The organism is Streptomyces sp. NPDC031111, from assembly GCF_055570675.1.
Genome location: NZ_JBVIGS010000001.1, coordinates 169113 through 223917, shown reverse-complemented (window position 1 = coordinate 223917; position 54805 = coordinate 169113). Strand labels below are relative to the sequence as shown.

The following is a 54805-nucleotide window of genomic DNA, read 5'->3' as shown; positions in this document are numbered from 1 at the left end:
CGCTGTGGGCGGGCACGCTGGCACTCGGCCTGACCTACGGGGCGTACGGCTCGGAGATCGTGCGCGGTGCCCTCGCCGCGGTCGACCCGGCCCAGCGTGAGGGCGGTATCGCGCTCAGCTTCACGCCCTGGCAGCGGATGAAGCTGATCCTGCTGCCGCAGGCGGTGCCGGAGATGATCCCGCCGTTCTCCAACCTGCTGATCGAGCTGCTCAAGGGCACCGCCCTGGTGTCGATCATGGGCATGGGCGACCTGGCGTTCAGCGGCAACCTGGTGCGGCTGGCGCTCCAGGAGAGCGCGGAGATCTACACGTACATCCTGGTCATCTACTTCGTGATCGCCTTCCTGCTCACCCGGATCATGCGCGGTCTGGAGAAGAAGCTGAAGGCGGGGGTCGGCAAGGCCGTGGTCCGCAAGCCCGACCTGGAGCTGAAGCGGCCCGAGACCACGAACGTGGGAGGTGCAGTCTGATGCAGTGGGACTGGAGCGCGGTCTCCGACTTCATGCCGCACTTCTGGGACGGGCTGATCGTCACCCTTCAGGTGCTGGTCCTCGGCTCGCTGATCTCGTTCGCGCTGGGTCTGGTGTGGGCGCTGCTGATGCGGGTGCCGACGCGCTGGGTGACCTGGCCGGTCGGCGCGGTGACGGAGTTCATCCGCAACACCCCGCTGCTGGTGCAGCTGTTCTTCCTGTTCTACGTGCTGCCCGAGTGGGGGGTCACCTTCTCGGCGCTGACCACCGGTGTCTTCGCCATCGGGCTGCACTACTCGACGTACACGATGCAGGTCTACCGCGCCGGTATCGAGGCCGTGCCGGTGGGCCAGTGGGAGGCGGCGACGGCGCTGAACCTGCCGCTGCGCCGGACGTGGACCGTGGTGATCCTGCCGCAGGCCGTGCGCAGGGTGGTGCCCGCGCTCGGCAACTACGTCATCTCGATGCTGAAGGACACGCCGCTGCTGATGGCCATCACCGTGCTGGAGATGCTCGGTGAGGCGCGGCTGTTCTCCCAGCAGAACTTCCAGTTCACCGAGCCCCTGACGGTGATCGGCTTCGCCTTCATCGTCGTCTCCTACCTGGCCTCCCTTGCCCTTCGATCCCTGGAGCGACGCCTTGTCCACTGACACCCACGCCCCGTTCGAGAAGAAGCCCGAGAACGCGAGGAGCAGCGGCGAGCTGATCCGGCTGGAGCAGGTCACCAAGCGGTTCGGGGACCACACGGTCCTCGACCACCTGGACTTCTCCGTGGACGCCGGCAAGCACGTCACGCTGATCGGTCCGTCCGGTTCCGGCAAGACCACGATCCTGCGGCTGCTGATGACGCTGCTGAAGCCGGACGAGGGCACCATCACCGTCGACGGGGAGCAGCTGTTCCCGGCGCCCGAGAAGCAGGTCCGCGAGGTCCGCAAGAAGATCGGGATGGTGTTCCAGCAGTTCAACCTGTTCCCGAACATGACGGTGCTGAGGAACATCACCGAGGCCCCGGTCACCGTGCTCGGCATGTCCAAGGACGAGGCCGAGGAGCGGGCGCGGGAGCTGCTGGAGATGGTCGGGCTGACCGACCACGTCGACAAGCACCCCGCGCAGCTGTCCGGCGGTCAGCAGCAGCGGGTGGCGATCGCGCGGGCGCTGGCGATGCGGCCGCAGGTGCTGCTGCTGGACGAGGTGACCTCGGCGCTGGACCCGGAGCTGGTCGCGGGTGTGCTGGACGTGCTCCGGGACATCGCCCGTTCCACCGACATCACGATGCTCTGTGTGACGCACGAGATGAACTTCGCCCGGGACATCTCGGACCAGGTGCTGATGTTCGACTCGGGCCGGATCATCGAGGCGGGTTCGCCGGAGAAGATCTTCAGCGAGCCGGAGCACGACCGCACACGGGAATTCCTCAGCGCGGTCCTGTAGGCACGGGGCGTGAACGGGGCAATGCCCGAGGTCCACGCCGTGGAGCATGTCTCTGGCATATGCCAGGGGGTCGGCGCCGCAGATGAGGGGGCCGCAATTCTCGTCAACACCCGCTTCCCGGTAGCCGTTTGACGGCTATCGTGGAGGGGATTCGCTGACCGGATTGCGGCCCCAGGTCCTGTACGACGAGCGCAGGGGGAAACCGTGGCGCTGAGGCACGAGCCGACCGCGCCGTACCACTCGGCCCAGGACGCCCTGCGCGTACTGGAGACGGTGGCGCGGCACACCACAGGAGTCACCGACACCGAACTCGCCCGCGAGACCGGCCTCGGCACGGAGCGACTGACCACGCTCCTGCGGATGCTGCGCCGCGAGGCCTACGTCGAGCAGATCGCCGACGGCGCGTACGTCACCGGAGCGGCCTTCGCCCGCCTCGGTTCCACCGAGGGACACGAGGAGGCGCTGCGCGAGAAGCTCCAGAGCGTCCTGGACCGGCTCCGCGACAGCGTGGGCGCCGCCGTCTACCTCAGCCGGTACATCGACGGCGAGGTCAAGGTCACCCAGTACGCCGACAGCCCGGCCGCCCCGAAGGTCAACGAGTGGGTGGACTTCCGCTGCTCCGCGCACGCCACCGCGGCGGGCAAGAGCCTGCTCACCCAGCTCGACCACAACGGCCGGCGCGACCATCTGGCCCGGCACAGGATGGCGCGGCTGACCTCGCGCACCATCACCAGTGACACGCTGCTGCTCTCCCGGCTGGCGGCGCAGCCGCCCACCGTGCCCGTGCTCGACCTCCAGGAGTACGCGATCGGCACGGTCTGCGCGGCCGTCCCGATCACGGCCGGTTCGTCGGTGGGCTGTCTGGCGCTGTCCCTGCCGGTCGAGCACGCCCACCGCCTGCGCCAGGCGGCGGACACGCTCAACCGCAACGCGGCACCGGTGCTGCTGTCGCTGACGATCTAGGAGCTGTCCGCCCGGTCCGCGGTGGTCCGGAGCACCCCCGTGGACCGGGTATTATTTTCTCTGTCGCCGCCCGCGGAAAGCGGACGGCGGGAGTCATGCGCCGCTAGCTCAGTTGGTTAGAGCAGCTGACTCTTAATCAGCGGGTCCGGGGTTCGAGTCCCTGGCGGCGCACACCGAAGGGCCTCTCGTGGGAGCGAGAGGCCCTTTTGCGTACTCCCGCGACCCGCCGCCGGTGGCGAGGGTCAGAAGGTCACGTCCGAGCAGGCGTAGAACGCGTTGCCCGTGTCGTGGACGGTCCACACCGCGAGGATCACGTGGTGCCCGCTGAGCCCGCTCGGCAGCCGGCCGCTGTGCGAGAGGGTCTGCGGCGGACGCTGCCCGCCGTAGGGGACCGTGAAGAACGGCGTGAGGTTGAGGTCGGACCGGGACAGCTTGTGGTTCTGGTTCCAGCCCGGCTTGGTGACGTAGTACTTGAAGTCGGTCGTGGCGTGCATGGCCGTGAACTGCCACCGGAAGGTGTAGTTCTGGCCGCCCGACACCCGGGTGGTCGGCCAGGCCCCGCCCGAGGGAGTCCTCGGGTTGTCGAGCTGGCCGAACCGCGTGTTGTTGGCCGAGCAGATCTGCCCGTCGGCGGGACCGCCGGCGGGGAAGCCCTTCGGGCCCTCGACGCTCTGCGGCTCCCACTGGATGGATCCGCAGTTGGTCACCGAGCCGTTCTGGCAGAGCTTCTGCCGGCTGATCGGGAGGTCGGTGTAGCCGTGGCCGCTGGCACCACCGGAGGAGAGCACAAGCGCTCCGGTCGTGGCCAGTCCCACCGCGGCTGCGTACATCTTGGTCCGTGTGCGCATGCTGCCGCTCCTGGTGAACGTGGGGGAGTTTCCGTGAGCCGTGCAGGTAGGTCTAGACCAAGTGCAGAGTATTGCCGCGCATTGAACATGTCCATACCAATCGCAGGGCCTGTTCGCCCGACGTTCAGGGGCCCGTCTCCCCCCGTCCCGCGCAGAACGCCACCGTGAGGTCCTTCACCAGCACCTTGCGTTCGTAGTCGTCCAGCTCGACCAGCCCCCGCATGGTCAGGCGGGTGACCGTGTCCTCCACCGAATCCACGACCGAGCCGAGCACACTCGCCCGGTGCTGGGCGTCCAGCGCGGCGATCCGTCGCCGGTGCATCGCGGCGGCCACCTCGGGCGCGTACTCCACCCGCATCGGCCGCACCGCGAACACCTCGACCCCCACCGGCGCGGTGTCCGCCGCCACCAGCCGGGTCAGCGTGTCCTGCGCCGCGTCCACCGCGCCCTTCCCCGCGCCCGGCGCCGCCACCGGCACCCGCGACAACGCCGCCTCGACGCACGCGCGCAGATACGACTCGTGGTCCTCGACGCTCAGCGTCGCCCGCGCGGTGTCGCGGACCCGCCACACCACCAGGACCGCCACCCGCAGCGGCACCCCGCTCCGGTCGGCCGCCCGCATCGGCTCACCGCGCCAGTGCCGCAGCCGCACGTCGACCCGGCGGCGCAGGAGCAGCGGGTTGACCCACAGCAGCCCGGTCCGCCGGACGGTCCCCCGGTAGCGGCCGCAGAGGCCGAGCACCCAGGCCCGCCCGGTCCGGCCGCGGGCCAGACCGCCGAACCCGAACAGTCCGAGCGCCCCGGCCCCCGCGTACGCCGCCCACTGCGCGGGACCGAGGCCGGCCGCGCCCGCCGCCGGCCCGAGCACCTCCGCCACCGGCGGCGGCAGCACGCCCGCCCACCACGAGGTGGCCGCACAGCCGGCCGCTCCGCACACCCCGGCGAGCACTCCCACGATGCCGGGCAGCACCCGGGCGGGCCGCTCCACCAGGTCGGGTTCGACCCGCGGCACACAGGTCCGGGGCCGCTCGGCGGCCGGGCTGCGCAGCCGGGGGCGCTCTCCCGTGCCGCGCTCCCCCGCGCCCTGCTCGTCCGCGCCCGGCCGGCGGGCGACGACCGCCGGTCTCAGCCGCACCGGCGCCGGCTCGGGGGCGTCACGGAACAGCAGATGGACGGGGATCTCGGTGGTGGACTCGGTGTGGATCAGCCGCACCGGCCGGGCGGGCGCCGCACCGTCCACCGGGCCGCCGTCCACCGGGCCGCCGGGCTCGGGGACGTGTTCGGGGATGTTGTCGGGAACGGGGGACGTCGTCGTGGTCATGCGTGCCTCCAGCCTCCGCGCCAGATGCGTCACATCGGTCATCACTTCGAGGGACGTGGGCGTCGGGGGATGCCGTGCGCCCGGGGTGGGTCAGGAGAGGAAGAGCCGCCGCCAGGTCTCCGGGCCCGGATAGCCGTCCGCCGCCCCGCCGCGCCAGCCCTGGGCCCGCTGGAACGCCTCCACGTTGCGGCGGTCCGCCTCGGTCCAGCGCGGCCCCGGCCCCTTCGTGTAGTAACGGCCGAAGCCCTTCTTCACCAGCTGCCTCCCGAGCCGCGTGACATGGTCGTTGACGGCGCCGGGGCGGAACAGCGCCCGGCCCGGAAAGCCCGGCACCCCGTGCGAGGAGGGCGCCGACGACGCACCGGCGACAGCGGAAGCGGAATCTCCGCTTTGGATGTCCCGGCCCCCGCCGGTCGTCAGCAGTTCCCAGGTCGTCGGCCCCGGCAGCCCGTCCGCCGCCGCGCCCCGCCACCCCTGGGCCTCCTGGAACGCCCGGGTCGCCCTGCGGTCGGCGTCCGTCCAGCGCGGACCGGGAGGAGCGGGGTAGAAGTGCCCGCCGCCGCGGGCGACGAGCATGCGGCCGAGCTCGGTGACGTACGCGTTGTCCGCCCCGGGGCCGAAATAGGCCACTCCGGGGAACGGGATCCGGCCCGGTGCGGCGGGCCGCACCGCGGTCTCCGCCCCGCTCCCCGCCGTACCGTCGACCACCCCTTTGTAGCGGTACGGGACATAGCGCGCGGAGTTGTTCCAGTAGGCGTACGGGGTGGTCCTGCGCTGGGTGTGCGGGGCGGTCTGCTCGTAGGCGACGTACTGGGAGCGGGCGGAGTCGGCCCATCCGCCGAAGAGGACGACATGGGATCCGCCGTACGGGTCGGCGGCATTGTGGAACAGCAGCATGTCACCCGGCTGGAGTTCGTTCTTCGTGATTCTCTCGGCGTAATTCGCGAGACTTCCGGTCCATTCGTTCCCGGGCAGTCTCCAGGCCATCGAGACATAACCCGAACAGTCCTGCCGATAACCGTCGGACCAATAAGAGCTCACTCCGTACGGAACCTTCCGGGTGACCCATGTCCCGGCCCGCTCGATGATCTCCTCGCGGGTGATCGCGGGCACCCGCGCGGGGCGCGCGGGCGGGCCCGCCTGGGCGCCGGGTCCGTGCAGCGGCCCCCGCGCCCCCTGCGGGGTACTGGGCTCCTCGCCTGCGGGAACGTCCGGACCAGCGGGCCGCTGAGAGTGCGGGGCCGCGACCGCCGGAACCGCCTGGGCGGTGATCGCGGCGGAGGTCACGGCGGCCACGACGAGAGCCGTCCGGTGGGCCGCCGGATGGCCGGGAAGGCGGCCGGTCCGGGAATGCGGGAGAACGCGCCGCCAGTGCGCACAGCCGGGGCAGTCGCAGTCGCCCGCCGGATCGATTTCCTCGAATACCGGAGACTCCATGCGATTCCCCTCACACTCCCGGTCGAATGCTCCGCGTCGGTGCACGAGGGTCAGTTTCGCAACCGTCGTCCGCACGCGCATGTTGACGGTCCGAACGATGTACGGGCGGTGGCCCGGGGGCGTACCGGGCATGACCCCCGGGCGGCGGACGGGGCGGCCCGCGGTCGGGAGCACCCGCCGGGGTCCTGTAGAGTTACGCCGTCAGCGCGCGCCGCTAGCTCAGTTGGTTAGAGCAGCTGACTCTTAATCAGCGGGTCCGGGGTTCGAGTCCCTGGCGGCGCACCGACAGACGGGCTCCTCGTGCACACGAGGGGCCCGTCGGTTTTTGGCCGGATACCCTCTCGCGCACATTGAACCCCACGCACTCGAAACCCGTATGCAACACCGGACCCCCCGGGCCTCCCTCACCGTTCACATTGGACACGTATGACCGGTGAACACCATGTTTCGCATCTTGCGATCATGATGGGCACCGTAGACCCTGGGTTCTTCAAGTTGCTGCGGGTTCGCGGCGGTTGGGGGGCATGAAACCGGTTGCCGGTGATGCGGGACAAGGGATCCCGCTTCATGAAGCGATGCCGAGGGGGGCATCATGCAACCGGAACAGCGCTGTGCCGTGTCTATAAGGTGTGGGTGACGTGGTGACAGCGGTCAACCACTGACACGTCAGTGACGGTCGAGGGGGACCGGAGCGGACGTAAGGAAGCGACGAAACACGCGGTGACCACCGGGTGTTGGGGGGATGACTCATGACGTCGACGCCGACGGGCGCCGGGAGGGACGACGACCCGTCCCAGACCACCCAGCTCAGGGTGCCTTCGCACCGGAACTGGAACACGGGCGCGTTCCGCCGGATAAGGAAGACACTGCCGAGGTACGACTACGAGCACTACAGCCGGCTCGCGGGGCCCCTCACCCAGCCCGATCCGAACAAGCCGTACAAGGTGCAGTACCGCTCGCTGATCTCGCAGGAGCCGCACCGCATCCGGATCGCGCTGATGCTGGCCGCGGCCCCGGTGCTGTCGCTGGTCCTGCTCGTGTGGCTGCTCCAGCCCTCGCACTGGACCGAGCGCGACTACCCGGCGTTCGACTGGCTGCCGGCCCTCGACGTCGTCATGCTCGTCTCGATCGGCCTGATCGAGTTCTTCCGCTGCATGAACGTGCTGTCGAACGCGCACGCCACCCTGGTCGCCCGCGACCCGATCCCGGTGGTGCCCGAGACCGGCACCCGGGTCGCCTTCCTCACCTCCTTCGTGCCCGGCAAGGAGCCGCTGGAGATGGTGACGAAGACCCTGGAGGCGGCCGTCAAGATCCGCCACCGGGGCCTGATGCACGTCTGGCTGCTCGACGAGGGCGACGACCCGGAGGTGAAGGAGGTCTGCGCCCGGCTCGGCGTGCACCACTTCTCCCGCAAGGGCGTCGCGAAGTGGAACCAGAAGAAGGGCCCCCACCGCGCGAAGACCAAGCACGGCAACTACAACGCCTGGCTGGACGCGCACGGCGACGACTACGACTTCTTCGCCTCGGTCGACACCGACCACGTGCCGCTGCCGAACTACCTGGAGCGGATGCTCGGCTTCTTCCGCGACCCGGACGTCGGCTTCGTCATCGGCCCCCAGGTCTACGGCAACTACGACAACTTCGTCACCAAGGCCGCCGAGTCCCAGCAGTTCCTCTTCCACGCGCTGATCCAGCGCGCCGGCAACCGCTACGGCTCGCCGATGTTCGTGGGCACCTCCAACGCCGTACGCATCAGGGCGCTCAAGCAGATCGGCGGTCTGTACGACTCGATCACCGAGGACATGGCGACCGGCTTCGAGATGCACCGCGCCAAGAACCCGGCGACGGGCCGGAAGTGGCGCTCGGTCTACACCCCGGACGTGCTCGCGGTCGGTGAGGGCCCCAACGCCTGGACGGACTTCTTCACCCAGCAGATGCGCTGGTCGCGCGGTACGTACGAGACGATCCTCAAGCAGTACTGGAAGGGCTGGTACTCGCTCCCGCCGAGCAAGCTCTTCAACTACACGATGATGATCATCTTCTACCCGATGTCGGCCCTGAACTGGATCCTGGCGGCGCTGAGCTGCGCGCTGTTCCTGGGCCTGGGCGCCTCAGGTGTGAACATCGACCCGGCCGTCTGGCTGATGCTGTACGGCAACGCCTCCGCCCTCCAGATCGGCCTGTACGTCTGGAACCGCCGCCACAACGTCTCGCCGCACGAGCCGGAGGGCTCCGGCGGTGTCGCCGGCATGGTGATGTCCGCGCTGTCGGCGCCGCTCTACGCGAAGGCGCTGATCGACTCCGTCCTGCGCAGGAAGAGCAAGTTCGTGGTCACCCCCAAGGGTGATTCGGCCAGCCCGGACACCTGGTTCGGAACCTTCCGGTACCACTGGTACTTCATCCTGATCTTCGCCGGTTCCATCGCCGCGGGCTTCGTCTACGGACACTCGCACCCGGCGATGGTGATCTGGGCGACCTTCGCCCTGCTGATCACCGCCGCGCCGATGTTCGCCTGGCGCCACGGCATGCGGCAGGACCGCAAGAAGCCCGGCGCGCACGCCGGGGGCGGGCAGCCGGACTCCGCACAGGAGCCCAGGACCCAGCTGCTGCCGCAGATGCCGCAGCAGCAGCACGCCCCGCACCAGCCGCAGGCCCGCCCCCAGTGGGCCGGCTCCCACGGCGCACCGGGCGGATCAGGGGGCCCCGAAGGCCCGGGCGGGCCCGGGGGCGGCAACCCCGGCAACGACCAGACCATGCAGATCGCCCTTGGTGGACTTGGGGGACGTAAGGAATGAAGGACCGTGCAGGCCGCCGTCGCGCCCGTCGGATCGCGATAGGCACGGCGGTGGTGCTGGCGCTGGCCGGAATGAACGGGCCGTGGCTGTACCGCTTCGGAACCGAGAAATACCACCAGTACAAGATCAACCAGCCCGAGTACAAGGCCGAGAACGGCAAGTGGGAGATCGTCGAGTTCCCCGAGGAGTACCGGCAGAACACCATTCACGCGGCGCTGCTGCGCACCGGCAAGGTGCTGCTCGTCGCGGGGTCCGGCAACAACCAGGACAACTTCGACGCGAAGAAGTACGACACCCGGATCTGGGACCCGGTCAAGGGGACCATCAAGAAGGTGCCGACGCCCACCGACCTGTTCTGCACCGGCCACACCCAGCTCGCCAACGGCAATCTGCTGATCGCGGGCGGCACCAAGCGGTACGAGAAGCTCAAGGGTGACGTGAAGAAGGCCGGCGGCCTGATGATCGTCCACAACGAGAACCCGGACAAGCCGATCACCCTGCCCGCGGGGACGAAGTTCACGGGCAAGGAGAACGGCAAGACCTTCGTCTCGAAGGACCCGGTGCTCGTCCCGCGCGCCAAGAAGAACTTCGACCCGGAGACCGGCGAGTTCCTGGGCAACACCCCCGGCGTCGGCCGGATCTACGTCGAGGCGCAGAAGGAGGGCGCCAAGTACGAGACCGGCACGCAGGACAACTACAAGGTGCAGGGGCTCTCCGGCGCCGACGCGCGCAACACGTACGGCATCGCGGAGAAGCTCGCCCTGGACAAGAAGGACTTCCAGGGAATCCGGGACGCCTACGAGTTCGATCCGGTCGCCGAGAAGTACATCAAGGTCGACCCGATGAAGGAGGCCCGCTGGTACCCGACGCTCACCACCCTGAGCGATGGGAAGATCCTCAGCGTCTCCGGCCTCGACGACATCGGCCAGCTGGTCCCGGGCAAGAACGAGGTCTACGACCCGGAGACCAAGGAGTGGACCTACACCGACAAGGTCCGCCAGTTCCCGACGTACCCGGCGCTGTTCCTGATGCAGAACGGCAAGGTCTTCTACTCGGGTTCGAACGCCGGCTACGGACCGGACGACGTGGGCCGTGACCCCGGCGTCTGGGACGTGGAGACCAACAAGTTCACGAAGGTCCCCGGGCTGAGCGACGCGAACATGCTGGAGACGTCCGGCACGGTGCTGCTGCCGCCCGCGCAGGACGAGAAGTACATGGTGATCGGCGGCGGCGGGGTCGGCGAGTCCGAGCTGGCCAGCGAGAAGACCCGGATCGTCGACCTCAAGGCCGACGACCCCAAGTTCGTCGACGGCCCCTCGCTGGACAAGGGCACCCGCTACCCGCAGGCCTCGGTCCTGCCGAACGACGACGTGCTGGTCACCGGCGGCTCGGAGGACTACCGGGGCCGCGGCGACTCCAACATCCTCGAGGCACGGATCTACGACACGGAGAAGAACGAGTTCCGGCGGGTCGCCGACCCGCTGGTGGGCCGCAACTACCACTCCGGCTCGATCCTGCTGCCCGACGGCCGCGTGATGGTCTTCGGCTCCGACTCGCTCTTCGCCGACAAGGCCAACACCAAGCCGGGCAAGTTCGAGCAGCGCATCGAGATCTACACGCCGCCGTACCTGTACGGCGACAACGAGCAGCCCGACCTGTCGGGCGGGCCGAAGACGATCGCTCGCGGTGAGTCCGGCACGTTCGGCTCCGCTGACGCGGGGGCCATCAAGAGCGTGCGGCTGATTCGGCCTAGTGCGTCCACGCATGTCACTGATGTGGATCAGCGGTCGATCGCGCTGGAGTTCAAGGCCGAGGGGGATGAGATCACCGTGACGGTGCCGAAGAACAAGAACCTGGTTCAGTCGGGGTGGTACATGCTGTTCGTCAATGACGGTGACGGGACGCCCAGTAAGGGGCAGTGGGTTCGGGTGCCGTAGCGCTCCCGCGGGTGGTGGCCCTGGGTGCGGGAGCGCTGTGGCTTGTCGCGCAGTTCCCCGCGCCCCTTAGGGGGTTGAGCCTTCCGTGAGTTTCAAGGCGTACTCCGGCCACCACTCGCCGGCCTTCGGGCCGCCCTTGCATTCGCCGTCCGACTCTCCTGGGCGCTTGACCCACAGGTAGGCGTCGACCAGGGGGTCGGACGTCTTGGTGGTCGGGGTTTCGCCGAGGGCACGGCCGGGCGGGTTGCACCAGCGTTCGTCCGCCGCGCCCTCGGTGTAGGGGCCGTTGCCGTTGCGGCTGGTGTCGATGACGAAGGGCTTGTTGCCGATCTTGGCGGAGAGCTGCTTGCCGTAGGCGATGGAGTCCTCGGTGGAGTAGAAGTTGGAGACGTTCACCGAGAAGCCGTCGGCCTGCTCGACGCCGGCCCACTTGAGCGGTTCGTGGATCTGGTCGGGGTTGCCCCAGCCGGCGTTGCCCGCGTCCAGGTAGACCTTGGTGTTCTTCAGGCCCTTCAGCTTGGCGATGGCGCCCTTGAGGAGGTCGTAGCGCTCCTCGTGGAACTCGCCCGGGGTGCAGCCGTCCACCAGGTGCAGCACCGCGTCGGGTTCGAGGATCACGGTCGCCGGACGGTCGCCGATGCCCTTGGCGACACCGTCGACGAAGTCGCGGTAGGCGTTGCCGTCGGAGGCGCCGCCCTGCGAGTACTGGCCGCAGTCGCGGTGCGGGATGTTGTAGAGGACCAGCAGCGCCCTGCGGCCCACCTTGTCCGCGCCCTCGGTGAAGCCCCGGGCCTGTTCCTCGGGGTTCTCCGGGCTGATCCACTCGGCGACGGGCTGCTGGGCGATCTTGCGGATCTGGTCGGCCTCGGTCTTCTTGCCGTCCTTGACCAGTTCGGCGACCTGCCGTGCGGCGTTGCCGTCCGGGTTGACCCAGAACGGGTCCGATTCCTTCGGCTGCTGTGTGATCCCCGCACCGGCGTCCGGGTCGTCCCCCTTGTCGTCGGAGGAGGAGCACCCCGTGATCACGAGTGCCGCCCCCAGCGCCACCGCGGCCGCCCGCCCCCCGGCGAACGCCCCGACCCCCCTACTGCCGTACATCGAGCCCCCCTTGGGTGCACTTGTTCCATGTGCTCCGAGCCCCAATCCTGACATACGTCCCGCGGCAGCCACGAGGCCGAGCCAACCTTGTCCGCGAGCTGTTACAGCCCGGTGCCCCGGGTCGGCCCAGGGTGTGCGTTGCGATCCGCGGGCGGGGGCCACCTGCGGAGATCACGGACCGCGACCGCACCGGGACTTGGCGTCATTCACCCCCTAGGCCCGGCACCTCTTTCGTTCTAGAGTCGTGCCCACCGACCGGCCGGTGCCCCCGCACCACGGTCCATCACGGCCTCCCGCGCCGGCCGCCCGGGACACTCCCGCGGCCCGGGCCCCGCGCGGTCGAGGACCGGCCCGGTCGGCGGCCTCCGGGGAGCGGGTCGTCGGCCGGGCCAGGTACCGCCGGGCGTCGGGGAGTTACGGGGGATCAGGTTCCGGTTCCGGTCGGATACGCGGAGACGACGACCTCGGCCGTGCAGCCGTCGGGGGCCCGCTCGGAGCCCTCGCCGCAGGCGACCAGCCGGAGTTCGGCCCGTCCCGCGCGGCGCGGTTCGTGGGCCTGCCGGGTGCCGGGGCCGTCGGGGGAGCCGGCGCGGACGTCCTCGACGGTGAACTCGGCGACCGCGCCGTCCGCGCGGACCACCCGGATCTCCTGGCCCGGTTCGAGGGTGCCCGCCCGGTGGAGGACGGCGTGCCCCGTCATCAGCGCGGTGCCGGGCGCGCCCGGCGGAACCCCGTCCGCGTGCCAGCGGACCACTCCCGGCGGTGCGTCAGGGACGTCGTGGGCGACCACCGGCGCCCGGACGCCGAGGGCGGGGATGTCGAGGCGCCGCGGGGGCGCGTCGGCCCGGGGCGGGCGTCCGGCCGCCGCCATGTCGCCGGTGGCGGTCCCGGACATCCCGGCGGGTACGTCGCCCGGCGCCCGGCCCCACAGCCACAGCCCGAGCAGCAGCACCAGCCAGGCCACGCCGGCGAGCAGCCGCCCGGTACCGGACGGGAGGCGTTGCTTGTCGGCCATGGTCAGTCCGTACGGAGTGCGACCGGCAGGGAACTCATCGTGCACCTCCAGACATCTGCGAGGGTCCCGCGCCCGGTACGGCGCCGCATCCCCGGACGTGCGGCGATTGCGCCGTACGGGTGAGGGCGGAGGCGGATGAGGTTTGGACGGCGACTGCATAGCATGAGGCGTCCCATGGCCCACGCACGGCAGGAGTCCGCCCCCATGACAGAGCGCAAGCCCATCGAATCGTGGCTCACCGACATGGACGGCGTGCTGATGCACGAAGGCGTTCCGGTGCCCGGCGCCGACGCGTTCATCAAGAAGCTGCGGGACTCCGGGCGGCCGTTCCTCGTCCTCACCAACAACTCGATCTACACGGCCCGTGACCTGCACGCGCGCCTCAACCGGATCGGTCTCGAGGTGCCGGTGGAGAACATCTGGACCTCGGCCCTGGCCACGGCGAGCTTCCTGGACACCCAGCACCCGAACGGCACCGCCTATGTGATCGGCGAGGCTGGCCTGACGACGGCGCTGCACGACGCGGGCTACGTCATGACCGACGCCGAGCCCGACTTCGTGATCCTGGGCGAGACGCGTACGTATTCGTTCGAGGCCCTGACGAAGGCGATCCGTCTGATCAACGCCGGGGCCCGGTTCATCGCCACCAACCCGGACAACACCGGTCCCTCGCCCGAGGGGGCGCTGCCCGCGACGGGTTCCGTGGCCGCCCTGATCACGAAGGCCACGGGGAAGGAGCCGTACTTCGTCGGCAAGCCGAACCCGCTGATGATGCGGACCGGTCTGAACGTCATCGGGGCGCACTCCGAGAGCAGCGCCATGATCGGTGACCGGATGGACACGGACGTGCTGGCCGGGCTGGAGGCCGGGATGGAGACGTTCCTCGTCCTCACGGGGCTGACGACGAAGGACGACATCGGCCGTTACCCGTACCGGCCGACCCGGGTCGTGGACTCGATCGCGGACCTGGTGGACCTCGTCTGAGCCGGCGAGCCGGCGTCAGGGGCGCCTGCGCGTCAGCAGCAGGGCCAGGGCGCCGGTGAGCAGGACCACCGCGGTCACGACGAGGACCCGGTCGCCGGTCCCGGTCGGGGCGAGCTCGTGGGCAAGGGGGAAGCGCCCGCTCCCCCGGCCGGGCTCGGGTTCGGCGTCGACGCGGAAGCGGTAGTCGTTCGACTGGCCGACCCAGTCGCCGTCGTCGCCGCGGCGCTGGACGACGGCGGCGTTGGCGGTGACCTCGTTGGGGACGGCGTCCGAGGTGAGGGCGAGGCGCAGCTTCACACCGAGGGTCTCGCCGGGGCCGACCGTGAATCCGGGGAAGCCCGCGCGGTCGTCGGCGAGGGCTCCGACGAGTTCGTCGGCGTCGGTGGCCTCGAACCGGACGGGGTGGGGCCGTCCCTCGCCGTCGTAGAACTCCAGGTGCGGCTGTGCGGGGGTCAGCGCGCGTTCCTCGTCGACGAGTACGACGACGGGGTGGACACCCGTGCAGGGGCGGTCGGTGGTGTTGGTCAGGGCCAGGTACCAGGTGGCGAAGCCGCCCCCGGCCGGGTACGCGCCGGGGCCGCCGTGGATCCGGGTGGTGAGGGGGAAGTCGCGGCCGTCGGCGGGCGCGCAGGCGGGCGGTGGGGCGTGGGCGTGCGCGGGGGCCGCGGGGACGGCGGGGAGGGTGGCGGCCAGTGCCGCCGCCAGGCAGAGGGACGCGGGCGGGAACAGTCGCATGAACATATGAGCCTGCCGGTGGATCGCCGTCGCGGACACCGCCATTCGGGCAAGGCTCGGGCGAGTTTTGCGCCAGTCGGCCAGAAAGTGGCGCAATCACGCATTGCCGCTCCGTCGCGCGCCCCGCAGCCTGAAGGGCGGGAGCGCTCCCACACGATCTCCCCTCCTCTTCCGGCGCACGGAAAGAAGGACCTATGGATTGTCATATACATGGCCATAACGTAGGGCGCCGTCTGGTGCTCGCCCTCAGCACCCTCGCGGCGGTGCTGCTGACACTCCTCACCCCGTCACCCGCGGCGGCGGAGGCGGAGGCGGACGCCTCGTCCGTCCCCCTGCCGTCGCTCAGCGCGACCACCACCCAGGTCGCCTCCGGACTGAGACGGCCCACCGCCATCGTCGCCCCCGACGACGGCACCGACCGGCTGTTCATCACCGAGAAGTCCGGCACCGTCCGCACCTACCACCCGGACACCGGCCTGGCGGGCACCCCGCTGATCGACATCACCTCCGCCGTGGACGAGACGGGCAACGAGCGCGGTCTGCTCGGCATCGCCCTCCCGCCCGACTTCGCCGACAGCCAGGACCTGTATCTGGCGTACACGGCACTGCCCGACGGCGCGGTCACGGTCGCCCGCTACCGGCTCGACGAGTCCCGTCTGGAGCCCCTGCTCTCCCAGGAGCACGCCGAGTACAACAACCACAACGGCGGCCAGCTCGCCTTCGGCCCCGACGGCAACCTGTACTGGAGCATCGGCGACGGCGGCGGCTCCGGGGACCCCTTCGATTCCGGCCAGCGGCTGGACACCCTGCTGGGCAAGATCATGCGCATCGACGTGAGCCGCGCCTGCGCCCCGCTCGCGTACTGCGTCCCCGCCGACAACCCCTTCGTCGGCACCCCCGGCGCCCGCGAGGAGATCTGGCTGTACGGGCTGCGCAACCCGTGGCGGTTCTCCTTCGACGACGCCGACGGCTCGATGTGGATCGGCGACGTCGGCCAGGGCCACTGGGAGGAGATCAACCACCTCGCCCCCGGCCAGGGCGGGCTCAACCTCGGCTGGTCCTGCTACGAGGGCCTGGAGAAGTTCGCCGACGGGGACTGCCCGCCCGGCGAGGAGTACACCGAGCCGGTGTTCACCTACTCGCCGTACACCGGCGGCTGCTCGGTCATCGGCGGCCGGGTCTACCGCGGCCAGGAGTACGCCGACCTGGTGGGCGGCACGTACATCGCCACCGACTACTGCTCGTCCACGGTCTGGGCGCTGCGTCCCGACGGCCGGGGCGGCTACGAGCAGGCGGAGATCGGGCGGATGCCCACGCAGGTGACGTCGATCGGCACGACCGTCGACGGTGAGTTCTACGTGGTCAACGACCTGCCCGGCGGGCTGCACCGGGTGTCGTTCTCGCGGGAGGAGCCCACCTGCCGGGTGGACCGCACGGTGACGGCGTGGGGCACCGGCATGACGGTCGACCTCACCGTCACCAACACCGGCGACACCCCGGTGGACGGCTGGACGCTGGAGTTCCCCGTGACCCTGGACCAGACGATCATCTCCGACTGGAACACGACCATCACCCAGCTGAGCAACACGATCACGGCGACAAACGCCTCCCACAACGCCACGATCGCCCCAGGCGCCAGCATCACCCTCGGCTACCTGGCCCAACACACAGGCGACACAACCCCACCACCCCGCTTCAAACTCAACGGCGACGCCTGCGCAGTGACATAACTGCCCAGCTGCGCAGCCGCGTAGCTGCGGGCAGTCGTGCCGCTGGGGCGGCACGGGTGGGCGCAGCGGCACCCGGCAAACGCCGGCAAGTGACACCCACCCCCGGACACGCAACGGCACGCCGGCACGGAACCGGCGTCAGGCGTCCCCCCGTCCGAACAGCGGCGCAAGCACCAGTTGCGCAGCCCCCTCCGCAACCCCCCGCGCCCCACCCGGCGCAACCCGCACGGGCACGGCCCCGTCCCCGCCGCCCCCCTCCCGCCGCGCCCGCGCGGCGAGGACGGCGCCGACCCCGCCCACGAACGCCTCCGGCGCCCCCGCCACCGTCCGCCCCCCGAGCAGCACCAAATCAATGTCGAGCAGCCCGACAAGATTCGCCGCCCCCGCCCCCAGCACCCGCGCCGCCTCCACGAAATCCCCCCGGCCGACGGCATCCATGCACAGCGCCTCGATGCACCCCCGTGCACCACACCCGCACACCGGCCCGTCCAACTGGATGACCTGGTGCCCGAACTCCCCCGCCCCGGTCCTGACCCCCCGGTACACGCTCCCCCCGATCACCAGCCCCGCCCCCAGCCCCGTACCGAGGTGCAGATAGGCGAAGGAACCGCTCTCACAGGAACCGCCCTCGCCACCCACCGCCAGCCCCAGCGCCGCCGCGTTGGTGTCCTTGTCCACGACCACCGGCACCCCCAGCCGCCGCGCCAGCGCGTCCCGCAGCGGGAAGCCGTCCCACTCGGGAAAGCCGGTGACCCGGTGCAGCACCCCCTTGCCGTGGTCGAGCGGTCCGGGCAGCGCGACCCCCACACCGAGCGGTGACGGCCGGGCCGCCCCCACGACGTCCGCCCACAGCTCCCCGACGACCCCGGCCACCCGCGCCAGTACCGCCTCCGCCCCCGCGCCCAGGTCCAGCGGAGCCCTCCGCTGGGCCACCACCGTCCCGACGAGGTCGACCAGCACCGCCCGCACCTCGTCCCGGTCCAGATGCACGCCCACCGCGTGCCCCGCCTCCGGCACCAGCCGCAGCACCGTGCGCGGCTTGCCGCCCGTGGACGCCCGGCGCCCCGCCTCCGCCGCGAGCCCGTCCTCCCGCAGCCGGGCCGTGATCTTGCTGACCGCCTGCGGGGTGAGCCCCGTCCGCTCGGCCAGTTCCAGCCGGCTGATCCCCTCCGCTCCCGCGGTCCGCAACAGGTCGAGCACGAGCGCGGTGTTGTGGCTGCGCAGGGCGAACAGATTCACCCCTTGGTGCGCGCCGTCGTTCGTCCTGTTCACCCGCCCATTGTCTCTTCTGCTTGCACTTTGGCAACAGCGTTGCGAAAGTAGGACCATGACTGGCACTCCCCTCCGCGTCGGCCTCATCGGCTACGGCCTCGCGGGTTCCGTGTTCCACGCCCCGCTGATCGCCGCGACCGAGGGCCTCGCGCTCGACACGGTCGTCACCTCGAACCCCGAGCGGCAGCAGCAGGCCCGCGCCGAGTTCCCGGACGTACGCGTCGCCTCGACCCCGGACGAGCTGTTCGACCGCGTCGGCGAACTGGACCTGATCGTCATCGCGTCCCCGAACAAGACGCACGTCCCACTCGCCAAGGCCGCCCTCGAGGCCGGGCTGCCGGTCGTCGTCGACAAGCCGATCGCCGGCACGGCGGCCGAGGCGCGCGAGCTGGCGGCGCTCGCCGAGGAGCGCGGTCTGCTGCTCTCCGTCTTCCAGAACCGCCGCTGGGACAACGACTTCCTCACCCTGCGCCGGCTGATCGCCGACGGCGTACTCGGCGACGTCCAGCGCTTCGAGTCCCGCTTCGAGCGCTGGCGCCCTCAGCTCAAGGGCGGCTGGCGGGAGTCCGGTGACCCCGCAGAGATCGGAGGTCTGCTCTACGACCTCGGCAGCCATGTCGTCGACCAGGCGCTGGTCCTCTTCGGCCCGGTGACCGCCGTGTACGCGGAGGCGGACATCCGCCGCGAGGGCGCGCGGACCGACGACGACACCTTCATCGCGCTGACGCACGCGAACGGCGTCCGCTCCCACCTCTACGTCTCCGCGACCACGGCCCAGCTCGGCCCGCGCTTCCGCGTCCTGGGCTCGAAGGCCGGCTACGTCAAGCACGGCCTCGACCCCCAGGAAGCCGCCCTGCGCGACGGCCTGCGCCCGGCGGCGGCCGGCGCCGACTGGGGCACGGAGCCGGAGGAGCTGTGGGGCCGCGTCGGCGCCGGCGAGTCCCCCGTGACCGGCGGCGGCCGGCCCACGCCGACCCTGCCGGGCGACTACCCCGCGTACTACGCGGCCGTGGCGAACGCACTCCTGGAGGGCGCCCCCAACCCGGTGACCGCCCACGAGGCGGCCGCCGCCCTGGACGTACTGGAGGCCGCACGCCGTTCGGCCCTGGAGAAGGTGACGGTGACGCTGTGACCACCCCCGAACTCACCCCGAGCGTGGAGGAACTGGAGGCGCAGGAACGCCGCCTGGTCTTCCAGCGGTTCACCCACGACGACGCGTGGGCCCTCGGCTCCCTGCTGGTGGAGATGGCCCGGGAGCGCCAGGCCCCGGTCGCCATCGACATCCACCGCGCGGGCCAGCAGCTCTTCCACGCGGCCCTGCCCGGTTCCGCCCCCGACAACGACGCCTGGATCGCCCGCAAACGCCGGGTGGTGGAGCGCTACGGCTCCGCCTCCTACCTGGTGGGCGCCCGTCACCGGGCCAAGGGCACGACCTTCGAGGCGTCCTCCCGGCTGGACCCCGACACCTACGCGGCCCACGGCGGCTCCTTCCCGATCACGGTGGAGGGCGCGGGCGTCATCGGCTCGGTGACCGTCTCCGGGCTGCCGCAGCTCCAGGACCACCTGCTGGTGGTGGCGGCGCTGGAGCGGTTTCTCCAGGTCTGACCGACCACCCGTCCGGCCCTCCGGGGAATGGGCACCGGTGTGGCTCCTGTTGGCACGCGGTAACAGGAGAAGTGATCACCACGGCCCACCGGAGGGATCGGAACCGATGAGCGACACCACCGCCGCCTTGAAGGACTCCGTCGGCAGGTACGGCATCTGGAGCGGGGCACTGCGCGCCAGTGGACCGCACGGGCACGACGAGCGCGCCGAGGCCGCCGCGGAGGTGGAGGAGCTCGGCTTCGGCGCCCTGTGGCTGGGGGGCAACAGCTCCGCCGAGGACGCCGCCCCGCTGATCGGGGCGACCTCCCGGATCGTCGTCGCCACCAGCATCCAGAGCGTCTGGGAGCACGAGGCGTCCGAGGCCGCCGCCCGCTTCGCCGAGCTGGAGGCGGCCCACCCCGGCCGCTTCCTGCTCGGCCTGGGCGTCAGCCACGGCCCCATGGTGAAGGGGTACGAGCGCCCGTACTCGAAGATGGCCGGCTACGTCGACGAGCTGGACCGGGCGGGAATGCCGGCCGGCCGCCGGGTGCTGGCGGCGCTCGGTCCGAAGATGCTGGAGCTGTCCCGGGACCGGGCGGCGGGCGCGATCCCGTACCTGGTGACGCCCGAGTACACGGCGAAGGCCCGGGCGGCCCTCGGTGACGGGCCGCTGCTGGCACCGGAGCTCAAGGTGGTCCTCGACGACGACCCGGCCCGGGCCCGCGCGACGGCCCGCGCCTACCTCGCCGGCTACCTCCGGCTCCCCAACTACACCCAGAACTTCCTCCGCATCGGCTTCACCGACGCCGATGTCGCGGACGGCGGCAGCGACCGTCTGATCGACGCGGTGTTCGCCTGGGGCGACGACGACACGATCCGCGCCCGCGTCACGGCCTTCCACGAGGCGGGCGCCGACCATGTCGCCCTCCAGGTGGTGGAGGACGACATGACACCCCTGCCGAGGAAGGGCTGGCGCAGGCTGGCCGCACTACTGGGCTGAACCGAGGGGGAGCGGGCGGAGGCTCAGGCGTCCTTCAGCTCCTGCCGCTGCCGCCCGAGCCCGCCGATCTCCAGCTCGACGACATCCCCCGCCCGGAGATACGGCTTCGGCTCGGGCCGCCCCATCGCCACCCCGGCAGGCGTCCCGGTGTTGATGACGTCTCCGGGGTAGAGCGTCATGAACTGGCTGACGTACCGCACGACCTCACCCACCGGGAAGATCTGCTCGGCGGTGGTCCCGTCCTGCTTCAGCTCCCCGTTCACCCACAGGCGCAGCGACAGGTCCTGCGGGTCGGGGACCTCGTCGGCGGTCACCAGCCATGGCCCCAGCGGGTTGAACGTCTCGCAGTTCTTCCCCTTGTCCCAGGTCCCGCCCCGTTCGATCTGGAACTCCCGCTCGGAGACGTCGTGCGCGACGGCGTACCCCGCGACATGCGCGAGGCCCTCCTCCGCCGACTCCAGGTACCGCGCCGTACGCCCGATCACGACCGCCAGCTCCACCTCCCAGTCGGTCTTCACCGACCCGCGCGGCACCAGCACCGTGTCATGGGGCCCGACCACCGTGTCCGCCGCCTTGAAGAAGATCACCGGCTCGGACGGCGGCTCGGCCCCGGTCTCCCGGGCGTGGTCGTGGTAGTTCAGCCCGATGCAGACGATCTTCCCGATCCGTCCCACCGGGGGCCCGATCCGCAGCCCCGCCTCGTCCAGCGCGAGCAGGTCCCCGCTGTCCGCGGCGGCCCTGATCCGCCCGAGCGCGTCCTCGTCGGCGAGCAGCGCCCCGTCGATGTCCGCGACGAGACCCGACAGGTCCCGCAGGGTCCCCTCGGAGTCGAGCAGCGCGGGCCGCTCCTGTCCCGCCGTACCGACTCGCAGCAGCTTCATGATCCGTCTCCCTCGATCGCGGGCCCGCCCGACGAACACGACCCGGATGCGGCGAGGCGCAGCCATCGGAGGACTGGTCGATCCTCCAAGCTGACGTACCACTCCGCAAGACCTCGTTCACGTACTGGACCGGGCGCCCCGCCCGTCACCGGTACAGCACGGCCCGCTCCACCAGCCCCCACGTCGTACTGGTCACCATGTACAGCGCGGCCGCCAGCGGCATGACGGCGACGGTGACGAGCGTGAAGAAGGACATGAACGGCATCACCTTGGTCACCGCCCCCAGCCCCGGCACCTGTTCGCCCCCGCCGGCGGCGGGCAGCGCGGGCTGTGCGGCCATCATCCGCCGGGACAGCCGGTACCCGAACCAGGCGACGACGCCCGCGACGGCGAACAGCCCGACGTACACGAGTCCGGGTCCGCCGAACATCCCGCCGTCCCCGAGCGCGTCCGCCCATCGCCCGCCGAGCGGCGCGTCGAACAACCGGTGCCCGAGCAGTTCGTTGGCCCGCCCGCCGATCGTCTCGCTGGAGAACAGGTGGTACAGCAGGAAGAACGCGGGCAGTTGGAGAAGGCTCGGCAGGCATCCGGACAGCGGTGACACCTTCTCCCGCGCGTGCAGCTCCAGCACGGCCCGCTGCAACTTCTCCGGATCGCGGCCGTGCTTGCGGCGCAGCTCGGCGATGCGCGGCTGGAGCGCCGTGCGGGCCTTCTGTCCGCGCGCGGCGGCCCGGGACAGGGGGTGGACGAGGAGTCGTACGAGCGCGGTGAACAGGACGATCGCGGCGGCCGCCGCGGAGACGCCGAACAACGGCTGGAGCAGGTCGGCCAGTTGCTCGACCAGGCTGGCGAAGACGGACATGGGTGAGCCCTCCGGGGGTCTCGTCGTGCCGGAAGTACGGGATGGACGGCGGCATGACGACCCGCAGCGGGGCGTGTGAACGAACGAAAGGGTGCCCTACGCGGCGGTCGCCGGGAGGGCCCGCCCCGGTGCCCGGGGCCTGGTGCGCCCCTTGGCGTCGGGGTCGCGCTGGGGCAGGAAGGCCGTACGCCGGTCACGGTCGCGTATGGCCGTACGGACCCGGGTGGGGGCGACGGCGGGCGCGCAGCGCGCGAGGACGAGCGCGCAGACGGCGAGCGCGGCACCGGCGGCGGCGGTCGCGGCGAGCGCGACATGGACCACGGACAGCCCACCGGCGGCCGGCAACAGCAGCAGGACGGCCTGCACGAGGGGGAGCAGCACGGCGAGGGACCGCAGCACGCGATCACGCATCACGCGCCCCCTCTCCCCTCAACTCCGGTCCCGCTTCCGTCCGTTATACCGGATCGATCTCGACGGGCTGGAGCAGCCGCTTCGGCTTGAGCAGCGCCCGGCTGACCGGATCCGCCGGTTCCCGGTTGAGTCCGGGGCCCGGCAACACCTCAACGTCCGGCACCGGCACCACGGTTCCGCAGGCCGGACATTCGCCGTAAGGACCCAGCTCGGTGCCGCAGTCGGCGTGCCGGAAGACGCGCAACTGGGTGCGGGTCAGGTGCTCGCGGCCCCACAGGCCGAGCGCCCGCAGCGCGGGCCACAGGGCGATCCCGCGGTCGGTGAGGACGTACTCGTCGCGGGGCGGCGACTCCTGGTACCGGCGCTTCTCCAGGATGCCCTGGGCGGTCAGCGTCTGGAGGCGGGCGGCGAGGACCGCGCGGGGGATGCCGAGGTGGACGAGGAAGTCGTTGTAGCGCCGGACTCCGTAGAGGGCGTCACGGATGACGAGCAGCGTCCAGCGTTCCCCGATGACCTCGAGCGCGCTCGCGATCGAGCACTCCTGGTTCGCGTAGTCCTTGCCCAGTGCCATGCCGTCCACTGTAACCAGTTTCCCAGATGTTGGTTCAATGACCGAACCTGAGGTGTTACGGTGACCGCCACGTCGTAAGTTCATTCAATGAACCTACAGCGTCCCGACCATCCCGGATCCACCGCAGCCCGAGAAGGACGCTCCTGTCATGACCGGCACCGATCCCACCCGCACCACGACCACCACCACGACCGAGCGACCGGGCGGCACCGGCTCCCAGCGGGACTCTCCCCCGCGCCCCGCGGCCACCCTCGCCCTCACCAGCGCCGCCACCGCCGTGGCCCTGATGACGTACACCACGCCGATCATCACGCTCCCCGACACCGCCGCCGCCCTGCACACCCCGCTGTCCGCCCAGGCCTGGCTGCTCAACGGCACCCCGCTCGGCCTGGCCGCCCTCCTCCTCGTCGCCGGCAGCCTCGCCGACGACTACGGCCGCCGCCGGATCTTCGTCTCCGGCACCCTCGCCCTCGGCATCACCACCGCACTGGGCGCCCTCGCCACCACCACCTGGCTGTTCACCCTGGCCCGTATCGCCCAGGGCGCCGCCAGCGCCGCCCTCCTGGCCAGCAGCCTCGGCCTGATCGTGCACGCCTTCCCGACCCCGTCCGGCAGGGTCCGGGCGACGGGGGTGTGGGGCGCGTTCGTCACCGGCGGCATCGCGGTCGGCCCGCTCCTCGCCGCGGCGATACCCGACTGGCGGGCGGCGTACGCCGTCCTCGGCACCGCCGCCCTGATCGTGGCCGCCCTCGGCACCCGCGCCCTCACGGAGTCACGCTCCCCGCGCGGCGGCCGACCGGACTTCGCCGGTGCCGTGACCTTCGGACTGGCCCTGGTCTCCCTGGTCGCGGCCCTGACCCTGGGCCGCGACGGCTGGCTGCGCACCCCCGTCTGGCTGCTGCTGGCGGCGGCGCTGTTGCTCCTGGCGGCCTTCGCACGGGTCGAACGCCGCACCCCCACCCCCATGATCGACCTCTCCCTCCTGCGCCGCCGCGACTTCCTGGCCTCCTCGATCGGCGGCCTGTTCACGGGCCTGTCCGTCATCGGCCTGTTCAGCTACCTCCCGGCGGTGCTCCAGGGCACCCTCGGCATGTCCGCGCTGGACACGGCGTGGCTGACCCTGCTCTGGGCCGGCCTCGCCTTCGCCGTCGCCCTCCAGGCCCGCCGCCTGGCCGGCCGCGTCCCGACCCGCGTCCAGCTCGCCCTCGGCTTCGCCCTGCACGCGGGAGGCGTCCTCACCATGCTCGGCGCGGTCGACGCGGGCTCCACGGCCCGCTTCGTCCCCGGCATGATCGTCGCCGGCGTCGGCAGCGGCCTGCTCAACGCGGCCCTCCCCCTCCTCGCCGTCGAGTCGGTCCCCCCGGCCCGCGCGGCGATGGGCTCCGGCGCCCAGCAGACCTTCCGCTACATCGGCTCCTGCGCGGGCGTCGCCCTGACAATCGCCATCGCCACGTCGTCGAGCGGCGGGGTGGCACGCGGCACGGACATCGCGATGGTGGTCTCGGTGGCCCTGGCGGCGGTGGCGGCGCTCACGGTGGTGTTCCTCCGGGAACGCGGCTGAGCCCGCCGCGGCCCGCCGCTCCCTCACCTCTGTCACCCGACGGCAGTACGGTGTCCCCCATGCGCCCCGACACGCCTGCCGAAAACGTCGACCACACCGCCGAAGCCGCCCGCCTGGAGCGGACCGCCGACCTCTACCCCGAGGACGCCGAGGCCCTGCTCCTGCGGGCCGCCGCCCACCGCGAGCTCTCCGGCGACCGCCCCACCGCCACCGCCCTCTACGACCGCCTGCTGGCCTCCACGCGGGAGCTGGACAACCCGTATCTCGTACGGGCCCTCAAGGCGTCCAACCTCTGGGAGTACGGCCACGAGGCGGAGGCCCGCGCGATCATCGACGGCATCCGCACGGCGTCCCCGCGCGACCCCGCCCCGTGGGTGATCGTCGCGGAGTCCCTGGAGTCCCACGACGAGCTGGAGCAGGCGCACGAGACGTTCTCGGAGGCCGTACGCCTCCTCCTCACCGATGTCACGGAGCCCCCGTACGCCACCCACCCCCTCCTCTTCGGCCGCCACCGCGTACGCAGGATGCTCGGCGCGCCGCACGACGAGTGGGACGCCCTGGCGGACACCGCGCACACCCTCCCGATCACCCTGGACGAACTCCACGACCCGAAGCGGGTGTGGTCCCTGGGCTCGGAGAACCCGGCGGAACTGGAGGCGGAGATCATCCGCCTCCGCGCGGAACTGGGCGCGTACCGGGAGGCGCTGTCCCGCCCGTTCCCGGTGGCGGTGCTCCACTGGCCGGCCGACGAACTGACGGAACTGCTGTCGGCGTACCCGACGCTCGCCGAGGAGTACCCCTCGCACGAGGAGCACCTCACCTCCATAGAGGCCGCCCTGCGCGAACTGGCCGCGTCCGGCACCCCGAACCTGGGCATTGTCACGGGCACGGTCCCGTCGTACGAGGCCTTCGCCGCCTCGGAACTCACCTCCCCGACCGACCCGGCCCTGCTCCCCCAGTACGCGACGACGCTGGCGGCCCGGGGCCGGGCGGTGGCGTGGCCCCCGGAGCGGACGGCGGCGTGCTGGTGCGGCTCGGGACGGACGTACGGCGACTGCCACGGAACCGCCGCGTGACGGCGTACGTCTTGGCGCACAACTGACGTCGGCTCCGGGGGGAGGCCACGTGGACCAGCCGTGGCTCACGATCACACTCATCATGGCGGCGGGCGCCCTGGCGCTGGGCATCGCGGTCCTGCGCCTGGCCCTGGGCCAGCGCAGGGCCCTGGACCGCCTCGGCGTCCGGGGCGTGCGCACCCGGGGCGAGGTGGCCCGCAACGCCCGCCGCGAGGGCCCCACGATCCACCCCCCACAGGTCCGCTACCAGGCCCCGCCCGTCGACCGCCCCGACGCCCCACCCACCCAGACCTACCGCCGCACCCCCCTCAACCACGAGTCCCACCCCCTGCACCGGGGCGTCCCGGTCGTCGTGCGCTACGACCCGAGGGACCCGCGCCGAGTGGTGATCGTCCACACGAAGGACGGCCGCCCGGGAAACGTCTCGTACTCGGCGACGGCCAATATGACGTGGGGGGTGTTCTTCGTGCTGTTCGCGGTGGCCATGGGGGTGGGGGCGTTTCTGTAAGGACTCCTCCGGGAAGGCGCTGACGACTCAGGACGGACTGAGAGGAACAGCACCCGTGAGTGAATGGCAGCTGTCCGAGACGTTCCGCGGCACGTCGGGCGATGTCCGCTGGGACAGCCTCGGACAACCCGGCCGGCATCCGGTCGTGCTCCTGCACGGCACCCCCTTCTCCTCGTACGTCTGGCGCGCCGTCGCCCGCGCGCTCGCCCGCCACCACCAGGTGTTCGTGTGGGACATGCCCGGTTACGGCACATCGGAGATGTCCGCCGGCCAGGACGTCTCCCTGGCCGCCCAGGGCCGGGTCTTCACCGAGCTCCTGGCGCACTGGGGTCTTGAGGAACCTTTGGTGGTCGCCCACGACTTCGGCGGTGCCGTCTCCTTGCGGGCGCACCTGCTGCACGGGGCGCGATACCGCGCTCTCGCCCTGGTCGACCCGGTCGCGCTGGCCCCGTGGGGTTCCCCGTTCTTCCGGCTGGTCGGCGAGAACTCCGAGGTCTTCGAGCGACTGCCGCCCGCGCTGCACCACGCCTTGGTACGCGAGTACGTCAGCTCGGCCAGCAGCCCGGGCCTTCACCCGGCCGTGCTCGACCGGCTCGTCCAGCCCTGGCTCGGCGACCTCGGCCAATCGGCCTTCTACCGCCAGATCGCCCAGGCCGACCAGCGCTACACCGACGAAGTGCAGGATCGGTACGGGGAGATCGACTTCCCGGTGTTGGTGTGCTGGGGAGAGGACGACACGTGGATCCCGGCGGCGAGGGGCCGGGAACTCACCGCCCGCATCCCGGGCGCGCACCTGGAGCCGATCGCCGGGGCGGGACACCTGGTCCAGGAGGACGCCCCTGCCGAACTGACGGCGGCGCTCATCGGCTTCCTCCAGCAGGCACGCTGACGTCCGGCGGAGCCCGCCTGTAGCTCAACAGCCTGACCTGTTACGCGCTGTTGCGGGATTGCCACTCCCGATAGTCTGCCTGGTGACTGTTGGCAGCACGGCGTGGGATACGCGAGGGGGACCGTGGGACGGCGCGATGTGCGAGGGCATTACGACGGTCTCGCAGCCGAGTATGACGAGCACTGGGTCTACGGACCGGAGTACGTCCCGTGGATGTCCCGCCAAATCGCCGAGGCGCTGAGCCTCGACCCGGCAGACCGGATCGCCGACATCGGCTCCGGAACAGGCCTGTTCGCCAGGGAGCTGGCCAGACATCTGCGTCCGAGCCGCCCCATTCTGTGCGTCGACCCCTCGGAAGCAATGCTTCGCGGACTCGGCACCCCGCCTCCGCCGAACCTGACACCGGTCGTCGCCTCGGCGGAGGACGTCGCCGAAGGCCGGACCCGGCTGCCGTACGAGGAACTGGACGCCATCTGGCTCAAGGAGTCGGTGCACCATGTGACCGACCAGGCACGCACGTTGCGCGGCCTCTCCGAACGGCTGGCACCAGGTGGCCGGCTGCTGATCATCATGCTTCCGGCCACCATCCGGTACCCCTTGTTCAAGGCAGCCCTCGCCCGCTTCGAGGAGCTGCAACCGGACCCGGCCCTGATCGAGGGTCATCTGCGCCAAGCAGGACTGGAGACCCAGCTCAGCCACGTCGAGCACGAACTCCGCATCGACCGCGACAAGTACCTCGGCATGGTCCGCGCCCGCTACATGTCCCTGCTCTCCACTTTCAGCGACAGCGAGATCGAGGAAGGTGTCGAGGAGATACGAGCCGCCCATCCGGAACCCGTGCTGGTGTTCCCGGACCGGTTCGCTTTCGTTCTCGGCCGGCGAGCGAAGGAGAGTGCGTGAGTACCGTCGTCGACGAGCGGCTGCGGCGTCTGCGGAGGGAACTCGACGACCACTCCCGGATCGCCGACCGTCTCGGGCTCGACCTGGAACGCCCGTTACGGTCGCTCAACGACGGCTATCCGGAGAACGCTGTCGCGCTGGTCGGGAAGCTGACCGAGAAGCTCCTGAAGGAGCTGTGGCGGCACCACGGCGTCGAGGGTGACCCCTCCACCAAGGCGCTGAACGACCTGGTCAAGCGCTGCCGTCCGTACATCCGCAGCAACACTGTCCTGGACGCGCTCGACGACATCCGACGCTTGCGCAATCGCTCTACCCACGACGGGTACGACATCAGCGACGAGGACGGGCTCCTCGCGGTGCGCAGGCTCGTCGACGTCCTCGTCTGGTTCACCGACACCGGGAGTGTGGCCCTGCTCGGCGGGGAACCGGATGTGGCACCCGAGGTCGCGCGTCGCTGCGAATTCCTCGCGGGACTCCATGTCACCCTCGGGTACCGGCAGGCCAAGCGGTTCGTTCTCAGCCCGGACACCGTATACCTGTTGTTCTGCCGCGAGTCAGGGATACGGCTGGAATATGTGGAGCTGATGCTCTCCAGGGACGCCGACGACCTCGGCACCGTGCTCGCCTCCCACGGCGGCGAGCTGCTCCGCACCCAGCTGCCCAAGCTCACTCGGTTCGTGGTCGTGGACAACGACGGTGGCGCGGCTCCCGGCGCACTCCATCAACTGCTGGGCACCGACTTCCGGATCGTGCGGTACGACGGGTTCGTCGACACCATCGTCAATCTTGACGCCCACCTTGCCGGGCTCACTGACACCACCGACCCCGAGGGCACAGCCGACGCTCCGCCCGAGCCGACGGCCGCTGTCGCCGCGACGGTCCTGACCACCGACCCGCGCACTGGCGAATCCACGGTGACGGAGTCTGGTGACGCGGCGGAACTGCTGGTCCGCCTCGCACGTAGTAGCGCCAACGTCCTGGTGACCGGACGGCCAGGCAGCGGGAAGAGCACCCTCCTGCGTACCCTGGCCGCCGACGCGGAGGTCCGCCGCTTCCGCTTCTACTTCGACCTCGGCCTCAAGCCGAAGGATGAGCCCTTCTCCGAGTACGCCGCCCGTCTCCTGGCACCGGCCATGTCGTCGGACCGTTCCCGCGCGTACGACCTCTTCCTCTATCTGATCCGCTCAGGTACCGCGCTGTGTGTGCTCGACGCCATCGACGAGGGTGTCGCGGAACCGAGCCCCGCCGGATTCCTGCGCCTGTTCACCGATCTCTCGGCCGTCCTGTCCGCCGAGTCGGCGGTCGTCATCAGCTCCCGGGTCTCCTTCCTCGCGGACTCTCCCCAGGTACGTCAGCTACTGGACAGCGGTGCCGGCCGCTCCGAACAGCTGGTGGAGCAGATGTACGCGAACGGCGTGGATCCGTCCCGCGTTCCGCACTTCCACGTCGTGCGCCTCACCGAGCCGGAGGAAACCCCGCTCGAACGACGCCTCACCGCGCGGCTGGGTCTTCCTCCGGGCCGGCCTCTCGCGGAGATCCTCGGCACCCACCTCACGCGGACGCTGACCGAGCGTGGGCGTCCCGAGCTGGAGCAGCGCCTGCCCGCCGCACTCGGCCGGGCGTTCCTCACCGACCAGACCGTTTTCTCCCTGCTCGACCTGTACCGAGAGCTGGGCGGCGACGCGTTCACGGACGGACAACTCGATCCGGCTTCCTGCGTCCTCGCACCGCTGCTGCGCCCGGCGGGACCCGGCCACGTCGCCTTCGCGCACACCGCGTACCAGGAGCTGCTGGCCGCCCGGTATCTCGCCGACCCAGCTCACCTCGCAGCCGTGGCGGACCTTCCCGACGGCGCCTTCCTGACGGAGCAGGTGCGTGCCTTCCTCGCCGAACTGTCCAGCGGGGGAAGCAGCGGAGATGACAGCAGCAGTGTGTGTGATGACTGCGTACTGCCCGCAGGGGCGTACCTGGTCGGCCCAGCCGAGCGACTGCTGATCCGCCGCGTCGAGCACTCCGTGCGTTTCGACCGCCGCGCCGTGACTGTCGCCCGCTACCGACGTTTCCTCGACGCCCTCGAAACGGACGGCACCTCCCGGTGGGACCACCCGGACCAGCCGACCCATGTCACCCACCACCCCTGGACCGACCGGCTGCGCCACCCCGACTACTACGAGAACCCGCGCTACGACGATCACCCGGCGATCTGCGTCAGCTGGTGGAGTGCGTACGCATTCGCCGCATTCGAAGGGAAGCGGCTGCCTACCTCGCTCGAATGGGAGGCAGCCGCGCGCGGCACCGACGGGCGGCTCTTCCCCTGGGGTGATATCCCGGACAGCAGCCGCGTCAACTGCGCCGATACCTGGGTCGGCCGGCCTGTCGTCACGTACCAGGCGTGGTACCGGGACTTCGCGGGCGACGCCGTCCGCCGGGCTGGTGCCACACCCGCCGACGAACGTCCTGGCAACCGCTCCCCGTTCGGCGTCCTGGACATGGTGGGCAACTGCTGGGAGTGGACCTCCACCACTGTGGGCGACGCCGCCGAGGCCGTCATCTGCGGCGGAAGCTACGACAACCCGATGCGCGCGGTGCAGACCAGCACCAAGGGCATCTACCGCAAGCGTGGCGGGAGCAACGCGGTCGGCTTCCGCTGTGTGCAGGACGTGGACCCGGCGGAGGGTCCCGCCACGGCACCGGACACCGACACGACCGGAACGGAGAGGACACCCGCATGAGCGGCGGCAGCGACGGCGGCGCTTTCGGCAGCAGCGGCGGGCCGCGGCAGGGAATCATCGTCGACCGGCGGCCGAGCGGCGGAGGGCCGAGTGGTGCACTCGGTTCCTACATCGTCCAGGACGCCGAGAACGAGCGGTACTACAACTTCGACTACCGGCAGATCGTGACTGAGGGCTTCCGCACCATCCGTACTGGCGAGCGCGTCCGTTTCCACGTCAGTGCCACGAGCCCCGACCGGGCTGAGTTCGTCATCCGTCTCGACCAGCCCGACCCTGCCGAGTACTACCGGTGACCACGGCCGACGCCAACCCGTCCCTCGACGATGTCACAGGGGCCCGGCAGGAACTGACCGTCGTCCTGCCCGCCCGGCTGCGCCGCGCCCCCGACTGGTCCGAGGGTCCGTTCCCTTTCGAGCTCGGCAGCCGCCGTACGGACACACCGACCCGGTCCACCTACTTCGCCCCCGCCTCCGCGCGCGCCCTCTACGGTGGCCCCGGGCGGCCCCGCCGCTGGCATCTGCCACTGGACGTCAAGCACGACGGACTGCACCTGCTCGGCATAGAGCTGCTCAGCGCGGCCACCGCCCGCGACCCCGATCACGCCTTGGCCGTCCTGCACTTCAGTGCGGAGAGGCCTCTCCTGCCAGTGCTGCGAACTCTGGCCGGCCGCGGATCGGTTACCACCGACGAGCCACTCACGGGACTCACGGGACCGTTCGACCCAGTCCTGCTCCTCGACGACATCGCCGACGTACGGGACCCCTCCGCGCCCTTCGCCATCGCCCGGCCGTACACGATCGCCTTCCTCACCCCGACGGCACACCACACACCCGCGCTCCGCGACGGCCCCGAAGGGGAACTGCCCGCCACCGCGGACCGCTGGCTATGGCAACTGGCTTCCCGCTCCAACCCGCAGGACTTCCCCCTGCCCCCGGAGACCGCCGCGGAGCAGCTCAAGGACGCCGTACGCATCTCCGCGGACTGGAGTGCCCTGGTACTGCGGCAGGGCGCTGCCTTCCTCGGCCACCGGCCGGACACCGGCGCGGGCGACTTCTACGAGTTCGGCGCGCTGCACTCCCGCACCGTCTACCTCGACGCTCTGCTGCTCGGGTCGCTCCAACGCGACCACATCGACGAACTCACCGACGAGCTCTCGGACGTCTTCACTTCCTCCCAGCGTCTCGCGCGCCGGGTCGCCGGCCTGGAACGGAACATCGCGCATTTCCGCAGTGGCTACTGGCGGCAGCATCTCACCGCCCACGGTCCCGCGAACGAACTGCTGCTCGCCTTCCAGAACCAGCACCGGCTGCCCGCCCGCTTCAACGAGATCCTCGCCGAAGCCGCCGACTACAGCCGTCTGGCCCAGACCCAGGAGAGCCAGCAGATCAGCGGCGCCCTGGGCGTGCTCACGATCCTCGGCCTCCCCCTGGGCACGGCCCTGGGCATCCTCCAGGTCCTGGACGACCACTCGCTGTCCCACCTCGTCGTCGCCCTGGTCCTGTCCGTGGCCTCAACGGCCGCAGTGCTGACCACGCGGTACGGGCGGTTGGTGCTGTCGTCGTTGCGGGGCGGCGACGGCCAGCGGTAGGACGTCCGGGGGCCGGGCGTGTGCGGTCCTGACAGCCTTCCGACTACCCTCTGTGGTGTGTCAGAAGATCTCGTGTGGGAAGCCCCAGAGGGTTCCTGGGCTTCGTCTGCGGCCCGGCGCCGCAATATGCAGGCAATCCGCAGCCGTGACACAAAGCCCGAAAAACTCATCCGACGGCTGGTGCACGCCCAAGGGCTGCGCTACCGCGTGGCCGCGCGCCCTCTGCCGGACCTACGCCGCACAGCAGACCTGGTATTCCGCCCGGCTAAGGTCGCGGTCTTCATAGACGGCTGCTACTGGCATGGGTGTCCTGAGCACTACGTGCCACCCAAGACCAATTCTGGCTACTGGTCGGACAAAGTCCTGCGCAATGTCACACGCGATCGCGACACGGATCAGAAACTCCGAGAGGCCGGTTGGCTTGTGCTCCGTTTCTGGGAGCACGAGTCCTCAGTGTCCTGCGCTCAGCAGATTACCGACACCGTTCTTGCGCGTCGTGCGAGGCCGCCCGCTTCCTGACACTGGAATCTCCAGTTGTCCGACTGTGTTCTGCTGCGGAATATCCTGACCTGAATCCATCACGTAGCCGTTGAGCAACTCTTCCCGGTGCGCCGGACGCAGGACGGCCGCGATTGCGCGGCCTACGGCCTCAGCGACCGGCGGCGGGAAGGCGTTTCCGACCTGCCGATAGCGCGCCGTCTTCTTCCCCTGGAACTTCCAACCACGGGGGAAGCCCTGAATGATGGCCGCCTGCTCCACGGTCAGCATCGGTCCGGTGTCCCGGAAGAGGTCACGCTCGGGGTCACATGCTTCTCGGTCATTAGCGACACCCATGGCGTTTACGCCAAGGGCCTCCCACGCCCTCTTAGCCCGAGTAGGTCCGAGGTCCGCTCCGCCGTGCTTCCTGGACCCGCCTACGAGGGTCGGCGCCACGCCTCGGCCCGCGGCCGCAGCCTTCTCCGCGTCTTCCAGCCAGTCATTGAAGACGTCCTCCCCGGTACGCTCCCCCGGCCCGGCCGGCCTGCCCCACCTGTTCTTGCCCCAGAAGTCTTTGCAGCGCTCCCGCATTGTCTCCTCAAGCTGCCGCGCCACAGTAGCTTCGTCTTCGTCCAGGCGAACTGGCCAAGAGAACTCCGAGCCGTCACCGGCAAGGTAATCTTCATGAATGGCAACAAGGATTGCCCTGGGCCGGAGTTGCGGCACCCCGAAGTGCTTCGCGTCCAGTCTGCGCCAGACCTTCCGCATCTCTACGTCCTGACGCGCAGGGGCCCATCCGCTCTTGACCTGCGGAACCGAATACCCTAGATCCTTAAGATCCCTCAGAATCTCGGCACGATATTCAATAAAAACCTCCGGGGGTTCCAGGATTCCCCGGACATTCTCAATCATCACGGCCTTGGGCAGCAGCGCCTCGATGATCTCAAGAGCGGCAGGAAAAAGGTCGCGCTCATCGTCCTTGCCGAGCTGCTTTCCAGCCAGCGAGAACGGAGGGCATGGAACGCCCCCCGCAAGCAAGTCCAGCTGCTTAGGCTTTAGCTCCAGGTCTCTGAATTCCTTGGATTTCAGGAATTCCTTAACATCCATTGGCTGGAGACTGTCCGCTCGCTCGGCATCCCACCCAGGCCAGCCCGCCACGTTTGCGCTCAGTGTCTGGACGGCATGCGGATCCCACTCGACGAGGGCTCGGTGGTCAAAGCCGGCGTTGTGGAGCCCAACGGCTTGCCCGCCGGCCCCCGCGCAGATCTCGATCGAGGTCAGTGGCGGGGTGAACTGCGGGCGCTTACCGCCGTTGGCGCGCATGGGCGCTCCTCCTGGTATGGCTCATGGGTCGTTCTGTCAAGTAACCATGATCAATCATCTCTGGTCTCTTGACACCAAGAGTCTCCCACTCCGCTTCCTCGCGGGAACCAGGCCTGCGGGCAAGGGCCCGGCCGAACCTGGCCCAGCCAGATCAAGCCGGGCCAGGAAACCAAAGCACAGAACCTACCTAGTTCCCATGTGCCGGAGCAAGGCTTCAATATCGCTCGGTGCCAGCCCCGCCGCGACCGACGGCTCTTCTTCCAAGTCAGCGAGCTGCTGCACCGTGGGGTCGTCCAGGATCCGCCCCATGAACTCCAGCTTCTGGTCGAGACGCACTTCCACCACCTCGTCGACGGTGTCGCGTGCGGCAAGCACAGTGACCCTCGTGTCCGTGTCCGGTGCCAGACCAAGGCGGTGAATGCGGTCAAGGCTCTGCAGGAAGCGTCCCGCCATGAAGTCCCGGTCGACATAGACGGCGTCGTGGCAGACATGGTGAAGGCTGATGCCCTCGCCCAGGGTCGCGGGATTGGAAATCAGCACCATGCAGCTGGGGTCCTCCCGGAAGCGGCGCAGCTGCTCCTCACGGTCCACGGTGCCCCCGTAGACCACGGCAGGACCGTACTTCTCCAGCATCCGTTCCAGCGTCGTCAAACTGCGGACGAACGTCGTCCAGACCAGCGTCTTGCGGCCCCTGGCTGCGTTCTCAGCGACGATCGCCACCGCCTCCTTGTACTTCGGCGACAGCTCGTAGTCCGGCAGGTTCTGCATGAGCGAGTACAGCGAGCTGCCCTGGGGAATGTCCAGCGGCGGCAACTGGTACGCCAGCGGCTCATACCGGCTTCCGCCCTCTAGCAGCAGGGCCGGACTCGTTGCCGCCATCAGCAGCCGGAGCGCCGTCTTGCCCAGCGAGCTGAGATCGTCCCTCGCTGTGCCGTTGCCCATACCACCTACCAGTGAGGAGTAGATCTCCTTGTGCAGCGGCGGCATGTCGACGTACCGCATCCGCAGTTGCATAGGCGGCAGGCCGAGCTCCTGCTTGGTCGTCCTGGTGAACAGTGGCCGAAGCACGGAACTGGCGTAGGTGAGGTCACCACCCGCCACGGCCTGAACCACCGTGCGCTGTCCGTGACCGGGCCACACAAAACCCAGCAGGTTCTCCAGATCCTTGGATCCATTGGGCGCCGGCGTACCAGTGAGGATCATCCGTCGTGCCGCAAGAGGGCCTAGCGCCATGCACGCGGCACCGTAGGTCCCCCGGGCTCCCAGCTTCATCCTGTGCGCCTCATCGAGGATGATCATGGAGGGAGCAGCCTTCAGCCAGCCGGCGAGCCTGGGCAGCTGGCGGTCCAGCCGCTCGTAGTTGACGATCAGCACCTCGGCCCACTGGTCCATCGATCCGTCGAGCACGTTCGTGCGCAGTGGATACCTGAGACACACCGCCGTCTCGTACTGCCAGGACTCGTACGCCGACTTCGGACAGACCACCAGGAGCCGGCTGACCTTCCCCTGCTGCTTCTGCGCCGCGTACACCGCCAGGCCCACCCGAGTCTTTCCCGCGCCTGGCACGCTGAAGTTCGCCCCGTGCTGGAGAGACAGAAGCTTGGCGATATCCCGGCACTGGAACTCACTGAGTTCCGCCTGCCACGTGTCCCCGAGCAGGTGCGGCACCTGGTCCGGGGCGACCTCACCGCGCGGCTCGGTGCCAGCGAGCCGCGACTTTACGGTGTTGGCGTCCTGTACGACACCGGCCACGAGATCGCGCAGTTCAGGGGACCACTCGACACCCGTGTGATGGGGCCAACCGCTGAGCGCTCCCAGGTTGGCCAGCAACTCATCCAGAGCGACCGACGCGCTGAGGGGGCCGAGCTGGCCGCCCGTACGGAAACGGGCAGCCAGCTGGACAAGGTCCTGACGGTATTCGTCTGTGGTCCTCAGGATGACCTGAGTCCGCGTCTCGTCGAACGCCAGACGCAGGGACGTTCCGGCCGAGTCCGTCACCGCAGATCCTCCGAGGAAACGGCCTTGAGCAGCCAGGCCACTCCATCACCAGGACTGGGCAGCCCACGGCCGGCCTGCTGGGCGAGCTTGCGCAAGCTGCTCCGCAGGTTCAACACCGCTTCGTCGAAAGCCTCCTCGTCCAGGCTGCGGGAGGTACGCGCCTGCACCAGGTCCATCACGCACTGGTCGATACTCGCGCTCGCTTCCGCCAGCCGGGCCGGCGCGAGCTGCTTGCGCTTACGCAGCCGCGCACTGCGCCCCGCGGTCTCGATCGCCTCGTCAAACGCCTTCTTGGCGTCGTCGAGAACGGCCTGCTCCCTGGCCTTGTCGCCGTCGGCCAGGCCCGCTCCCCCACTACGCACAGCGGCAGCAGCCCTGAGGAGCTGGTCGTTGAGAGCACGGGCTTCCGAGACGGCCGAGGAAGCACCCGGGACCGTAAGCCCCAGCCCGGGAATCGACACAGCGTCCTCACCCGCCGCGCCGGACGCCTCAGTCTTGAGGGGAGCCGGGAGCGTGTGGGCCAGGTAGTCCTCCTTCAGGAAGTCCTCGTCGATGTGCCTGACGTCCGTCTTGGAGAAGTCGAGAAGGATCGCCGCCAGCCGCCACTCCTTGAGGACCTCCGCCTGGTCCCGGTCCACGCTCTCCAGCTTCAGGTACAGCCGGTGCAGCTCCTTGAGCCGCTCCTGGGCGCCCTCCCAGTCGACAAGCCGCAACGCAACGCCGCCGCCACTCTTGCTCCGGTCGATCAACTCCTTGATGGTGCTGAGAATCCACCGCTCCTGGTGGTACGTCTTCACCTGGATCCGGAAGTCCTTGGCGATCTGCTCAGGCGTCCTGCCCAGCGACGCCTGCTCTTCCATAGCGAGCAGCCGGTTGATGTAGGTGTAGTCACGGCGGTGGTCCATCCGCAGCTGAAGCGACAGCTCGACCGCGTTGATGTCCGCCCAGGTGAACGACTCGGGAAGCACACCCACACGCATCGTCTGCACCCGAAGGTCCCGCAGCGCCACCGCGCGCGTATTGCCGTTCACCAGCACACCCTGGTGCGTGACGAGCCCCGGGTCGTTCTGTCCGAACTGCTCCAGGCTCTCCTTCAGCTTGTCGAAGTCGGGATCGCGCAGATTGGGATCGGTGGGCGAGGCCTTGAGGAGGAACGTGAGGTAGTCCTGGCTTTCCTGGGTCCAGGGGTCCTTGTCGAGCGCCTCATCGGAGGCCGCGTTGTGGCTGCGCTGAGCTCGGATCCTGTGCGTACCCGGGTTGAGGTACAACCCGCTGAGCGGAAGGTCGATCACTTCCACGTGGGCCTGCTGTTCGTTCCAATCAACCCTGACGGTTTCCCTCGTTCCGCCGGCGGCCTTCGCCTCCTGGACCTTCTTCTTGATCAGTTCGCTGAACTCGGCCGCGCGCGGCGGCGCCGGGAACTCCCGCAGCATTCTTTCCCCGTCCCTCTGTCTTTGCTGTTCTGTGCTCAGTCGTCCGAACCATCAGGCGCGTCGGTGTCGTCCAGAGCCTCGGCGACGGCCTTCCGGGCCTCTTCGGGCAGGGTCCGGTAAAGACCCCACAGCTTTTCGATCGGCTCTGGCGACCGCCGGTCAGCATCGATCCAGCCGGCCAGAATCCGCCGCTCCATCACGGACAAGTCTTCGACGAGTTCAAGCAGCGCCCCCAGATTCACCTCACGGTCGCCGCTCCCCGAGCCGCACCGCTTGCACTCGGTGACGAACTGGTACTCCTCCGACCCATCAGCCAGCAGAACCTTGCGCCGGGCGACGTTCAGTACGGACTGCGTGACATCGTCGTCCCCGTACTCTTCACCGGACGCGATGCCGCACGACCGGCAGAGGTAGCTGTCCGCTTCGAACACCCTCTGCCGCTGCGCCGCCGTGAGGCTGTTCTTGTGCTTGGGTGCCTTCGCCTGGCCCGGGATCCAGACCTCCGCGCCCCGGCCGACGAACCGCTGCTCCTCCTGCTTGAGCGTCGGGTCGTCACGGCTCGTGTCGATACGCCAGCCGCGGTCGCGCAGGTCCCTGATGCGCCGGTCGATCTGCGCGACGTCGGGGAATGCTCCCCGCAGATCAGCCTTCGTGAAGATGTTTCCTTCCCCCACCTCAGTAAGAAGCCACAGTGCGGCACGCACCATGCTTCCGACCTTGCGGTCACCATCCATCTTGTTCTGCCACGACGGCAGCGTCATCCAGCACCTCCGGATCGCTCACTTCGCATACCGCCTTGAATGCGCACATCAAGAACAAACGGCATGCAAGTGGAATACGCCCCCCACTATCTGGCGGTTCCCAGCAGTCTCCAGTCTTCCACTACGACCCGAATGAGCGTCCACCCCTAGAACGCTTGCTCAGGAATTAGCAAGAGCTGCACCCAAAGCACGGGGCACAATGGCGCCGAGGTGCAGGGTCGTTGACGGCTCATCGACAGTGAGGCGGAGAAGAGCGGCATGGCGCGTAACGGGGCTACGGCGAGCAGGACCACCTGGACGGACAAGGCATTCCGCAGCGACATACGCCCTCACATGCGGAATCTCGCCGAGGCTCTGCAACTGCTCTGTCGGCACCTGCGGCCAGATGAAGCGGACAGGCGCAATGGAAGGCACCTAACTCAGGCAAAAGCCGCCGCCCGCGTCCACTGTTGCGAGAGCTCTTTGTCCCGATATCTGAGCGGACAATCCATGCCAGACCTGGCACTAGTGAAGTATCTGCATAGAGAAGCGTGCCGGGACGCTGGAGGCGAGCACGCTGTCAGCCTCACCTTCGGCGCACTAACTCTGTTGCATAAGCGGGCGGAAGCGGAACGGCGTCGCGGCGACGGCGGCGAGGAGATCGACACGCTGACCGGGCTGTTGCGGGAGGCCGAGTCGGAGAGTGCGGCTCTCCGGCAAGAGGTCGCGGAACTGAGGTCGCTGCGCGGCGAAGCCGCCGCTCTGCGGGCAGCAGTGGAGGAACTCGAGGCCGCCAGAGCCGGCTTGCAAGCCCGTTTGGCAGCACTAACCTCATCAGGTCCGCTGCCGGTCCCCCGCCGCAGGGGGGACCGGCAGCGGATGCGAACAGATGTTGCCGCCGTACGCAGTCTGGCTACACAAGCTGGGCAACTCGACGCCGACGGTCGGGCAGAGGCGGCACTCAGATTGCTCCGCCGGTCCACGGAAGTCCTCAACCCGCTGGAGACAGCTGGAGTGCTGCTGCTACTGCGTCAGCGGCAGCATGACGCATTGGCTGACAACCTGATCCATGTCTACGGGCGCGACCAGGGTGATCAAGATGTGCTGCACGTGGCACTGGCCCTCCACGAGCAGGGCTCATCCGATGACGCCGGCGCGATACTGCACGCGGCATTGGAGTGACCGCCGGCGCAGGTACACGGAGTAGCGCAACTGCACCGTCGGCAACCGCTTAGGCCGCTTCGGCCTCGTAGTGCATCTGGGCCCGGTCCAGCACGTCATCCGGGTCCAGGCCGCGAGCGGACGTCCAGTGCAGCAGGTCAGCGATCAGCTCGATCGCTGACTCTTCCAGTACCGCTTCGCACGGCCTGTGCGCGTCGGCGCCGCTGCGCCCTCGGTAGGTCTCCAGTACATCGACGGCCCGCTCCATACGTCGGCACGCAGCGTCCGAGCCCAGCTCGATCTCGCACCACACCGCCTTGCCTAGCGCCGTGACGACGGTTCCCCAGTTCACCGCCATGGCGGCGAGCATGTGCAGGCCACGGCCACATTCTGCGTCACAGTTGGCGGTGCGCAGTGAGGGCAGTGAACTGCTCTTGTCGTGCATCTCTACGCGCAGCCGCTCGCGCTGCCACTCAAGGATCAAGGTCGCCGGCGAGCCCTCACCGACGTGCTTGATGACGTTCGTTGCCAGCTCCGTCACGACGAGCTGCGTCGCATCGCCGGCGGTCGGCACGCCCCACTGGCCGAGTTGCGCGGCGGCAGCTCGTCGCAGAAGACGTACTTCCGACGGCAGTGCCTCAAAAGGCAGGACACAGCGGCGCTGACTGTCCTTGTTGTCGATGCCGGGCATGAGCGGTTCTCCCTCCCTTGCCACGCGATGCTGCGCCTACCGTGTCCACACGGCTGCATTGCGTAGCTGTCCGTCACCGAGAATGACACAGAGAACTCTCACTGTGTAACTTCTCATGACTCTCTATCGAGTGAATCGCGTGGTGAGTCGGCTGCCGCTCTACCTAGCCTGTTCACACCCCGAGCACCTGCCGGGGGCAGTGCTTGAGGAGTTTCATGCCCGTGAGGACCACCACACGCCGTCGGCAACTGGGTGCGACCCTGCGCAAGTTGCGTGCCCGCAAGGGGATGACCCTGGAGGAGGCCGGCGGGCTGGTCGGCGTATCGAAGGCGACGGTCAGCCGGTATGAGACGCAGGCTGGGCCGGTGAAGTGGATCGTCGTGGACGCGCTGTGCCGTGCGTACGAAGCCACGGATGCCGAGCGGGAGGCCGTAGTTCGCCTGGCGAAGGACGCTAAGCAGCAGGGGTGGTGGAGTTCGTTCGCCGACTCCATCCCGGAGAGCATGAACCTGCTGCTCACGCTGGAGGACGAGGCCGTACGTGAGGATCACTTCTCTTGCGTCTACGTTCCCGGGCTGCTTCAGACGCGGGCCTACAGCACCGCTCTGCAGAAGGCGAATGAGATCCCCCTGGAGCCGGCCGAGATCGAGCGGCTGGTGGACATCCGCATGAAGCGGCAGGAGATCCTCACGCGACCGAAGCCGCCCCGCTTGTGGGCGATTCTCGACGAGTCCGTGATCCGCCGGGTCGTCGGGGCTCCAGAGATCATGAAGGAGCAGCTTGGCCAACTACTCGAAGCGAATGAGTCCCCGCACATCACCCTTCAGGTGCTGCCGTTCTCCAAAGGTGCCCACTGCGCAGCGCTCGGCAGCTTCGTGATCCTCGGGGGCACCGAGTCGGCCCTCGACGTGGTCTACGTCGACTTTCACACCGGCTCCCTCTTCCTGGAGCAGGAGGAGGAACTGGAGCGCTACAGACTTGCGTTCGAGTACCTCCGCGCACAAGCGTTGGACATGGAGGCTTCCTCCGCTCTGATCCACCACGTGCGCAAGGAGCTGTGAATGCCCAACACCCATCAGGACTCCATCGAGCGGGCCTGGTTCAAGTCCTCTTACAGCGGTGGCAACGCGACAGAGTGCGTTGAGTGCGCGTACACCGGGACTGGCGCTCTGATACGCGACTCCAAACGGGTGAACGGACCCGTGGTCCATGTCAGGACGGGCCCTTGGCTCACGTTCATACGATCCCTGACGCACGCCATACAGAGGTAGCGCCAGACTTCGCTCAGCAGACCGCTCAAGAGAAGTCCGCGGCGGTGATGCCGTCCGGGTGGCCAGGTGGCCATTCCACCAGTTCGATCCGGTAGCCGTCCGGGTCCGTGAGCCACGACGTCTTCGGGCCCTGGGGGCCGCCCGGGTACTGGAGAGGTCCCGGAGCCAGGCCGGCGTCGGTCAGGCGGTCCAGGGTGGCGGGCAGGGTGTCCACCTGGATCGCCAGGTGGTCGAAGCCGCTGCCCACGTCGACGCGGCCGTCGGCCGGGCGGTGGACCAGTTCGAGGGAGGCCGCCGGTTCGCCGGGGAAGCTGAGGATCACGAGGTGACTGCCGTCGCCGGTGTCGACCCTGCCCAGCTCGACGTAGCCCAGGGCGGTGTAGAAGTCGAGCGAGCGGTCCAGGTCGGTGACTCGGTAGGAGACGAAGAGCGTCTTCATGCGGCGTCCTCCTCGGGTCGGCGTACCCGGTAGCGGAGGTGCGTGACGTCTCGGTCCTCGAGTCGGCGGACGAGTTCCAGTTCGATCTGGTCATCGCCGAGGTGGTCGAACAGGCGTCGGCCGGCCCCGAGCAGGACCGGAACCAGGTGGATCTCCATCTCGTCGAGGTGCCCGGCTCGCAGGAGCGCCTGGGCCGCGCCCGCCCCGTGGACCATGACCGGCCGGTCCCCGGCCGCCGCGCGAGCCTGACGGGCGCAGTCGTCGACGTCCGTGACGAAGCGCGCGTGGCCGGGTGGCACGTCCCCGTCATCCACATGGTGGGTGAGGACGAAGATCGGCACACCGTCGTGGTGGTCGCCCTGCCAGCGCCCGGCGAGTTCGAAGGTCCGACGACCGGAGATCAGCGCGCCGGTCGCCAGCGCCTCGCGATAGACCTGTCCGCTGGGGCCGTCGGATTCCCGGTCGTCGAGCCAGTTGAAAAGACGTCCACCGGCGCGTCCGAGCTCCTGGCCCGGTCGATCGTCCGGACCGGCGATATAGCCGTCGAGCGACATCGACATGTACAGCCGAATCGGATTGCTCTTTGTGGCCGCCATCTCTGCTCCATAGCTCGGTAATGATCCACTTCTCACCCCGTAGGGACGGATCCGTCGAAGTGGAAGACTTCAGGCAGCAGGGAAACTCATCGCCCTGGCGAGAAGTAAACCAAGAGCAGTCGATCAATCGAGCAAAGGCGAGCGAGGGCAGGTCCCCCCGCCCTCGCCTTCTTCGGAGCAGTGTGGGCCCCGTGTCAGCCCTTGGAGCTGTCGGTCGCCCGGTCACAGGCCTCCACCGCGTGGGCTGTGCGCACCCCCAGGCCGATCAGCCCATTCGTGCACTGGGTTTCGCTGATGGTTCCGATGGCGGCCTTACCGCAGTAGATCTGAACGCCCTTCCCCACCAGGTAACCGTTGCTGCTCAGGTACTTCTGGCAGCTCGAAGAGTCGGCATGTGCCGTCCCCGTGCCCGCGACGGACAGCGCGCCCGCTCCCGCGGCCAGGAACAGTGCCGCGAATAACCGGTTCACCTTGCGCATCATCAACCCCCATTTTCGTGGTCGCAATTCATACGGCACGGGCGGCGGCGCGTCTTCACAACGCCGGGCCGGAAAGAGGACGACCAGCCCTTCTGCCCTCGCCTTGTGTCCACAGCGTATTTGAGGAGCGAGGGAGCGCCTTGGCGTCGAGTCTCCGGTCTTTTGACCATGCGTCTCCTTCTGGGCTGCCACGCACCACCCGTCGGCGCCGGCACGTCACCCGCGGGTGCTCGAGTCAGCCGACCAGGGCGTCGAGGCGCTCACGGTGAGCCGCGGGGATGTCGAGGCGCTCCGCGGCCAGGTTCTCCTCCAGGTGGTCGATCCGGGTGGTGCCCGGGATCGGGAGGACGGCCGGTGAGTGGCCGAGGAGCCAGGCCAGCGCGAGCTGGGTGGGGGTGGCGTCGAGCTCGGTCGCTATCGCGGTGACCTCCGGGCTCGCTCCCGTGTCACCCCAGGCGACGGGGCGCCACGGCAGGAACGCGATGCCCGCCGCTTCGCAGGCCGCGAGGACGGGCTCGTGTTCGCGGTCGAGCAGGTTGTACCGGTTCTGGACGCTCGCGATGTCGACGATCCGCCATGCCTCGTAGAGTTGGTCGACGGTGACCTCGGACAGGCCGATCCTGCCGATCTTGCCCTCGGTCCGCAGGTCGCGCAGTGTGCCGACCTGGTCGGCGAGTGGTGTGTCGGGGTCGACGCGGTGCAGTTGGAGCAGCTCGATCCGCTCGACGCGCAGTCGGCGCAGGGCCTGCTCGACCTGGTCGCGCAGGATCGCCGGCCGACCGTCGAGCTTCCAGTCGCCCCCGGGGCCGGTTCGGGCGACGCCGACCTTGGTGGTGATCAACAGGCCCTCGGGGTAGGGGTGGAGGGCCTCGGCGAGGAGTTCCTCGTTGGCTCCGCCGCCGTACAGGTAGGCGGTGTCGATGAGCGTGACGCCCAGTTCGACGGCACGCCGGGCGACGGCGAGGGAGGTCTCGCGGGCCGGGCCCGGTTCCGTGGGCAGATGCATGGCCCCGAAGCCCAGCCGCCGTACGTGGAAGTCCCCGCCGATGGGAAACGTCGTCGATGTCATGTGGTGTCTTCTCCCCCTCGCCCGGGGGGAACGCTAACAGCGCAACGTGACGGGCGCCGGGCTCGTTGGCCCATCGGTACCGTTGGCGGGCGAAACGCCCCCAACTCCCGCTGGAGGCAGATGTGATGAGCGGTAGCGGCAGTCGGAGCCGGGCGCTGCGTACGTATCGGCTGGGCCGGGCCCAGCTGGTGTTGGTCACTCTCGTCCTCGGGCTGCCCGGGATTCCGCTGGCGGGCACGTTCGTGCCGGAGGACGATCTGCCCGTGACGTTCAAGGCCGGGATGCTCGTGCTGATGAGCACGGTGTACCTCGCCATCGTCTGGTTCTGGCGGGTGGCGACCGTCGTGTACGAGGACCACATCGCCGTACGGCAGTTGTTCCGCGCCCGCAGGATCGCCTGGTCCGACGTGCTGGGCATCGACGTGGACGATCACCCCGGGGCGTCCAGGACACTGCTGCTCGACCGGGAGGGCCGGCTGTTCGGCCTGCCGGGAGGGGTCGGGGCGCGTCCCGACGCGGTCCGCGCCATTCGGGACGTGTGGGAGCGGTCTCGGGGCGACGGCTGGACGGCACCGGGCGAAGCCTTCGTGCGGGCGGCGCGGGAGCGCGCCGCGGCCCGGTCTTCGGCGGCGGGGCTGGCGGTCCTCGTGACGATCGGGTCGTTCCTCGTGCTCCTGTTCGGCCTATTTGCCCTGGGTGATGCGCTGGACTGGGACAGCGAGGGGATTCCCCTGGCGGTGCAGTGCATCGGCTTCGTACCGGTCGTGGTGTTCCCCGCCGTGTATCTGGTCGCCGTCCGCCGTCTCCGGCGTCGTGAGGGCACCACGTACGGGCCCTGAGGGGGCGGGGTCGTGCAACCGGGAGCGTGGTGCGGCGCGTCCGGTCGGGTGATCGTACGCAATCGACGAAAGGTGACACCCGTGCCGAGCTCTGTCCTGGACCCCACGGAGCAAGCCGACATATTGGCCGAGGTCGGCGGTGTGCTGGCCGGAGGGCTTCCCGACGGATGGGCCAAGGCGACGCTCCGCTGGTCCGATCTGGTGTCCGGTGGGTCGATGACGTCGCTGACGGTTCTGGACGACGACGGCCGGGCCCTCACCGCCGGAGGCGTCCCGAGCGGGGTCAACGAGCTGTGCCGGCGCCTGCGGGCCGGGATGTACGACGAGGCCCTCGGCACCTGGTTCACGCTCACCTACACGCTGACCCCGGGAAAGTACTCCGCCGGCTACGACTACGACCACGAGCCGGACGCTCCGTCCTTCACGCCCGAGCACTTCGCCCGGGACCTGTCGTACTTCCCCCGCGCGGAGGAGCACATCCCCGACTGGCTGCGGGAGAAGCTGGACGGGCTCCCCAATGTCTACGGGGCCGTGCATCTGCGCCATGACGCGTCGGAGGGCACCTCCACTCCCTCACCGGCCGAATTCGTCGACGCGCTGACCGAAGCGGGCTGGGAGACCGGGCCCTCGGACCGATTCCGCCGTGAGATCGCCTTCTCCACGGAGTGGGCCCGGCTCACCACCCTCTCCAGCCCTCAGCTCGTCCGCTTCGCCGGCCAGGTGGACCCCGAGCGCTGGGAGGAACTGCACGCCCTGCTCATCGGGTTCGGGTGGAACGTCGGCATGTCGTGCTACGAGCCCCGGGGTGGAGAGTTGGTGCGGGAGTTCCCGCAGCCACGGGAGAGCGGCAGCTGACCGGTGGATCGCCTCCCCGGGAGGGGGATCAGCCGCGCGCGGACTCGTCGGCCGGGGGCGGCACCGGCGGGTCGTCGGCCGTGATGCGGGCCAGCAGCGTGCGGGCCTCGCGGAGGCGGGGGTGTTCGGGGTGCAGGGACCGCTCGCAGTCGGCCAGCGCCTCGCGTACGGCCGCTTCCGCCTCGCTCCGGCGCCCCAGCCCGTGCAGGGCGGCGGCGGTGACCAGGGCCAGGCCTCCGTTCATGCCCCTGACCCGGGGCGGGGTGAAGCGGCGTGCCTCGGTGAGTGCCTCGTCGTACCGTCCCTGGCCGTTCAGGCTGCGCACCAGGCCGCAGTGCAGGGCGGCGGCGGTGCCCCCTTGCGCACGGGGCAGGTTTCCCCGGGCTATGGCCTCGGCCTCCTCGTGGCGGTCCTGCCCGCACAGGGCGTCGACCAGGTTGTCCAGCACGCACAACTCGACGTCCCACACCGGCGTCAGATGCTTGAGGCGGGTCAAGTCGCGCAGCACTTCGAGCGCTTCGGCCTCCGCCTCCGCGTGGCGGCCCTCGCCGTTGAGGACCAGCATGTGGTTGCTGCGGACCACCAGCAGCAGCCTCCGCTCGGGGCCGGCCATTCCCTTCAGCTCCGCCGTGAGGGACTCCAGTTCGGCCAGTACCCGCGCCCCGCTCCCATGGACGCAGGCGGCCGCCGTCGCCAGGGCGCGGGCGTGCCAGGCCACCGCGAGGCCCCGGGCCCGTTTGCGCATGCGCCCCGCTTCCGCCTCCAGTGCCCTGGCCCCGGCCTCGACCTCCTCGTACCGGTCCTCCTGCCAGAGGTGGTGGAGACGGTGCAGGGTTTCCGCCTCCCGCGAGCGTCCCCGTATGAACCGTGTGATCTTCACGGGCCGTGAGGTTACGTGAGGGGTGCAGTGATGCGGGTCACCGCCCCGCGGGTCAGTTCGCGGTCGGAGGGGGTGTCGTCCAGGGCCCGGTGCAGGGTCAGGCCCTCGATCAGGGCGTCCAGTTGGCGGGCCGTGGCGGCGTCGAAGTGGTGTTCCAGGAGGGTGCGGCTGCGTCGCATCCAGCGTGCGCACAGTTCGCGGTACGGCTCGTGGCGGGCTGCCAGGGTGTAGAGCTCCTGGACGAGGATCAGATCGCGGCGGGAGCCCTCGGAGAGGGTGTGGATGAGGTCGGTGACCGCCGCACGGGCCTCGTCGGCGGTGGTGGCGCCGCCGAGGTGGCGCTCGAAGACGGTCACGACGTGGTCGGCGTAGCCGGTGAACGCCTCGTGCAGCAGGTCGTCGATGCCGGTGAAGTGGTACGTCATCGAGCCCAGCGGCACCTTCGCGCGTGCGGCGATCCTGCGGTGGGAGACGCCCGCGACGCCCTCCTCGGCGATCAGGTCGAGCGCCGCCGCGAGGATGCGCTCGCGGCGGTGGGGGTCGGTGTGTCCGGTGGCCATGCGGGTGGGTCAGATCGTGCGGACCGGGCGGGCCGGGTTGCCCACGGCGACGACATTGGCGGGGATGTCCTTGGTGACCACCGCGCCGGCGCCGATGACGGAGTTGTCGCCGATGGTCACTCCGGGGCAGATGATCGCGCCGCCGCCGAGCCAGACGTTGTCGCTGATGGTGATGGGCAGCGCGGCCTCGAGCTTGTCGCGCCGGGGCTGGGGCTCCACGGGGTGGGTGGGCGTGAGGAGTTGGACGTTCGGGCCGATCTGGCAGTCCTCGCCGATGGTGATCCGCGCGACGTCCAGCGCGGTCAGGTTGTAGTTGACGAAGGTGCGGGCGCCGATGCTGATGTTGCTGCCGTAGTCGACGTACAGCGGGGGCCGGACCTCGACGTCCTGGCCCACCGAGGCGAGGAGCTCGGTCAGGATCGGCCTCGCCTCGGCGGGGTTCTCGGGGTAGACGGCCTGGTAACGGGCCGCGAGCCGCATCGCACGCTGCTGGCGGCGGGCGATCTCCGGGTCGTCGGCGATGTACAGGTCGCCCGCCAGCATGCGCTCCAGGTTGGTGCGCGGGTCGTTCGCGAAGTAGTCGTCCGTCGTCGGCATGCGTACGATCGTACGCCCCGAGGCGTACGAACGTACACTCCCGCGCGGCGTCGGCTGGTCCGGTCAGTCGCGGTCGCCGCGCTCGATGCAGAACTCGTTGCCCTCGGGGTCGGTCAGGGTGACCCACCCTCCGCCGTCGGGGCGAGTGTGGTCCGCCACCTGGCGGGCGCCCAGGGCCACAGCGCGGGCCACCTCCTCCGCGCGGGTGCGGCCCGTCGGCCTCAGGTCGAAGTGGAGGCGGTTCTTCGCGGTCTTGCCCTCCTCCACACGGACGAAGAGCAGGCCGGGACCTCCGGCCGGGTCCGCGATCAGGGCTTCCGGGTCGCCGGGCTTGTCGTCGTCGGCGAGCGGGTTGCCCAGCATCGCGCTCCAGAACACGGCGAGGTCGTAGGGGTCGCCGGTGCAGTCGAAGGTGATGTGGCGGATGGTGGGGTTCAACGGTCCTCCGGGGACGGTCGGTTGGCGTGCCTTCCGGGCGCAGGATCGCCTACGGGGTGAGCCGCCGTCGAACCATTTGACCGACCCGGGGCCCATGAACCGACACCGGGCGCAGGGGTGCGGGCACGGGCGGCGGGCGGGGCGCGTTAGCCTCGGAAGCCGGTGAGAGGACGCCCGGTCGGGCGTGGTGGCAGGAGGCAGGCAGGCATGGCGAAGGTTCCCAGTTCGGTGGTGGCCGCGAGCGGACTCGTCGGGGGGTACGGCGTGGCCCGCTGGACCCGGAAGCGGCAGCTGGGCGGGGTCGTCCTCGCCGCCGCCGGGGCCGCCGCCGCGCAGCAGTGGCGGGAGCGGGCCGGCGGGAAGGCCGCGGGGGCGCTGTCGGTGGCGTACGTCGCCGCGTTCGCGGGGTCGCATCCGCTGGCGAAGAAGGTCGGGGCCTGGCCCGCCGTGTTCGGGGTCGCGGGGGCCGTGGCGCTCGCGTCCTGGGCGGTGGCCGACCGGCGGGGCTGAGCGACGCACGGACCGGCGGGCGGACCGGCGGGGCCGAGCGGGCCCTTCCGGCCCGTCCCCGCCCGTCCTCGCCCGTCCTCGTCAGCGGCGGTGGCCCAGCACGTTCACCACGCGGCCGTTCGGATCGCGGGCGAAGAAACGGCGTACGCCCCATTCCTCGTCCTTGAGCTCCCGGACGATCTCGGCGCCGGACGCCCGTACCTGGTCGTAGACCGCGTCGACGTCCGCCACCTCCACGCTGAAGTCGGGGACCACCGGCGCCGTGCGGTCCTCGGTGAAGAAGCTGATCTGGGCGGTGGGGTTGGACGGGGAGGCCAGGGTGGTCACCCAGCCCATGTTCATGACCTCCTCGAAGCCGAGGAGGCCGTAGAAGTCCCGGCTGCTGTCCAGCGCCTCCTCGGAGGCGACCTTGATGTCGGGCATGATCCGGCGGACGGTCATCGGGCTGCGGCTCCTGTCGGTCGTGCGGCTGATTCACGTGTTCCGCAGAGAGGTTCGAACGACACCCGCTAGGCCCCCAGCGCCCGCGACACCGTGTAGATCAGCAGGCCGGCCAGCGAGCCGACCACCGTGCCGTTGATGCGGATGAACTGGAGGTCGCGGCCGATGTTGGCCTCGATCTTCTTCGTGGTGTGCTCGGCGTCCCAGCTCGCCACCGTGTCCGTGATCAGGGAGGTGATCTCCTTGCGGTAGGTGGTGACGACGTACACGGCGGCGCTCTCCAGCCAGCCGTCCACCTTGCCCTGCATCTTCGGGTCGAGCGACATGCGGGCGCCCAGGGAGAGCAGCGAGGCGCGCACCCGCAGGCGGAGTTCGCTGCGCTCGTCCTCCGCCGCCGAGACGATCATGGATCGTACGGCGGTCCAGGCGGAGGCGATCAGGTCCTGGACCTCGCCGCGGCCGAGGATCTCCCTCTTGAGGCGCTCCGCGCGCAGGCGGGTGTCGGTGTCGGACTGGAGGTCGGAGGCGAAGTCGGTGAGGAAGCGGTCGAGGGCGCCGCGCGCGGGGTGGGCGGGCATGTCGCGCATCTCGGTGACGAAGCGCAGCAGCTCCTTGTAGACGCGTTCGCCGACCTTGCGGTCGACGAACCGGGGGGTCCAGCCGGGGGCGCCGCCGTGGACGGCGTCCATCACGGTGTCGCTGTGCAGCACCAGCCAGTCGTGCGCGCGGGTGACGATGAGGTCGACGGCGCGTTTGTGGCCGCCGTCGGCGACGATCTTCTCCAGCATCTTGCCCATGCCGGGCGCGATCTCCTGCGCGTCGGCGCGGCGGGTGATGGCCTCCCCCACCACCGCCTGGACGTCGGAGTCCCGCAGCACGGTCAGGGCGCCGCGCAGTGCCGCCGAGAGCTCGGCGGTGACCCGGTCGGCGTGTTCGGGGACGGCGAGCCAGGCACCGAGCCGGCTGCCGATGCCGACGGCGCGCAGCCGCTGCCGTACGACGTCCTCGGAGAGGAAGTTCTCGCCGACGAACTCGCCGAGGGAGACACCGAGCTGGTCCTTCTTGGTGGGGATGATCGCGGTGTGCGGGATGGGCAGGCCGAGGGGGCGGCGGAAGAGGGCGGTGACGGCGAACCAGTCGGCGAGCGCGCCGACCATGCCGGCCTCGGCCGCGGCTGCGACATAGCCCGCCCAGGGGCCGGCGCCCTGGTGGGAGGCCCATTTGGTGAGGACGTAGACGAGCGCCACGAACAGCAGCAGTCCGGTGGCGGTCAGCTTCATACGGCGCACCCCGCGCCGCTTCTCCTCGTCCGCGGGGCTGAACGTCGTCATCGCGCGGTTCGTGAAGGCGCCGCTGCGGGCAGGCTGCCCTTCGGCATCCCGGCCGCCGGTTTCTTCCTTTTCTTTCCGTTCTTCCGTTTCGGTCTGTTCCATCTGTTCCATCCGCTCCACCTGTTCGGTGATCCCTCACACATTGTCCCTTCCTGACCGACTCCCGGAACGGAACAGGAGTTCCCGGCGTCTGTCGGGAAGGGGGTTTGCCGGGGGGTCCGGCCGGCCTTGTCCCGCCCATGACTCATCATGGGTGCATCGGATCGGAGCCTCGGGCTCCCATCTCCCGAGGAGAACAGAACAGCATGACCCGGGGTCGTGACGGGGGCACTCAGGCGCCTCCCGCCAGGCAGCGTGCCCTGCTCGCCGCGATCGTCGCCGCGATCGTGGCGGTTTCCGCCGCCATCTACGTCGGCGTGGGCGTCGATGACGGCACGAGGAACCGCGACACCCTCGCCGGTGGCCGCGGCGACCGGAACAACCCGGCGGCGCCCGCCTCCACCGGCACCTGGGTCGCCTCCTGGGCCACGTCCCCGGTCGGGGGCGAGCCCGGCACCGAGATGACCGGCCTCGCGGGCCGCTCGGTGCGCAACGTCGTCCACACCAGCGCCGGCGGTACGAGTGCCCGCGTCACGCTGTCCAACCTCTACGGCCAGTCACCGCTGACCATCACGCACGCCTCGATCGCGGTGTCCGCGGGCTCCGGCACGGCGGCGGCGCTGGCGGGGACCTTGCGTCCGCTGACCTTCACCGGCAGCCCCTCGGTCGTCGTCCCGGCGGGCGGGCAGGTGCTGAGCGACGCGGTGAGCATCAGCGTCCCGCACGACGGGGACGTCCTGATCACGACGTACTCCCCCACCGCGTCCGGTCCGGTCACCTACCACCCGCACGCGCGGCAGATCTCGTACGTCGCCGACGGCGAGCACACCCGCGACGCGACCGGGGCGGCGTACACCGAGCAGAGCACGTACTGGCGGTACGTGACCGCGCTGGACGTGCTGAGCAACGACTCGGACGGCACGGTCGTGGTGCTCGGCGACTCGCTGACCGACGGCATCACCTCCACGACCGGGGCGAACCGCCGCTGGCCGGACGTGCTGTCGGACCGGCTGCGGGAGGCGCTGGAGGCCGGGCGGGACGTGCCGCGCTACAGCGTCGTCAACGAGGGGATCAGCGGCAATCAGGTCCTCGCGGACGGGTTGGGGCGGCCGGCCGAGAATCCCAGTGGGCTGAACCGGTTCTCGCGGGATGTGCTGGGGCGCACGAACGTGCGGGTCGTGGTGATCGTTCTTGGGATCAACGACATCCTGCGGCAGCCGGGGACGGCGGATCCGGGGGCGATCGTGGCGGGGTTGAACGCGCTGGTGGAGCGGGCGCATGCGCGGGGAGTGAAGGTTGTCGGGGCGACGCTGATGCCGTTCGGGGGGCATCGGGGGTACACCGAGGCTCGGGAGGGGGTGCGGCAGGTGATCAACTCGGAGATTCGGGCGGGGCGGGTGTTCGACGCGGTGGTCGATTTCGATGCGGGGGTTCGGGATCCTTACGATCCTCGGCGGTTCCGGGTCGAGTACGACTCCGGGGATCACTTGCATCCCAGTGACAGGGGGTATGCGCGGATGGCTGAGGTGTTTGATCTGGATGTGTTGGAGGGTGGGGCTCCGGCGCGGTTGTAGTGGGCGGTTTCTTTCGCCCCCGCCGCCCCTTCCCGTCCCGTCCCCGGGGGCTCCGCCCCCGGGCCCCCGCTCCTCAAACGCCGGAGGGGCTGAAATTCAGCCGGCCGGGGTGAAACTCAGCCCGTCCGGCGTTTGAGGACGAGGCCCGGAGGGCCGATGGGGGTCTGGGGGCGGAGCCCCCAGGGACAGAGGTGTCAGCGCTCCTCGCGCTTCTCGCGGGAAGCGTGCAGGTTCAAGTGGTCGTGGAGATCGGGAAGCGACGCTTCCAACTCCCGGCGGCGTTCCTCCTTGCGTTCCAGCTTCTCGCGGCGGCGTTCCTCGCGCAGGCGCTGCTTCTCCGCTCGGGGGAGTTTGCGGTCGACTCCTACGCCGCCCCAGAAGGCGAAGCCCGTGACGATCACGCGGGGCGCGCCCGGGTCGCCCGGTACGCCCTCCTCGCGGTGGTCGAAGCCACCCATGACGCCTATGCCGCGCACGACGACCTCGACGCCGGGCGGGACGATCACCTCGACCCCGCCCATGATCGCGACCGCGTTGATCACGATCTCGCGGTCCGCGAAGTTCGCCTCGCGCAGATCGATCTCGCCGCCGCCCCAGAAGGCGAAGCAGTTGAAGCGGCGGGGCGCCGTCCACCTGCCCTTGCGCTGGAAGCCCGACATCACGGCCACGGCCCACGTCGACGTGCCCGCGTCGTCGCCGCCGACGATCCTGTCGGCCCAAGTACCGCTCCGCTCCGGCCGCTTCGTCAGGGACACGGCCGGTGCGGGCGTCCCCTGGTCCGGCAGGTCGCGGGTGATCGGCGTCAGCTCCCCGTAGGTGCGCGCCTGGTACGTCGCGTCCAGCCGCTCCTCGAACTCCTCCATGTCGAGGCGGCCCTCCGCGAGGGCGTCACGCAGGATCTCGGCGACCCGTTCACGGTCGGCGTCGGAGGCGCGAAGGTCCGGGGCGGCTGCGTCGTCGGTCATACACAGCAGCCTACGAGTTGTCTCCGCCACACGGCTACGAGAGAGCCCGCCCGGCCCGCTCCTCGTACATCCTCGCGATGACCGCCTCGATGTCCGGCTCCCGGACCGACAGGTCCACCAGCGGGTACTCCGCCGCGATCCGCGCCACCAGCTCGGCCGCCGACGCCGACGCCGGGAACGCCAGCCACTGGCGCGGGCCCTCCACCCGTACCACCCGCGCGGGCGGCGGTGCCTCGATCGGCGGAAGCTCCCGCTCCAGGTCCACCACCAGCGTCCGCTCGCTCTCCCCCGCCTCGTGCAGGCCGGCGAGCGCGCCGTCGTACACCAGCCGGCCGTGGTCGATGACCATCACCCGCGAGCACAGCTGCTCGATGTCCTGGAGGTCGTGCGTGGTCAGCAGCACCGTCGTGGCCCGTTCGGCGTTCAACTGGCGCAGGAAGTCACGCACCTTGCTCTTGGAGATGACGTCCAGGCCGATCGTCGGCTCGTCGAGGTACAGCACCTCCGGGTCGTGCAGCAGGGCCGCCGCGACGTCCCCGCGCATCCGCTGCCCGAGCGACAGCTGGCGCACCGGCACGTCCAGCAGTTCCCCGAGGTCCAGGAGCGTGACCAGCCGGTCCAGGTTCTCCCGGTACCGCGCGTCGGGGATGCGGTACATGCGGTGCATCAGCTTGTACGAGTCGATCAGCGGCAGGTCCCACCACAGCGTCGTACGCTGCCCGAACACCACCCCGATCCGGTGCGCCAGCCGCGTCCGCTCACGGGACGGGTCGATCCCGGCGACCCGCAGCCGGCCGGCGCTCGGCGTGAGGATCCCGGTCAGCATCTTGATCGTCGTCGACTTCCCGGCGCCGTTGGGGCCGATGTAGCCGACCATCTCGCCCCGGGCGACCGTGAACGAGATCGAGTCGACCGCCCGCACCTGGTGCCGTTCCCGTTTCAGGAAGCCGGTCTTCCTGCGGACGTCGAAGACCTTCTCCACGCCGTCGAGTTCGATGAAAGCGTCATCCATCGTCTGCTTAACTCCCCGTGCTCCGGTACGACCTGAGACCCGTCCGCCACGCCAGACCCGCCAGCGCACAGCAGCCCACCGCCACCAGCGGCGACGCGAAGGCCGCCCAGCCGGGCAGTCCGACGGGATACGGCCGGTCCAACACATGGGCGGCGGGCACCCAGTTGACGAAGGCGAGCGGCAGCATGAACGTCACCCCGCGCACCAGGTCCTTCCCGAACACGCTCGGCGGATACTGGAGCAGCGTCGTCCCGCCGTACGTGAACGCGTTCTGCACCTCGGCGGCGTCCTGCGCGAAGATCTGGAACGCGGCGCCCGCCACGAACACCGCCGAGAAGATCGCCGCGCCGCTGATCACCATCATCGGCACCAGCAGCACCTTCGGCACGGTCCAGTCGACGTCCACCGCCACCAGCGCCCAGCCCAGC

Annotated in this window: 56 protein-coding genes and 2 tRNA genes (2 of these 58 only partly in view); 29 read left to right on the top strand and 29 right to left on the bottom strand. The window is 69.9% G+C overall.

The annotated features are described in order from the left end of the window. The 5 genes from ehuC to ACZ470_RS01040 all read left to right on the top strand — a co-directional run. Nucleotides 1–470, top strand: partial view of an ectoine/hydroxyectoine ABC transporter permease subunit EhuC gene (gene ehuC, locus ACZ470_RS01060; RefSeq protein WP_468423202.1) — the 3' portion only. 244 nt of this gene lie to the left of the window's left edge; 470 of the gene's 714 nt are visible here — the last part of the coding sequence; its start codon lies off the left edge, out of view; it ends in the stop codon at nucleotides 468–470. After that, complete coding sequence (ehuD, locus tag ACZ470_RS01055) at nucleotides 470–1120, top strand: ectoine/hydroxyectoine ABC transporter permease subunit EhuD (protein WP_468423200.1); 651 nt, start codon at nucleotides 470–472, stop codon at nucleotides 1118–1120. The genes ehuC and ehuD overlap by 1 nt, the downstream gene beginning before the upstream one ends. Continuing rightward, on the top strand, nucleotides 1110–1901 hold the full coding sequence (gene ehuA / locus ACZ470_RS01050) for an ectoine/hydroxyectoine ABC transporter ATP-binding protein EhuA (protein WP_468423198.1): 792 nt from the start codon (nucleotides 1110–1112) through the stop codon (nucleotides 1899–1901). The genes ehuD and ehuA overlap by 11 nt, the downstream gene beginning before the upstream one ends. Nucleotides 1902–2105: 204 nt before the next feature. Continuing rightward, a complete protein-coding gene (locus ACZ470_RS01045; RefSeq protein WP_468423196.1) occupies nucleotides 2106–2864 on the top strand; it encodes an IclR family transcriptional regulator in 759 nt (252 codons plus the stop codon). Nucleotides 2865–2961: 97 nt separating this feature from the next. Further along, a tRNA-Lys gene (locus ACZ470_RS01040) sits at nucleotides 2962–3035 on the top strand. Nucleotides 3036–3106: 71 nt separating this feature from the next. Here the strand turns inward: ACZ470_RS01040 and ACZ470_RS01035 are convergent. From ACZ470_RS01035 to ACZ470_RS01025, 3 genes are all read right to left on the bottom strand, one after another. Beyond that, nucleotides 3107–3712 (bottom strand): lytic polysaccharide monooxygenase auxiliary activity family 9 protein, encoded by a 606-nt coding sequence (locus ACZ470_RS01035; RefSeq protein WP_468423194.1) that lies wholly within the window; start codon nucleotides 3710–3712, stop codon nucleotides 3107–3109. 124 nt (nucleotides 3713–3836) lie between these two features. Further along, nucleotides 3837–5033, bottom strand: a complete 1197-nt coding sequence (locus ACZ470_RS01030; RefSeq protein WP_468423192.1) for an SPFH domain-containing protein — start codon at nucleotides 5031–5033, stop codon at nucleotides 3837–3839. A gap of 90 nt (nucleotides 5034–5123) precedes the next feature. Then, nucleotides 5124–6470: a peptidoglycan-binding protein gene (locus ACZ470_RS01025; protein WP_468423190.1), complete on the bottom strand. Its 1347-nt coding sequence runs from the start codon at nucleotides 6468–6470 to the stop codon at nucleotides 5124–5126. Between the two features lie 208 nt (nucleotides 6471–6678). On the opposite strand from ACZ470_RS01025, the gene ACZ470_RS01020 reads away from it, so the two are divergent. The 3 genes from ACZ470_RS01020 (at nucleotide 6679) to glxA (ending at nucleotide 11202) form a co-directional block, all read left to right on the top strand. After that, nucleotides 6679–6752, top strand: a tRNA-Lys gene (locus ACZ470_RS01020). 467 nt (nucleotides 6753–7219) lie between these two features. Continuing rightward, the gene (locus ACZ470_RS01015; RefSeq protein ID WP_468423189.1) at nucleotides 7220–9265 is read left to right on the top strand and encodes a glycosyltransferase family 2 protein; all 2046 of its coding nucleotides are present in this window, start codon (nucleotides 7220–7222) and stop codon (nucleotides 9263–9265) included. Beyond that, nucleotides 9262–11202: a radical copper oxidase GlxA gene (gene glxA / locus ACZ470_RS01010; RefSeq protein ID WP_468423187.1), complete on the top strand. Its 1941-nt coding sequence runs from the start codon at nucleotides 9262–9264 to the stop codon at nucleotides 11200–11202. The genes ACZ470_RS01015 and glxA overlap by 4 nt, the downstream gene beginning before the upstream one ends. A 66-nt stretch (nucleotides 11203–11268) precedes the next feature. Here glxA and ACZ470_RS01005 read toward each other — a convergent pair whose 3' ends face one another. Together ACZ470_RS01005 and ACZ470_RS01000 are read right to left on the bottom strand one after the other, a co-directional pair. Continuing rightward, the gene (locus tag ACZ470_RS01005; RefSeq protein WP_468423185.1) at nucleotides 11269–12300 is read right to left on the bottom strand and encodes a glycoside hydrolase family 6 protein; all 1032 of its coding nucleotides are present in this window, start codon (nucleotides 12298–12300) and stop codon (nucleotides 11269–11271) included. 424 nt (nucleotides 12301–12724) lie between these two features. Beyond that, nucleotides 12725–13315: a sortase domain-containing protein gene (locus tag ACZ470_RS01000; protein WP_468423184.1), complete on the bottom strand. Its 591-nt coding sequence runs from the start codon at nucleotides 13313–13315 to the stop codon at nucleotides 12725–12727. Nucleotides 13316–13519: 204 nt separating this feature from the next. On the opposite strand from ACZ470_RS01000, the gene ACZ470_RS00995 reads away from it, so the two are divergent. Further along, nucleotides 13520–14299, top strand: coding sequence for an HAD-IIA family hydrolase (locus ACZ470_RS00995; RefSeq protein WP_468423182.1), 780 nt, complete (start codon nucleotides 13520–13522; stop codon nucleotides 14297–14299). A gap of 15 nt (nucleotides 14300–14314) precedes the next feature. On the opposite strand, the gene ACZ470_RS00990 is transcribed toward ACZ470_RS00995, so the two are convergent. After that, the gene (locus tag ACZ470_RS00990; protein WP_468424029.1) at nucleotides 14315–15040 is read right to left on the bottom strand and encodes a hypothetical protein; all 726 of its coding nucleotides are present in this window, start codon (nucleotides 15038–15040) and stop codon (nucleotides 14315–14317) included. Between the two features lie 230 nt (nucleotides 15041–15270). On the opposite strand from ACZ470_RS00990, the gene ACZ470_RS00985 reads away from it, so the two are divergent. Further along, the gene (locus ACZ470_RS00985; RefSeq protein ID WP_468423180.1) at nucleotides 15271–16764 is read left to right on the top strand and encodes a PQQ-dependent sugar dehydrogenase; all 1494 of its coding nucleotides are present in this window, start codon (nucleotides 15271–15273) and stop codon (nucleotides 16762–16764) included. A gap of 138 nt (nucleotides 16765–16902) precedes the next feature. Here the strand turns inward: ACZ470_RS00985 and ACZ470_RS00980 are convergent, their stop codons facing one another. After that, nucleotides 16903–18102 (bottom strand): ROK family transcriptional regulator, encoded by a 1200-nt coding sequence (locus ACZ470_RS00980; RefSeq protein ID WP_468423178.1) that lies wholly within the window; start codon nucleotides 18100–18102, stop codon nucleotides 16903–16905. On the opposite strand from ACZ470_RS00980, the gene ACZ470_RS00975 reads away from it, so the two are divergent. The 3 genes from ACZ470_RS00975 (at nucleotide 18092) to ACZ470_RS00965 (ending at nucleotide 20620) form a co-directional block, all read left to right on the top strand. Further along, nucleotides 18092–19168, top strand: coding sequence for a Gfo/Idh/MocA family protein (locus ACZ470_RS00975; protein WP_468423176.1), 1077 nt, complete (start codon nucleotides 18092–18094; stop codon nucleotides 19166–19168). The genes ACZ470_RS00980 and ACZ470_RS00975 overlap by 11 nt on opposite strands. Continuing rightward, complete coding sequence (locus ACZ470_RS00970) at nucleotides 19165–19641, top strand: heme-degrading domain-containing protein (protein WP_468423174.1); 477 nt, start codon at nucleotides 19165–19167, stop codon at nucleotides 19639–19641. Before ACZ470_RS00975 ends, ACZ470_RS00970 begins: the two co-directional genes overlap by 4 nt. Before the next feature lie 106 nt (nucleotides 19642–19747). Continuing rightward, nucleotides 19748–20620: an LLM class F420-dependent oxidoreductase gene (locus ACZ470_RS00965; protein WP_468423173.1), complete on the top strand. Its 873-nt coding sequence runs from the start codon at nucleotides 19748–19750 to the stop codon at nucleotides 20618–20620. A gap of 23 nt (nucleotides 20621–20643) precedes the next feature. Here the strand turns inward: ACZ470_RS00965 and ACZ470_RS00960 are convergent, their stop codons facing one another. The 4 genes from ACZ470_RS00960 to ACZ470_RS00945 all read right to left on the bottom strand — a co-directional run bounded on the left by ACZ470_RS00960 (nucleotide 20644) and on the right by ACZ470_RS00945 (nucleotide 23345). Next, nucleotides 20644–21501, bottom strand: a complete 858-nt coding sequence (locus ACZ470_RS00960) for a fumarylacetoacetate hydrolase family protein (protein WP_468423171.1) — start codon at nucleotides 21499–21501, stop codon at nucleotides 20644–20646. 145 nt (nucleotides 21502–21646) lie between these two features. Beyond that, the gene (locus ACZ470_RS00955) at nucleotides 21647–22363 is read right to left on the bottom strand and encodes a YidC/Oxa1 family membrane protein insertase (protein ID WP_468423169.1); all 717 of its coding nucleotides are present in this window, start codon (nucleotides 22361–22363) and stop codon (nucleotides 21647–21649) included. Nucleotides 22364–22459: 96 nt separating this feature from the next. Next, complete coding sequence (locus ACZ470_RS00950; RefSeq protein WP_468423167.1) at nucleotides 22460–22774, bottom strand: DUF6412 domain-containing protein; 315 nt, start codon at nucleotides 22772–22774, stop codon at nucleotides 22460–22462. A gap of 43 nt (nucleotides 22775–22817) precedes the next feature. Beyond that, on the bottom strand, nucleotides 22818–23345 hold the full coding sequence (locus ACZ470_RS00945) for a winged helix-turn-helix transcriptional regulator (protein ID WP_468423166.1): 528 nt from the start codon (nucleotides 23343–23345) through the stop codon (nucleotides 22818–22820). Nucleotides 23346–23493: 148 nt separating this feature from the next. Between ACZ470_RS00945 and ACZ470_RS00940 the strand changes: the two genes are divergently transcribed. The 9 genes from ACZ470_RS00940 to ACZ470_RS00900 all read left to right on the top strand — a co-directional run bounded on the left by ACZ470_RS00940 (nucleotide 23494) and on the right by ACZ470_RS00900 (nucleotide 33118). Next, nucleotides 23494–24906: an MFS transporter gene (locus ACZ470_RS00940; protein WP_468423164.1), complete on the top strand. Its 1413-nt coding sequence runs from the start codon at nucleotides 23494–23496 to the stop codon at nucleotides 24904–24906. Between the two features lie 59 nt (nucleotides 24907–24965). Further along, complete coding sequence (locus ACZ470_RS00935) at nucleotides 24966–25982, top strand: SEC-C metal-binding domain-containing protein (protein ID WP_468423162.1); 1017 nt, start codon at nucleotides 24966–24968, stop codon at nucleotides 25980–25982. A gap of 49 nt (nucleotides 25983–26031) precedes the next feature. Then, on the top strand, nucleotides 26032–26490 hold the full coding sequence (locus ACZ470_RS00930) for a DUF3592 domain-containing protein (RefSeq protein WP_468423160.1): 459 nt from the start codon (nucleotides 26032–26034) through the stop codon (nucleotides 26488–26490). A 55-nt stretch (nucleotides 26491–26545) separates the two neighbouring features. Beyond that, nucleotides 26546–27379 carry an alpha/beta fold hydrolase gene (locus tag ACZ470_RS00925; protein WP_468423158.1) on the top strand — a complete coding sequence of 278 codons (834 nt, stop codon included), beginning with the start codon at nucleotides 26546–26548 and terminating at the stop codon, nucleotides 27377–27379. Between the two features lie 213 nt (nucleotides 27380–27592). Next, the gene (locus ACZ470_RS00920) at nucleotides 27593–28279 is read left to right on the top strand and encodes a class I SAM-dependent methyltransferase (RefSeq protein ID WP_468423156.1); all 687 of its coding nucleotides are present in this window, start codon (nucleotides 27593–27595) and stop codon (nucleotides 28277–28279) included. Then, a complete protein-coding gene (locus ACZ470_RS00915; RefSeq protein WP_468423154.1) occupies nucleotides 28276–31011 on the top strand; it encodes an SUMF1/EgtB/PvdO family nonheme iron enzyme in 2736 nt (911 codons plus the stop codon). Before ACZ470_RS00920 ends, ACZ470_RS00915 begins: the two co-directional genes overlap by 4 nt. Beyond that, nucleotides 31008–31304 carry a hypothetical protein gene (locus ACZ470_RS00910; protein WP_468423152.1) on the top strand — a complete coding sequence of 99 codons (297 nt, stop codon included), beginning with the start codon at nucleotides 31008–31010 and terminating at the stop codon, nucleotides 31302–31304. Before ACZ470_RS00915 ends, ACZ470_RS00910 begins: the two co-directional genes overlap by 4 nt. Next, nucleotides 31301–32599, top strand: coding sequence for a hypothetical protein (locus tag ACZ470_RS00905; protein WP_468423151.1), 1299 nt, complete (start codon nucleotides 31301–31303; stop codon nucleotides 32597–32599). Before ACZ470_RS00910 ends, ACZ470_RS00905 begins: the two co-directional genes overlap by 4 nt. Nucleotides 32600–32671: 72 nt before the next feature. Next, entirely contained in the window at nucleotides 32672–33118 is a 447-nt protein-coding gene (locus ACZ470_RS00900; protein ID WP_468424028.1) for a very short patch repair endonuclease, read from the top strand. Here ACZ470_RS00900 and ACZ470_RS00895 read toward each other — a convergent pair. From ACZ470_RS00895 to ACZ470_RS00880, 4 genes are all read right to left on the bottom strand, one after another. Beyond that, entirely contained in the window at nucleotides 33050–34399 is a 1350-nt protein-coding gene (locus ACZ470_RS00895) for a DNA cytosine methyltransferase (protein WP_468423149.1), read from the bottom strand. The genes ACZ470_RS00900 and ACZ470_RS00895 overlap by 69 nt on opposite strands. Nucleotides 34400–34582: 183 nt before the next feature. Then, on the bottom strand, nucleotides 34583–36397 hold the full coding sequence (locus ACZ470_RS00890; RefSeq protein ID WP_468423147.1) for a DEAD/DEAH box helicase: 1815 nt from the start codon (nucleotides 36395–36397) through the stop codon (nucleotides 34583–34585). After that, entirely contained in the window at nucleotides 36394–37830 is a 1437-nt protein-coding gene (locus ACZ470_RS00885) for a ParB N-terminal domain-containing protein (protein ID WP_468423145.1), read from the bottom strand. Before ACZ470_RS00885 ends, ACZ470_RS00890 begins: the two co-directional genes overlap by 4 nt. A 35-nt stretch (nucleotides 37831–37865) precedes the next feature. Continuing rightward, nucleotides 37866–38591 carry a hypothetical protein gene (locus tag ACZ470_RS00880; protein ID WP_468423143.1) on the bottom strand — a complete coding sequence of 242 codons (726 nt, stop codon included), beginning with the start codon at nucleotides 38589–38591 and terminating at the stop codon, nucleotides 37866–37868. A gap of 489 nt (nucleotides 38592–39080) precedes the next feature. Between ACZ470_RS00880 and ACZ470_RS00875 the strand changes: the two genes are divergently transcribed. Next, entirely contained in the window at nucleotides 39081–39752 is a 672-nt protein-coding gene (locus ACZ470_RS00875) for a hypothetical protein (RefSeq protein ID WP_468423141.1), read from the top strand. Nucleotides 39753–39801: 49 nt separating this feature from the next. Here ACZ470_RS00875 and ACZ470_RS00870 read toward each other — a convergent pair whose 3' ends face one another. Continuing rightward, nucleotides 39802–40422: an ATP-binding protein gene (locus tag ACZ470_RS00870; protein WP_468423139.1), complete on the bottom strand. Its 621-nt coding sequence runs from the start codon at nucleotides 40420–40422 to the stop codon at nucleotides 39802–39804. A gap of 215 nt (nucleotides 40423–40637) precedes the next feature. On the opposite strand from ACZ470_RS00870, the gene ACZ470_RS00865 reads away from it, so the two are divergent. Together ACZ470_RS00865 and ACZ470_RS00860 are read left to right on the top strand one after the other, a co-directional pair. Continuing rightward, nucleotides 40638–41483: a helix-turn-helix domain-containing protein gene (locus ACZ470_RS00865; protein ID WP_468423137.1), complete on the top strand. Its 846-nt coding sequence runs from the start codon at nucleotides 40638–40640 to the stop codon at nucleotides 41481–41483. After that, nucleotides 41484–41693, top strand: coding sequence for a DUF397 domain-containing protein (locus ACZ470_RS00860; RefSeq protein WP_468423135.1), 210 nt, complete (start codon nucleotides 41484–41486; stop codon nucleotides 41691–41693). 25 nt (nucleotides 41694–41718) lie between these two features. On the opposite strand, the gene ACZ470_RS00855 is transcribed toward ACZ470_RS00860, so the two are convergent. From ACZ470_RS00855 to ACZ470_RS00840, 4 genes are all read right to left on the bottom strand, one after another. Continuing rightward, a complete protein-coding gene (locus ACZ470_RS00855; RefSeq protein ID WP_468423133.1) occupies nucleotides 41719–42132 on the bottom strand; it encodes a VOC family protein in 414 nt (137 codons plus the stop codon). After that, nucleotides 42129–42728: a dihydrofolate reductase family protein gene (locus ACZ470_RS00850; RefSeq protein WP_468423132.1), complete on the bottom strand. Its 600-nt coding sequence runs from the start codon at nucleotides 42726–42728 to the stop codon at nucleotides 42129–42131. Before ACZ470_RS00850 ends, ACZ470_RS00855 begins: the two co-directional genes overlap by 4 nt. A gap of 194 nt (nucleotides 42729–42922) precedes the next feature. Then, a complete protein-coding gene (locus tag ACZ470_RS00845; RefSeq protein ID WP_468423131.1) occupies nucleotides 42923–43210 on the bottom strand; it encodes a hypothetical protein in 288 nt (95 codons plus the stop codon). 232 nt (nucleotides 43211–43442) lie between these two features. Then, complete coding sequence (locus ACZ470_RS00840) at nucleotides 43443–44276, bottom strand: aldo/keto reductase (protein WP_468423130.1); 834 nt, start codon at nucleotides 44274–44276, stop codon at nucleotides 43443–43445. A gap of 125 nt (nucleotides 44277–44401) precedes the next feature. Between ACZ470_RS00840 and ACZ470_RS00835 the strand changes: the two genes are divergently transcribed. Next, the gene (locus ACZ470_RS00835; protein WP_468423129.1) at nucleotides 44402–45115 is read left to right on the top strand and encodes a PH domain-containing protein; all 714 of its coding nucleotides are present in this window, start codon (nucleotides 44402–44404) and stop codon (nucleotides 45113–45115) included. Between the two features lie 81 nt (nucleotides 45116–45196). Beyond that, nucleotides 45197–45970 carry a hypothetical protein gene (locus ACZ470_RS00830; protein ID WP_468423127.1) on the top strand — a complete coding sequence of 258 codons (774 nt, stop codon included), beginning with the start codon at nucleotides 45197–45199 and terminating at the stop codon, nucleotides 45968–45970. 28 nt (nucleotides 45971–45998) lie between these two features. Here the strand turns inward: ACZ470_RS00830 and ACZ470_RS00825 are convergent, their stop codons facing one another. The 4 genes from ACZ470_RS00825 to ACZ470_RS00810 all read right to left on the bottom strand — a co-directional run bounded on the left by ACZ470_RS00825 (nucleotide 45999) and on the right by ACZ470_RS00810 (nucleotide 48445). After that, nucleotides 45999–46850, bottom strand: a complete 852-nt coding sequence (locus ACZ470_RS00825) for a tetratricopeptide repeat protein (protein ID WP_468423126.1) — start codon at nucleotides 46848–46850, stop codon at nucleotides 45999–46001. 11 nt (nucleotides 46851–46861) lie between these two features. Beyond that, nucleotides 46862–47410, bottom strand: a complete 549-nt coding sequence (locus tag ACZ470_RS00820) for a TetR/AcrR family transcriptional regulator (RefSeq protein WP_468423124.1) — start codon at nucleotides 47408–47410, stop codon at nucleotides 46862–46864. A 9-nt stretch (nucleotides 47411–47419) separates the two neighbouring features. Continuing rightward, nucleotides 47420–48007 (bottom strand): sugar O-acetyltransferase, encoded by a 588-nt coding sequence (locus ACZ470_RS00815; RefSeq protein WP_468423122.1) that lies wholly within the window; start codon nucleotides 48005–48007, stop codon nucleotides 47420–47422. 63 nt (nucleotides 48008–48070) lie between these two features. Continuing rightward, on the bottom strand, nucleotides 48071–48445 hold the full coding sequence (locus ACZ470_RS00810; protein ID WP_468423121.1) for a VOC family protein: 375 nt from the start codon (nucleotides 48443–48445) through the stop codon (nucleotides 48071–48073). 207 nt (nucleotides 48446–48652) lie between these two features. Here ACZ470_RS00810 and ACZ470_RS00805 point away from each other — a divergent pair, with 207 nt between their 5' ends. Beyond that, complete coding sequence (locus ACZ470_RS00805; protein ID WP_121546139.1) at nucleotides 48653–48955, top strand: hypothetical protein; 303 nt, start codon at nucleotides 48653–48655, stop codon at nucleotides 48953–48955. An 81-nt stretch (nucleotides 48956–49036) separates the two neighbouring features. Here the strand turns inward: ACZ470_RS00805 and ACZ470_RS00800 are convergent, their stop codons facing one another. Together ACZ470_RS00800 and ACZ470_RS00795 are read right to left on the bottom strand one after the other, a co-directional pair. Then, nucleotides 49037–49396, bottom strand: a complete 360-nt coding sequence (locus tag ACZ470_RS00800) for a VOC family protein (RefSeq protein ID WP_468423119.1) — start codon at nucleotides 49394–49396, stop codon at nucleotides 49037–49039. Between the two features lie 68 nt (nucleotides 49397–49464). Next, on the bottom strand, nucleotides 49465–50838 hold the full coding sequence (locus ACZ470_RS00795) for a DUF445 domain-containing protein (RefSeq protein WP_468423117.1): 1374 nt from the start codon (nucleotides 50836–50838) through the stop codon (nucleotides 49465–49467). A gap of 194 nt (nucleotides 50839–51032) precedes the next feature. Between ACZ470_RS00795 and ACZ470_RS00790 the strand changes: the two genes are divergently transcribed. Next, nucleotides 51033–52400, top strand: coding sequence for an SGNH/GDSL hydrolase family protein (locus ACZ470_RS00790; RefSeq protein ID WP_468423115.1), 1368 nt, complete (start codon nucleotides 51033–51035; stop codon nucleotides 52398–52400). A 194-nt stretch (nucleotides 52401–52594) separates the two neighbouring features. Here ACZ470_RS00790 and ACZ470_RS00785 read toward each other — a convergent pair whose 3' ends face one another. The 3 genes in view from ACZ470_RS00785 to ACZ470_RS00775 are tightly spaced (at most 34 nt apart) and all read right to left on the bottom strand, a layout consistent with a single transcriptional unit that may run on beyond the window. Beyond that, nucleotides 52595–53365, bottom strand: coding sequence for a DUF1707 SHOCT-like domain-containing protein (locus tag ACZ470_RS00785; RefSeq protein WP_468423114.1), 771 nt, complete (start codon nucleotides 53363–53365; stop codon nucleotides 52595–52597). 34 nt (nucleotides 53366–53399) lie between these two features. Further along, nucleotides 53400–54377: an ABC transporter ATP-binding protein gene (locus ACZ470_RS00780; RefSeq protein WP_468423112.1), complete on the bottom strand. Its 978-nt coding sequence runs from the start codon at nucleotides 54375–54377 to the stop codon at nucleotides 53400–53402. A gap of 7 nt (nucleotides 54378–54384) precedes the next feature. Then, nucleotides 54385–54805, bottom strand: partial view of an ABC transporter permease gene (locus ACZ470_RS00775; RefSeq protein WP_468423109.1) — the 3' portion only. 401 nt of this gene lie beyond the right edge of the window; 421 of the gene's 822 nt are visible here — the last part of the coding sequence; the start codon falls outside the window, past its right edge; the stop codon is at nucleotides 54385–54387.

Bases quoted from the DNA above. Each gene is read 5' to 3' on its own strand.
- ACZ470_RS00920 (WP_468423156.1), top strand. From the start codon at position 27,593: ATGTCCCGCCAAATCGCCGAGGCGCTGAGCCTCGACCCGGCAGACCGG.
- glxA (WP_468423187.1), top strand. From the start codon at position 9,262: ATGAAGGACCGTGCAGGCCGCCGTCGCGCCCGTCGGATCGCGATAGGC.
- ACZ470_RS01005 (WP_468423185.1), bottom strand. From the start codon at position 12,300: ATGTACGGCAGTAGGGGGGTCGGGGCGTTCGCCGGGGGGCGGGCGGCC.
- ACZ470_RS00875 (WP_468423141.1), top strand. From the start codon at position 39,081: ATGCCAGACCTGGCACTAGTGAAGTATCTGCATAGAGAAGCGTGCCGG.
- ACZ470_RS01025 (WP_468423190.1), bottom strand. From the start codon at position 6,470: ATGGAGTCTCCGGTATTCGAGGAAATCGATCCGGCGGGCGACTGCGAC.
- ACZ470_RS00935 (WP_468423162.1), top strand. From the start codon at position 24,966: ATGCGCCCCGACACGCCTGCCGAAAACGTCGACCACACCGCCGAAGCC.
- ACZ470_RS00910 (WP_468423152.1), top strand. From the start codon at position 31,008: ATGAGCGGCGGCAGCGACGGCGGCGCTTTCGGCAGCAGCGGCGGGCCG.
- ACZ470_RS00865 (WP_468423137.1), top strand. From the start codon at position 40,638: ATGCCCGTGAGGACCACCACACGCCGTCGGCAACTGGGTGCGACCCTG.
- ACZ470_RS00895 (WP_468423149.1), bottom strand. From the start codon at position 34,399: ATGCGCGCCAACGGCGGTAAGCGCCCGCAGTTCACCCCGCCACTGACC.
- ACZ470_RS00995 (WP_468423182.1), top strand. From the start codon at position 13,520: ATGACAGAGCGCAAGCCCATCGAATCGTGGCTCACCGACATGGACGGC.
- ACZ470_RS00940 (WP_468423164.1), top strand. From the start codon at position 23,494: ATGACCGGCACCGATCCCACCCGCACCACGACCACCACCACGACCGAG.
- ACZ470_RS00990 (WP_468424029.1), bottom strand. From the start codon at position 15,040: ATGTTCATGCGACTGTTCCCGCCCGCGTCCCTCTGCCTGGCGGCGGCA.
- ACZ470_RS00880 (WP_468423143.1), bottom strand. From the start codon at position 38,591: ATGACGCTGCCGTCGTGGCAGAACAAGATGGATGGTGACCGCAAGGTC.
- ACZ470_RS00870 (WP_468423139.1), bottom strand. From the start codon at position 40,422: ATGCCCGGCATCGACAACAAGGACAGTCAGCGCCGCTGTGTCCTGCCT.
- ACZ470_RS00945 (WP_468423166.1), bottom strand. From the start codon at position 23,345: ATGGCACTGGGCAAGGACTACGCGAACCAGGAGTGCTCGATCGCGAGC.
- ACZ470_RS00960 (WP_468423171.1), bottom strand. From the start codon at position 21,501: ATGAAGCTGCTGCGAGTCGGTACGGCGGGACAGGAGCGGCCCGCGCTG.
- ACZ470_RS00975 (WP_468423176.1), top strand. From the start codon at position 18,092: ATGACTGGCACTCCCCTCCGCGTCGGCCTCATCGGCTACGGCCTCGCG.
- ACZ470_RS00885 (WP_468423145.1), bottom strand. From the start codon at position 37,830: ATGCTGCGGGAGTTCCCGGCGCCGCCGCGCGCGGCCGAGTTCAGCGAA.
- ACZ470_RS00790 (WP_468423115.1), top strand. From the start codon at position 51,033: ATGACCCGGGGTCGTGACGGGGGCACTCAGGCGCCTCCCGCCAGGCAG.
- ACZ470_RS00860 (WP_468423135.1), top strand. From the start codon at position 41,484: ATGCCCAACACCCATCAGGACTCCATCGAGCGGGCCTGGTTCAAGTCC.
- ACZ470_RS00820 (WP_468423124.1), bottom strand. From the start codon at position 47,410: ATGGCCACCGGACACACCGACCCCCACCGCCGCGAGCGCATCCTCGCG.
- ACZ470_RS00780 (WP_468423112.1), bottom strand. From the start codon at position 54,377: ATGGATGACGCTTTCATCGAACTCGACGGCGTGGAGAAGGTCTTCGAC.
- ACZ470_RS00785 (WP_468423114.1), bottom strand. From the start codon at position 53,365: ATGACCGACGACGCAGCCGCCCCGGACCTTCGCGCCTCCGACGCCGAC.
- ACZ470_RS01000 (WP_468423184.1), bottom strand. From the start codon at position 13,315: ATGGCCGACAAGCAACGCCTCCCGTCCGGTACCGGGCGGCTGCTCGCC.
- ACZ470_RS00950 (WP_468423167.1), bottom strand. From the start codon at position 22,774: ATGCGTGATCGCGTGCTGCGGTCCCTCGCCGTGCTGCTCCCCCTCGTG.
- ACZ470_RS00855 (WP_468423133.1), bottom strand. From the start codon at position 42,132: ATGAAGACGCTCTTCGTCTCCTACCGAGTCACCGACCTGGACCGCTCG.
- ACZ470_RS00845 (WP_468423131.1), bottom strand. From the start codon at position 43,210: ATGATGCGCAAGGTGAACCGGTTATTCGCGGCACTGTTCCTGGCCGCG.
- ACZ470_RS00955 (WP_468423169.1), bottom strand. From the start codon at position 22,363: ATGTCCGTCTTCGCCAGCCTGGTCGAGCAACTGGCCGACCTGCTCCAG.
- ACZ470_RS00835 (WP_468423129.1), top strand. From the start codon at position 44,402: ATGAGCGGTAGCGGCAGTCGGAGCCGGGCGCTGCGTACGTATCGGCTG.
- ACZ470_RS00840 (WP_468423130.1), bottom strand. From the start codon at position 44,276: ATGACATCGACGACGTTTCCCATCGGCGGGGACTTCCACGTACGGCGG.
- ehuD (WP_468423200.1), top strand. From the start codon at position 470: ATGCAGTGGGACTGGAGCGCGGTCTCCGACTTCATGCCGCACTTCTGG.
- ACZ470_RS00795 (WP_468423117.1), bottom strand. From the start codon at position 50,838: ATGGAACAGATGGAACAGACCGAAACGGAAGAACGGAAAGAAAAGGAA.
- ACZ470_RS00800 (WP_468423119.1), bottom strand. From the start codon at position 49,396: ATGACCGTCCGCCGGATCATGCCCGACATCAAGGTCGCCTCCGAGGAG.
- ACZ470_RS00815 (WP_468423122.1), bottom strand. From the start codon at position 48,007: ATGCCGACGACGGACGACTACTTCGCGAACGACCCGCGCACCAACCTG.
- ACZ470_RS01035 (WP_468423194.1), bottom strand. From the start codon at position 3,712: ATGCGCACACGGACCAAGATGTACGCAGCCGCGGTGGGACTGGCCACG.
- ACZ470_RS00850 (WP_468423132.1), bottom strand. From the start codon at position 42,728: ATGGCGGCCACAAAGAGCAATCCGATTCGGCTGTACATGTCGATGTCG.
- ACZ470_RS00805 (WP_121546139.1), top strand. From the start codon at position 48,653: ATGGCGAAGGTTCCCAGTTCGGTGGTGGCCGCGAGCGGACTCGTCGGG.
- ACZ470_RS01015 (WP_468423189.1), top strand. From the start codon at position 7,220: ATGACGTCGACGCCGACGGGCGCCGGGAGGGACGACGACCCGTCCCAG.
- ACZ470_RS01030 (WP_468423192.1), bottom strand. From the start codon at position 5,033: ATGACCACGACGACGTCCCCCGTTCCCGACAACATCCCCGAACACGTC.
- ACZ470_RS00965 (WP_468423173.1), top strand. From the start codon at position 19,748: ATGAGCGACACCACCGCCGCCTTGAAGGACTCCGTCGGCAGGTACGGC.